A 55,939-nucleotide genomic window follows, 5' to 3' on the forward strand; every position below is an offset into this window, starting at 1 on the left:
TATAAGCCACAAGGTTTATAGCTTCCGTAGCATTCCTAGTAAAAATAATCTCTTTTTCATTCTTACTATTTATAAAATTTGCTGTTAACTTTCTAGAATTTTCAAATTTTTCTGTTGCGAGTGCACTTAGTTGATGGGCACCTCTATGAACGTTGGCATTTTGAAAGCTATAGTATTTTTTTAGAGAATCTATAACTTGTTTAGGCTTTTGACTAGTCGCTGCATGATCTAAGTATATTAAATTTTTATTAATATCTCCATTAAATAATGGGAAATCATTTCTACTTTTTTCAGCAATATTTTTTACTAAATTGTTCACTTTTTTATGTCTTGTATTAATTTTTCAATAAAGTTCCATTTGCCAGCACTTTTAGGAAAGTGTGAAATCACTTCATCATAATATCCTTGTAATAATAAAGAATTAGCACATTGCTTATCAATACCTCTACTGAGTAAATAAAATAATTCCTCATCTTGAAGTTGGCTTACAGTCGCTCCATGAGTACACCTAACGTCATCAGCAACTATCTCAAGCTCTGGTTTTGTATCTATTCTGGCGCGTTTAGAAAGTAATAAATTTCTACTTAGCTGAGCAGCTTCTGTTTTTTGTGCTTTTTGAGGAACTTCAATCGAACCATTGAAAATGCAATGTGAATATTCAGATGCTACTGCTTTTTGTAATTGATCAAGCTTTCCATTTGGGCCTTCAAATCTAATCAAAGAGTGCGTAGCTATTTGCTCTTTTGATTTGGTGACTTGCAGCCCTTTGATAATTGTTGAAGCTTCTCCTTCACTTTGAATTATTCTTGGTTCAAAACGGGCATAATCCCAACCATGATGGATTGAATGTAGAGAATATTTACTCTTTTCTGATTGATCTACAGCTAAAGTACAAATTGAGGATGATTCTTTCTCCTCCCCTAAAGAAATAAACCCATGAGTAAACTCTGCTTCGGCTTCTAGTTTTATTTCTATTAAATGATTTTGAGCTGAATTATTTTTACCTAGAAAAATTTGTAAAAGATCTAATTTTGCTCCTTCTTCTATGAGGAAAAATATTCTAGTTGAGATTGACTTTTCCTCTATCGATGGAATTACTATCTCTAATGAATGATTGTGATTACGCTTAACTTTTAAAGCTAATATATCTAAGCTAGATGCCTGATTAAGACAGACTGATATGTCATTCTTTATATTAGTTGACTTAATTATTTCACCTAGATTCTCTTCAATCTCTTTTTTATTTAGCTCTTCAATTCCATTAGGTAAATTAATATTTAAAATTGGATTTTCATTAGGATTAATTATAATTCTTTCTCTATTTTTATCCTTTTCTGGAAAGACAGATTTAATACCTTTGCTATCGATAATCGTTGGTAACGACAAAAAACTATTTAACTTATTGAAGTTGGATAATCGCCACGCTTCATCTTTCTTGGAGGGCATCCCTTTCTCTAGGAGAAATTCTCGTCCTATTGATTGTTCGTTTTTTAAATAACCTTCAGTTAGAGGAAGAGAGTCAAGCCACTCTTGGCAAATAGATGATGATTTCATTTTGCTATTTCCTTCTCTTTGGTATTTTTGTCAATACAGTCATATCCTGATTTCTCAAGGTCAATTGCGAGTTCTTTGTTGCCAGTTTTTATTATTTTTCCATCAGCCATAATGTGGACAAAGTCAGGAGTGATTTCATTGAGCAGTCTTTGATAATGGGTGATTAAAATTGTTGCCGAATTTGGTTGCGAGAGTCTATTGATCCCAGATGCAACAATCCTAAGAGCATCAATATCAAGTCCTGAGTCAGTTTCATCGAGTATTGAGATGACCGGTTCAAGAAGAGCCATTTGAAGAATCTCGTTGCGTTTTTTCTCTCCGCCAGAAAAACCCTCATTTACGCTTCTTTCTAGAAAGGCTGGATTCATTTCAACTATTTTCAATCTTTGTTTTACTAGATCTTCAAATTGAAACGTATCTAATTCACTTTTAAGTAATTCTTTTCTTCTTGAATTGGTGGCAACTCTTAAGAATTCGAGATTACTAACACCGGGAATTTCTACTGGGTATTGGAAACCAAGGAAGATACCAATTCTTGCTCTTTCCTCTGGTTCTAGCTCAAGAATGTTCTTACCTTTAAATTGGATAGATCCCGATAGAACTTTGTAAGATGGATGACCAGCAATAACTTTTGAAAGTGTACTTTTTCCGCTTCCATTACGACCCATAATCGCATGGATTTCTCCTTCTTTTACTAACAGATTGACTCCATGAAGTATCTCTTGATCCTCAACACTGGCATGAAGATCTTTAATAGATAATATTGTTTCTGAAGTTGATGAAATCACTAAATTAGGTAGAAAGTTGTAGAGAGCAAAAGTATGGTTTTAATTTATTCTTATCCAACCGAACCCTCCAATTTTAAAGCTAAAAGTTTGTCTGCCTCAGATGCAAACTCCATAGGCAGTTCATTGAAAACATCACTACAAAATCCACTGACTAACATTGAGACTGATTCCTCGAAATCAATTCCTCTACTTTGTAAGTAAAAAAGTTGATCTTCTGAAATCCTACAAGTACTAGCTTCATGTTCAATATTTGACTGAGGTTGTTTGGATTGAATATATGGATATGTATTTGCACTGGCTTTGTCACCGATCAACATTGAGTCACATTGACTGTAATTTCGAGCGCCCTCAGCATTTGGGCTTATGGATACAAGACCTCGATAGCTATTCTTAGACTTTCCAGCACTGATACCTTTACTTACGATTTTTGATTTTGTATTTTTTCCTATATGAATCATTTTTGTCCCAGTATCCGCTTTCTGACAATTATTAGTAAGTGCAATTGAATAAAACTCACCAATGGAATTGTCTCCTTGTAATACGCAACTTGGGTATTTCCATGTAATTGCAGAACCTGTTTCGACTTGAGACCAGCTTATTTTGCTTTTCTTTCCTCTACATTCCCCTCTTTTTGTGACGAAGTTATATATTCCTCCAACTCCTTCTTCATTACCTGCATACCAATTTTGCACAGTTGAATATTTGATAGATGCATTATCGAGCGCGACAAGCTCAACAACAGCAGCATGGAGTGTATTGGTATCAAACATAGGCGCTGTACAGCCCTCTAGATAACTAACGGAGGAGGATTCTTCGGCAATAATTAAAGTTCGTTCGAATTGACCAGTGTCGCCAGAATTTATTCTAAAATAAGATGATAGTTCCATTGGACATTCGACACCTTTGGGTATGTAAACAAACGAACCGTCACTAAAAACTGCAGAATTTAGAGCCGCAAAAAAGTTATCATTTATAGGAACGACTGTACCCATATATTTTTCAATTAGATCAGGGTATTCGCTAATTGCCTCGCTAATAGAGCAGAAAATTACTCCATGTTCAGCTAGCTTTTCCTTATATGTAGTTGCTATAGAAACACTGTCAAAGACAGCATCTACAGCTACATTAGATAATCTTTTTTGTTCACTAAGTGGTATTCCAAGCTTTTCAAAAGTTTCAAGTAATTTAGGATCGACTTCATCTAAACTCTTCTTCTTAATGTCTTGTTTTGGGGCTGAATAATAAACAAGATCCTGATAATCTACTTTGGAATAAGTTAAACCTGACCAATCAGGTTCTTTCATCTTCAACCATTGCTCATAAGCTCTTAAACGAAATTTTAATAAAAATTCTGGTTCATTTTTTTTGGCGGAAATTAACCTAATGACATCTTCATTCAATCCTTTTGGGATCTTTTCAGTTTCAATTTCAGTTATAAAACCGTATTTATAAGGTTGGGAAACAATTTCTTCAACAGTATTAGATTGGGTCATTTTATTTTGATTAAATCAAGACGTAGTAGTTTTTTATTTATGAAAAGTTTGGCTTTTAAGATCCAAGATAATTTTCAATTATGACATTTGGGGCTCATCATTAGATCAGAGTGTTTTGATAGTTGGATCTCGAATGTCATTCTAAGTCAAATCAAGGGGGAAAACCCAGTGTTACGAAAGTAGTTTTAATCTCTTATTACCATAAGCTAAAATGCTTGCTATCGTTTCCAATTCTGATTGTGCTGGTATAAACTCTTAATCTTTTTTTGATTCGTAAAAGATTTTCTTATGTATACAAATAGCTGTGTAAATCCCTATTAATACAGTTGATTTCATTTATCAATTCTTTTTTTTGACTTATAATAGTTTATAAATGAATATCTTTTCCTTGTTTATAAGTGGAAAAAATAAGATAAAACCTATTTAAAGATAAATATTCTTTTAAACTTTACACTTAAGAGATGCTCCCGCTGCCAGATGATGGAATCTACTTTTAACGATAACTCTAAAAATAGTCCCTTAAGTAAAGAGGATATAAATTTGATCGGTTTAACTAACCTTTCAGCTAATGAAAAGCATCATTTAAGGATGCTTGCACATTGCTTGCAATGTTTTAAATCCATGAGTAAGGACAATCCAAAAGGTTTGATCCCTGTGAAGGAAGAATGGCTTGAATGGTGCTTGAAAAATCCCATCATGATGAAGGATGACGAGTTTGTGCAGGTTATTTTTGAGCAATTCTCTGGTGCAGCTATCCAGCTGGAAAGATTGTCAAATGATTTAAAAGTTGCTCCATTGGATTTGACACTGAGAAATTTAATCGACGCATATGAGGGTTGAAATCCTTCTATTCCCTAGATGAGAAGAAATTTATTTTAAGAGGGTGATCCCAAAGAAAAAAGGCTTTGGAATATTCAAAATTTGGATTTATTTCTTGGTTGCCTTCGAAATTCTAGGTTTAATAACGAACTCCTAGTTCTTAGTTGCCGCAAAGCTTTTTGGCTGTAGATACCATTTTTTGACCTTTGCATGGAGTCAGAAGATGCTGACCACACCAACGAGAAGAGCACATTTCATCACATACTTACCGCACTGATCCCAAAAAAAAAATGGAGGTTTATGAGCGTGACTTTTGATCAAGAATCCCTGTCACGTTTAACACTTCGTCAGCTTCGTATTAAAGCGAGTGAATTAGGTATTCCTCTTTATAGTAGAAAATCTAAGGCCGATTTAGTTAAGGGTGTATTGCTGTACGAAGAAAAAAAGGAATTAGAAAAACAGTTGATAAATAATAAAGTCCAACCATCAAGCGAAACTACATATCAAAGTTCATCAGAGACCAAAGTCGTTTTTCTTCCTCGTGATCCCGAGTGGGCATATGTATTTTGGGAGATATCAGATTCTGATCGTTCTAATGCTCAAAAAGAAGGCGCTATTAGGCTTTGTTTGCGTTTAGCTGATGTCACCAATAAAAATAATGGAGAGACTAATCCTGGAACTCTTCAAGAAATTGTTGTTGATAGTCACAGTACGGAGTGGTACTTACCTATCCCTTTAGCTGGAAGAGACTACAAGGTTGAACTCGGTTATCGAATTGGTCATAAATGGATGTCACTTGCTCATTCATCTTCAGCCAAAGTACCTTCACTTCATCCAAGTGAGCAAATTCTTGATCAATTTGTTCCTTTTAGCCTAGAAGCCCCAGTTACTACTACCTCTGATTCTAAAATAGAAAGTTTTGCTTCAGAACAACCAGACAGTGGTTTGCATGAGCGCTTATATCAATCAGCGACCACAAAATTTAGAACTAGAAGAGTTGGTTCAGAAGAATTCCAAGAGGGTTTTCCAGGAGATCTAAATTCAAATAATGAATCTGGTAGTGGGCTTTGGGCTAGTGGCTTGAATGAATCTGGTATTGGTGGGGTTCCTCAAGCTCGTTCTTTTTGGTTAGTTGCTGATGCGGAATTAATTGTGTATGGAGCTACTGATCCCTCAGCTAAATTGTTTATCGAAGATGAAGAGGTCCCACTAGGAAATGATGGAACTTTTAGATTGCAAGTCCCATTCAGAGACGGTATTCAGAACTATTCAATTAAAGCTATTGATAAAGATGGTGTTGATTCAAGGAACATAACAATGAAATTCGAAAGAGTTACTCCAGTTGATAACACTAACCCAAATTCCAAAGCTGAATCAGAATGGTTTTAACTCTAATCTCACTTGATTAATGGTTCGCTTAATTGTTGCTTTTACTCCGTTAGTAGGGGCTATTGCTTTTCCTTTATTAATTCCTACTACGATTGAGCGTTTAGGACTTGGTCCGGGTGTTTTAAGTGCGTTGATATTAAGTACTCTTTGGTTTATCGCAATGCTTCGTACTTCTGAAATGCCTCACTAACTTTAATGTGTTGCCATTTCATTTTCGATTCATTTTCATATCATTAACTAATTTATTTTCAAAGTGTTTTCTACAGAATTTACCCAACTTACAGTTAAGTTAAACTCACCTTTTACTGATCAGAAACCAGGTACTTCTGGATTAAGAAAAAGTACTTTGCAGTTCGAAGAGACACATTACCTAGAGAGTTTTATTGAATCAATCTTGTGTTCCCTGCCAGGGGTGCGAGGAGGTGTTTTGGTTGTGGGAGGTGATGGTAGATATGGCAACAAAAGAGCAATTGACATTATTATTAGGATGGCAGCTGCACATGGAATTCAAAAAGTCATAACAACTGTAGATGGGATTTTATCGACCCCTGCAGCTTCGAATTTGATTCGAATTAACAAAGCAATAGGTGGAATTATTTTATCTGCTAGTCATAACCCAGGTGGACTGGAAGGTGATTTTGGAGTCAAGCTAAATGGCTCAAATGGTGGACCTGCCTCAGAATCTTTAACTGATGAAATTTATAATTACTCCAAGAATCTTAAAGAATATAAGATCATAAAATGTCAATCAAATAATTCTTTTTCACTCGGTAAATATAAATTAGCTTCAATGATTGTCGAGATCATTGATGGAATAGACGATTACTTAGATTTAATGAAAAGAATATTTGATTTTGATTTGATTAGTTCCTATATCAACAATGATTTTCCGATCGTTTTTGATGCATTAAATGCTGTTACAGGTCCATATGCAAAGCGTCTTTTTGTTGATCATTTAGGAGCTACTGCAGAAACAGTAAGAAATGGAATACCTTTGGAAGATTTTGGAGGTCTTCATCCTGATCCAAATTTGACTTATGCAAAAGATCTTGCTGATTTGCTTTTAAAAGGGAATCTATTTTCCTTCGGAGCAGCTTGTGATGGGGATGGGGATAGAAATATGATTTTAGGACGTGGTTGCTTTGTAAATCCTAGTGATAGCCTTGCAATCTTGGCTGCTAATTACGATTGTGTACCAGGCTATGCCAAAGGTTTATCGGGTGTGGCTCGTTCCATGCCTACGAGCTCAGCGGTGGATGTTGTGGCAAAACATTTAGGGATAAATTGCTTTGAAACGCCTACTGGCTGGAAATTCTTTGGCAATCTCTTGGACGCTAATCAAATCACTCTGTGTGGAGAGGAGAGCTTTGGTACTGGAAGTGATCATGTAAGAGAGAAAGATGGATTGTGGGCTGTTCTTTTTTGGTTGCAGATACTTGCGTCAAAGAAAAAGTCTGTTTCTGAGATAATGAAAAATCATTGGCTATTTTTTGGTCGCCATTACTATTCTCGACATGACTATGAATCTATTCCAACTGAAGTTGCAAATTCTCTTTATTCAAGATTGAGCAATATGCTTCCCACTTTGATAGATGAATCTTTTGCTGGAAGGACGATTAAAAATGCTGATGATTTTAGCTACACAGATCCAGTTGATAGTTCAATTACGCTGAATCAAGGTTTAAGAATTTTATTAGATGATGGTAGTCGAGTGTTAGTTAGACTTTCGGGTACGGGCACTCAAGGAGCCACGTTGAGAGTTTACTTTGAAAGCTTTGTTCCAAGTGATGGTGATATCACTCAAGACCCTCAGTTAGCTTTGGATCCCTTAATTAAAAGTATTGATTCTCTAGCCGAGATTTCAAAACGAACTGGGATGTCCGCTCCGACAGTTATTACGTAGATCAAAAATTTTCAATTTGAAATCATCAAAACAACTTTATAAGTTTTTTTTTGCTTTTAGAGTATCAAAAATGTTCATTTATTAGTTTTGTCCAAAGATCTGTTTGCTTTTAATGGTGAACAGCTAATTCAGAATAATGCTCCTTTAGCTGATCGCTTACGGCCTCAAACACTGGATGAATTTGTTGGCCAAGATCACATTCTTGCTCAAGGACGTTTATTGAGACGTTCAATTGTTGCTGACAAAGTAGGCAATTTATTGCTTTATGGACCCCCTGGAGTTGGTAAGACTACTTTGGCTAGGATTATCGCCTTAAATACCTTATCTCACTTTAGTGTCGTTAACGCAGCACTGGCTGGCATCAAGGATTTGAGATCTGAGATAGAGTCGGCAATCGACAGATTAAATAAATTTGGTAAACGCACAATTTTATTTATTGATGAGGTTCATAGATTTAATACTGCTCAACAAGATGCCTTATTACCTTGGGTTGAAAATGGAACTTTGACCCTTATTGGTGCCACAACGGAAAACCCATATTTTGAAGTAAATAAAGCGTTGGTAAGTAGATCTAGATTATTTCGTTTAAATAGTTTGAATTCAAAAGCATTACATCAATTGCTGCAACGAGCTTTGAATGATAAGAAGAGGGGATATGGGTTGAAATTAATCAATTTAGCTAGTGAAGCTGAGGATCATTTGGTTGATGTATGTAATGGCGATGCACGCGTTCTGCTTAATGCGCTGGAACTTGCTGTAGAGAGCACTATTGCAAATCAAGATACTTCAATCAATATTGATCTCAAGATTGCTGAGGATTCAATTCAAGAACGAGCGGTTTTATACGACAAAAAAGGTGATGCTCATTTTGATACTATTAGCGCTTTTATTAAGTCATTAAGAGGCTCGGATCCTGATGCGGCATTGTTTTGGCTTGCTCGAATGTTGGAGGCTGGAGAAAGTCCACGATTCATTTTTAGACGTATGCTCATCGCAGCAGGAGAAGATATTGGTCTTGCTGATCCCAATGCAATTGTCATAGTTGAGTCATGCGCTGCGGCTTTTGATCGAATAGGTTTGCCAGAGGGTGTTTACCCACTGGCTCAGGCAACCTTGTACTTGGCTTCAACTGAGAAAAGCAATAGTGTTAAGGCTATTTTTAAGGCAGTTCAGAAAGTTAAAGATTCCCAAAAGCAAAATGTTCCATCTCATCTTAAAGATCCAAATCGAGATCAAGAATCTTTTGGAGATGGCATGGGTTACAGGTATCCACATTCATTTTCAAAAAATTGGGTTCCACAGCAATATTTGCCAGACACTTTGCTAAACGAGATTTTTTGGGAGCCAACTGAACATGGATGGGAAGGGCAAAGACGATCTCTTTTGAATGAGAGAAGATCTCAACAGTTAGCTTCATTAATTGAAGTTGAGCAACAAAATCCTTTAACTATTACATCTGGCAAAGTTGATAATGATTTGGATAAATGGTTATCTCGCCAAGTTTTGCAGGAGGGGGAACGATTAAAACATTTGATGACTAAATTATGGTCCGGCATTACTTGGAAAAAAAATCATAGGGTTTTAGTTTTAGCGCCTAGTTCTTTGCTTTGGTCTTTAAAGCCTTTAAGAGAGGCATCTGAAGGGGGCGTTGTTTTGGCTGTATCAGAGGATAATCATCCCAAGTTATTAGCTGAATTAGAAGTTTTAGCGCCTATGGAGCGACCTGTCTTAATTGATTCAAAAGTTGAATCAATTAAAAAATTAGAAGACAATCTCAAATTTGAGCTAATTGGAGGAAGGATTCCTTGGAAAGTTTTTTCTGCAACAAATTTTTTTGAATTGTGGCCGATTCTTACTGAAAAATGTACGGAGAATACAGAATTAAGTTTGATTATAAGTAACCCATGTTATGGCCCTGCCTTTTCTTTAAAGAAAAGATTAGAGCTTTATAGTAACAAGAAAAATACTGATTTTTCATTCTTGAGTGATTTAATTTGTAAAGAGGAGAAGTGGTTAAATAAGCAAGAACATAAAAAGAAATTTATTCTACAATTAGAAAAATTAGGCTGGAATATTTCTTTTGAAGAATGGACTGAGTTTATATATCAAAAAGTTGATAATACTATAATTAAAAGGTGGCTTAATCAGGGAAGTGAGTATCGAGAAATTATTCTCGAAAATTGTGAGGAAGAAACATTAATTCGATTGCAAGAATTATTTAAAAGATTGGATGGCCAGACTATAAAACAGAAGCTTATACATACTAAATTTCTTGCTAAGAATAGTAATTAATCAACGCAAATTATTGGTTTACATGTTATCGAATCTTCATCTAATGCAATTGCATACGTCCATTGATCATAATTTTGTTCGTAAACTTTTACTTTGTGACCAAGTTTTTTATGATGTGCAAATGATGATTTATTCTTCCAAATCCATTGATTGATATTATTCGCTATTTTCCCTCTCTGCCATTTAACTGCGGCTTCTTTTATTACCCATCTTTTAAGTACTAGTTCTTTTGCTTGGCATGGCGATAAATTTTCTATTTCGTAATTCTCATATTGAGTGAAAAAACGTTTTGATAATTTATAAGCTTGAATTTCTCTATCCTTTCTTTCAATATCAACCCCAATTTTTCCTGAGGACCATCCAATTAATAAAGCATCAGAACAGTGACTCATACTGATATTCCCCCATCCTTCCGCCAATAAAGGCGGTTCTCCAGGATCGGCTTTGAGGGGTATATCTAGAGGACCTAATCCTGTAATGTTGGACATGACATGTCTTAGGCAGCCTCTAGAAAAATGATAAATCAAACCTCTGCTTGGTGCTAACTTTTGAACCCATTTTTTTTCTTCGCTGCTTATTGGTAAAAGTTTTGATGGCATCAAAAAAAGCCAAAGACCTAGTACTCTTTTATTGTTTAGTTGAGTTGTTATCATGACTCTCTGTATAGGCGATTCTGCACCAGATTTCACTCTTCCTAATCAAGATGGTGTGAATATCAGTCTCTCATCATTCCAAGGATCGAGAGTAGTAATTTATTTTTATCCAAAGGATGATACTCCTGGATGCACTAAGGAAGCTTGCAGTTTTAGAGATAATTGGGAGCTTTTCAAATCAAACAATATTCAAGTTTTAGGAATTAGTAAGGATGCCTCAAAATCGCATATAAAGTTCATTGATAAACATAAATTACCTTTTACACTTTTAACCGATAGTGACCCATGTCCTGTTGCGGCATCATACGAAAGTTATGGCTTGAAGAAATTTATGGGTAGAGAGTATTATGGAATGATGAGACACACTTTCGTTGTAAACAAAGACGGGAAAATTGAATTAATATACTTAAAAGTAAAATCAGATAATATGGCTAATCAGATTTTAAATGATCTTAAATTGAATTAATTTTTTTGTATACATCAATCATTCCTTCTAGAACTAGATTGGGAGAATGATTGATGTCAATGTTTGTATTTTTGAGTTCATTTAATATGATTGGAGCATCACCTCCGCACATCCATATAGGTAATTTAGTCTCCTCAAAAAGTGTTAAGATTAATCCTATTAGCGCATTCATTGACCCTCTTATCATTGCATTATGAGTCTCATATTGAAATGTTTCAGTTGGGATTTTTTTAACAATGGGAGTTTCTAAATTCATTGCACGGTTTGACATTGAAGATAATTGAAGGCTGAAACCGGAAATTAGTTGGCCCCCAATGAATTCTCCTTTGTTTGATACTTTTGTGACGCTTAATATTGTTCCTGCGTCTATCACAATTAAATCTTGTTCTTTGCTTTTTAAAAATGATTGTTTTTTAAAAGCACTCCATGAAGAAAGAGCTCTGTCAATTCCTAAATTAGTTGGAAGATTGTTTAGGGGAACATTGTCTAAAGTTATTTCTTTTGAAGGGCATAATTTAATATCCTCAGGGATGGGACCAACGGAGGCCCAAGTTAATTGAGAATAATCCTTATCTTTAAATTCGATTGGATTTGGTGAGGTATGAAAATATTTCCAATCTTTTTTAACTTTGTTTGCCCAATGCCATCTTGTATTGCCAATCATTAGGAAATTTTCTTCTGAGTACACGAGTTTATTCCTTGTTATTACGTATTTAAATGGATTCCACATTCTTCACTGAGACCTCCAAATCTCGTTGACCTTCCTTTGGTATTAGTATTTTCTGCTCCGCTTGAATGCCAATCTCCTACAGTGGAATAACCTTGTTCAAATAATGGATGTTGAGGTAATTTATTTTTCTCCATGTAATAGAAAATATCTTTTTTAGACCAGGTTAAAAGTGGTCGGAGCGTTAAACGTTCTCTAATGCAATCGATATTAGACATTGATTGTCTGTTCTGGGTTTGGCCTTTTCTCACGCCACTTGCCCAGCAGAGAACGTTGAGGTCTGAGAAGGCTTTTTCAAGAGGTGCAACTTTCCGAATCTGATGATATTTATCAAGATCTTTTTGTACTCCTGTTTCCCACAGACGACCATTTAAGGCCTCCATTCTCGCTGGAGATACGGGACTTTGGGCAATTACTAAATTTAATTCGAAAAGTGTTGTTAATTTTTCTGCGTAATCATATGTTTCTTTTGGCAAATAGCCAGTATCAACCCAAATAACTTTTGGCTTTTGACTGGATTTCAATTCCTTCGTCATGTGAAGCAAGACAGCGGATTGGATCCCAAAACTTGTGGTAACAACAAAGCTCTCATCAAATTCCTCAAAAGCCCATTGAAGTTGATCCTGAGGGGAGAGTTTCTCTAGATCTTTGCTTGTCTCATTAATTGATTTCATCAGAGCAGGTTGAGGCAATTGAGCGGCGTTTCTCAAATCATTGATGTAATTGTCTTTAGATTCTTTCTTCATGTTTGAGTTTTGAATGCCGAATTAGTCAAAGTTTGTTTAGGGTCTTTGAAATCATCTTAGATCCAGTCCATATGGACTTGAACAATTTGAAATCTGATCCAATTGTTGTTGTTGGTGGTGGCTTCGGAGGACTCTCCACTGTCCAAGCATTATTAGCTCGGTCGAATGGAATACCAATCATTTTGATTGATCAAAGCCCAAGATTTCTTTTTAAGCCATTGCTTTATGAATTATTAAGTGGTGAGCTTCAATTATGGGAGGTTGCACCTAAATATTCTGCTTTAGCTTCAGAATTAGGATTTATTTTTTTAGAAGAGTGTGTTGTTGAAGTTGATGGACTAGAGAGAAAGTTAATTACTTCATCGGGGACTGAAGTTACATACTCTCAACTTGTCATAAGCACTGGAGTAACAACTGATTTTTCTCTTCTCCGAAATTTGAAAGAATATGCGTACGGTTTCTCTAGTTTGAATGATCTCGTAAGAATTCAAGAGTTAATAATCTCAATCAATAATTCTTCTAACCACTCCGATCCTTTGATTATCGCTGGAGCAGGACCAACTGGTGTTGAGCTCGCATGCAAATTATCTGATTTAGTTAATAACAGAGTAGACATATATTTGGTTGATAAAGGAAATAAAATTTTATCTAAATCCAAATCTTTTAATAGGGAAAAAGCAATAGATGCAATAGCTGAGAGAAATATCAAGATTTATTTGGAACATTATATTCAATCAATAAATGAAAATATTATAGAACTTTCTACTGTTGAGACCGAAAGAAATAATTCTCTAAAAATTAATTATTCTGGCTTGTTGTGGACTGCTGGGTTAAGCCCTTGTCGGTTACAATTTATAGATCATCTTTTAGATGAAAATAAGAAGATTAAAGTAAACAAATTTTTGCAAATAAAAGAATATCAGAATATTTTTTTTGTTGGAGATATCGTATTTTGTGAGGACGATCCTTTTCCTTCTTCAGCTCAAGTAGCAATGCAGCAGGGTTTTTTAACAGCTCAAAATATTATTTCTCTAAGAAAAGGCAACAAACTTAAATCATTTCAATTTGAAGATCTTGGAGAAATGTTGAGTCTAGGTATTGGAAATGCATCAATAACGGGTTATGGAGTTACTTTGGCAGGATCTCTTGCTTTCAAAATAAGGCATTTTGCATATTTAATGCGAATGCCAGGTTTTTCTCTATCTTTGAAATCTGCAGGTTCTCGGTTATTAAGTAAAAAATAATTAATCGTTTATTTTCTCAATATCCTCAGTTCCTTTTCACAGTATTCTTAAAATCAATACTTGGACAGAGTCAGTTGAAAAGGTTATTAATTAAATAATATGAATGAGATATTCACTGTCTTAGAGAATCCCAAAGCTGTCATAACTTTGGCAGTGTTAATTATTGCTGTTTTTTTGTTCGTAAGCAGTGCGCTAGCTCCTGAACTGACTGGACTTTTGAGCGTTGCATTATTGATGGCTACAGGAGTTCTTTCCCCTCAAAAAGCATTGGCTGGTTTTGGAAGCCCTGCGTTGATTACATTGATGGGTTTATTTGCTGTTTCTGCGGCACTTTTTAAAAGTGGTGCCCTTGATCGTTTAAGGGAGTTAATTGCTTCTGACAGTATTCGAACTCCGCGCAGATTGATCGCTTTGCTCGGATTAGTTGTTGCTCCTGTCTCAGGTGTCGTTCCCAATACTCCTGTGGTTGCTTCACTTTTACCAGTAATCGAAGCTTGGTGCGTCAAGCGAAAACTATCTCCATCACGTGTATTGTTACCATTATCTTTTGCGACAGTATTAGGTGGGACTTTAACTCTTTTAGGCAGTTCAGTGAATTTGTTGGTCAGCGATATTAGTGATCAACTTGGTTACGGTCCCTTTGATTTATTTACTTTTACAGCAATAGGAGTACCTATATGGTTATTTGGGACAGCATATATGTTGCTGGCTCCACAATCTTTATTGCCAGATAGAGGGAGAATTAGCTCAGAGTACGGAGGAAGTTCGGATCAAACTGGTTATTTTACCGAAGTCACAATTCCTTCTGATTCTGAACTTGTTGGACATTCATTGAGAAATAGCCGCTTACAAAGAAGATTTGATGTTGATGTTCTAGAAATACAGCGAGAGAATGAAATACTTTTACCACCTTTGGCCGATCGGATAATTCAGTCTGGTGATCGGTTGTTGATAAGAATTACGCGCTCTGATCTTTTGCGTTTAAAACAAGAACATACTGTTCAGTTAAATAAAAACTTAAGTATTGAAAAAAAATTTTTTCTGTCCAACATTGATGAAAGCCAACAAACGGTAGAGGTTCTTTTACCAGCTGGTTCAACCTTGGCTGGGGCAAGTTTGCGTGAACTGCGATTTAGACAAAGACACAATGCTACTGTTTTGGCCTTAAGACGAGGTCAGCAAACTGTTCAAGAGAGATTGGGGCAAGCAATTTTGAGAGAAGGAGACGTATTACTCTTACAAGCTCCAAGAGATTCAATTCGTGGATTACAGGATAGTAATGACCTTCTTGTTTTAGATCAATTTGAGAATGATCTACCCACGGTTACAAGAAAACCGATAGCAATTGGCATCGCAATCGCAATGTTGATTATTCCCTCAATTACTGACTTGCCTCTAGTAGCCTCAGTTCTAATGGCAGTGATTGCTATGGTCTGGGGAGGATGTTTAAGACCCGCAGAGGTACAAAGATCAATCCGACTTGACGTCATTCTTTTGCTTGGATCTCTTTCTAGTTTTAGTGTCGCAATGCAGACCACTGGTCTTGCTGATGCTTTTGCCAATATTTTAATTTTAATATTAGAAGACTTATCTACTTATTCAGCCTTACTAGTAATTTTCCTCTCTACTACAATATTTACTCAATTTGTTAGTAATGCTGCTTCAGTGGCTCTTTTGGCGCCAATTGCTGTTCAATTAGCCCCAAGTATGGGGCTACCTCCTTTAGCTTTATTGATAACAGTTCTTTTTGGCGCCAGTCAATCTTTTCTTACTCCTATGGGTTACCAGACAAACCTTATGGTATTTGGCCCTGGGCGTTATCAGTTTTTAGATGTCACCAGATACGGAGCTGGGTTGACCATCTTGATGACGCTTCTTGTCCCTGGGTTGATATTGCTAAAGTATGGTATTTCTTAAATATGTTGGATATGATTATTAACTTAGGAAAAAATTTAAAGCTTCCATTTGATTTTGATTATTTAATCTTTTCAGAATTAGTCTCAATCTATTTTCAAAAAAAGTGAGTATTAGGCAAGAAACTTATAGAAGGCTTACGGTTCCGCAGTTTACGGTGGTAACAGGTTTACTTGTGATTGCTTTTGGAACATTATTATTGGCTACACCTTTTTGTTCTAATGCAAATGTAGGTCTATGGGAGGCATTATTTACGGCAACTTCTGCTGTCACAGTTACGGGGTTATCTATTATTGATATAGGAATAGATTTGACATTTTTTGGACAAGTAATTTTAGCGATTATGTTGTTAACTGGGGGCCTTGGTTTAATGGCTATTACTACATTTTTGCAGGGCTTTATTGTTAGTGGAACAGAATTAAAAACACGTCTTGATAGAGGTAAAACTCTTGATGAATTTGGAGTCGGGGGTGTGGGTACAACGTTTAAAGGTATTGCGATTACAGCATCTATACTTATTTTTCTTGGCTCTATTACTTTATATTTTTTCGGCTTTAAAAATATAACTAGCTCAAGTGAAAGGATTTGGGCATCAATTTTTCATAGTATATCTGCTTATAATAATGCTGGGTTTAGTTTATGGTCAAGCAGTTTACAAGATTATAGAGGTAATTGGGTAGTGAATTTTGTTTTAATTACTTTAATTATATTAGGTGGTTTTGGATGGAGAGTAACTAATGATATTTGGATAAATCGTAGATCTTTAAAATTAAGAAATTTAAGTCTTCATACACGTTTAGTAATTAGATCATCTTTCATATTGATTGCTCTGGGATTCTTCGGATTGATTTTTACTGAATCGTTAGCTAGGGGTAGCTTCTTTTCGTTAATTAATTTCGATGATCGTATTTTAACCGCTTTATTTACTTCTGTTAGTTCACGAACTGCAGGCTTTACGAATTTGCCCATATCAATTGAAAGTGTCTCTGACTCTGGTCTTTTGTTGATAATGTTTCTTATGTTTATTGGGGCAAGTCCAGGTGGCACTGGAGGCGGAATTAAGACGACAACTATTGCTGCATTAATGGCAGCCACAAGAGCAACTCTACGTGGTCAAAATGAAATCATTATTCGGAATCGTCAGATATCTGACAAAGTAATTCTTAAAGCTGTTGGTATAACTGTTGGTTCATTTTTATTTGTGTTGATTATGGCTTTATTATTAAGTTTGAGTAATGGATTCAATAGTGGAGAGAATTTTTCATTTTTAGAAATGCTTTTCACTTGTATTTCTGCTTTTGCAACTGTAGGTTTTGATCTGGGCGTAACCTCTAAGTTAGGACATGTCGGTCAATTAATTCTGATTATTGGAATGTTTGTTGGCAGACTAGGAATCCTTTTATTCTTGAGCGCTGTATGGCAAGCTCTTAATAAAAGTAAGATTCAACATCGCAATCGAATTGGCTATCCGAAGGAGGATCTCTATGTTTAAGGAGGACAAATCATGAGTGATTGGTGGCAATGGTCTCCCATAAAAGCAAATCAGAAACTTGGGTTTGCTGTAGTTGGAATTGGTCGTTTTGGAAGCGCAGTTTGTAGAGAGCTATTGAGAAATGGTGCTGATGTTTTGGCTGTTGATTTCTCAGAGAAGGCAATAGAGGAATTACGTCAACTCGAGCCAACAATTGAAGCGAGGGTGGTTGACTCAACGGATGAAGAGTCTATGAAAGAGGCAGGTGTTCTTGAAATGGGGACTGTAGTAGTAGGCATTAGTGAGCCAATTGAAGCAAGTATTACGACAACTCTTATTGCTAAAGATACGGAGGGGAGTTTAGTTAAACAGGTTATTGCTAGAGCAACAAGTGATCTGCATGAAAAAATGCTCAAAAGGGTTGGTGCTGATCGGGTGGTATTCCCTTCAAGAATGCAAGGAGAAAGATTGGGCCTTGAATTGGTTAGACCGAATTTGATTGAAAGATTAGAACTCGATGATAAAACGGGTATTGATGAGATTAAAGTCCCTGAGGTATTTGTAGGACGTTCTTTACGAGATTTAAATCTTAGAAAAAATTATTTTGTTAATGTCTTAGCCGCTGGCCCTGCTCAACTATTAACTGTTAATCCTCCGGCGAAATATATTTTGGAAAAAGATCATGTCCTTGTAGTCATGGGTTCAATGGAAGATCTTCAAAAGCTGCCTCAAACTTAATCTATGCGTGTATTGGGTTTGATGAGTGGTACGAGTGCGGATGGAATAGATGCAGTTTTAGTTGATTTTACAGGTGATCCTTCAAGGCCAAAATGGCAAATTTTAAACACATTTTCTTATGAATATCCTTCATCAATTAGAGAAAAAATAATACAAGTAGGTCAAGGATTAAAAATTAGTAGCAAAGATTGGCTCGAGTTGGCTGAGGAAATTACTGAACTAAATGCTTTTGCTGCTCGTACTTGTGACCCTGATTCAACCGCAGAGGTTGTTGGATGTCATGGGCAAACTTTATTTCATAGAAGTGTAAAAAAATCTAAAAGAGGAGGAAGTCTTCAAATTCTTTTAGGACCTTTACTCGCAAATCTTTTAGATCAAATTGTTATTTATGATTTTAGATCTAAGGATATTGCTTCAGGTGGTCATGGTGCCCCTTTAGTAGCATTAGTCGATGAAGCTTTAGTTGGAAGGTTATATGGATGGAGAGGAGTCCTCAACCTTGGTGGAATTGCTAATCTTACAATTATTCCACCTAAAACTGGAATTGATAAAACTTCTCAATGCTTAGGCTGGGATTGCGGACCGGCTAATTCTTTAGTTGATTTAGCTGTTAAAGAAAGTACAAATTCATCTTTAACTTTTGATGAAAATGGATCATTAGCATCGCTTGGGATTCCTAAATTAGAAATCATCGATAAGTGGTTGAGGGATCCTTTTTTTTATCTAGAGCCTCCACGATCTACAGGTAGAGAACAATTCGGTTTTCAATACTTACAGAAAAGAAAAAAGGAATTGGGTGATATTTCCAAAGAAGATTTAATATCTACATTAACTACATTTACCGCGTCAATTATCTCTCAAGATTTAGATAATCTTTTTAAGCTTAAACAGATACGTTTAATTGAGCTTTTGGTTGCTGGAGGTGGAAGTAAAAATCTATTTTTAATGAGGCAACTACAGAAACAATGTTGTGGTGTTCATGTTCGTCCAATACATGAAATTGGTGTTCCATCGCAATATAGAGAAGCCCTCGTTTTTGCAACTTTATCTTGGTGGAACTTTTTAGGAAAAAAAGTTCACCCGAAGTACATCACAGGAGCAAATAAACCTATTTTATATGGAGTACGTGTTGATCCTTAAGTTAACTAATTTAATAATTAATCTCTTTTGAATTTTAATCTTTTCGGAATACCTTTTAATCTTTGTGTTTTTTGTTTTTCTAATGCGTTTATAAAATTTTGTGTTTTCATTTCTTTTGTTTCTAATTCTTTAGATGCTGAACTTTCTTTTAATTCGTGATACTTGACTCCTTCTTGAATTAAAACTTTGGCCATATTACTCACAGTTCTAGATTCTCTTTCGGCTAATTCTGACAGTCTTTCACATAAATCTTCTGGCAGAACAACTTGTATGCGGGGCGATTTTTGCTTCCCGTTAGATGAGTTTTGACGAGTAGCCATGCGTACAAAGAACTACCAAGTACTAATTAGTGTACACTTGTATGCAAGGGTAGTATCCTTGTGTATGATACTTACTAATCTGGCCAGTTTTGCCTTATCAACCTTTACTTAAAACTTTTTATTTTTAAAGGAGTATTACATGTCTAAGCCATCTCTTCCACAAGCATCTAAAGCTTTTTCTGCAAATGTTGTTGCCGATAAAGGAAATGTAAAACGACAAAGAAGGAAGAGTCGTAGTAATGGTAAAAATGGAGATGTTCTAATTTCCGCTGTTGTCAGTTCTTACCTATTGACTCATTTACACCATGTTTTACAAAGAGCGGAATATGGGGCTAGCAAAGAAGGAAGATCTTCTCAAGCTGCAAACTTTGCTCAACTCCGTAAAGTCCTTTGCATGGATGCTAGAAGTATGAAAGACGCGTCTGCTTTAGGTTTAAAGGAAAGTGATTTAGATACATGCAATGAATCTAATGGTTTCGAGACAAAAGCTGCATAATTGCATATTCTTTAATTAGTCAACGTTTTTCTTATGAGCGGCAATGCTGCAGAGCTTTATAAGCTTATAAATGCAGATCCAAATAAAAAACAAGATCTTTTTCGTCAAGCTCTTCAAAACCCAAAAGGTGCGATGCAATCCATATGTGCATTTGGGATTGAAATGAATTTGCCAGTTACCTCAGAAGAGGTAAAAGAATATTTGACTACAGTTGATGATTTAGATACCAAACAATGGCTTCTAAAGGCTAGAGGTGGGTTGTAATTATTTTTTGAATGAAGAGTGTATTTCTAATGTATCTTGACTATTTTCTCTAATTCCTCTTCTTTCGTAGCCGCCTCCGCCTGCCATCGTCCAAAAAAACCAATAACTGGGAATTGCAAGAGCTGCGGCGAGTACTAAAGCAGCAATTTGTTCGAGTCTTAACATGGCTTACTTAAGTAATGTAATTTAAATCAGTCAGCATCTTTTAAAGCTAAATGATTCAAGGCAATTCTCTTGAGGTCTTATTGTAGTGTTGCGACTAGAGAAGATTAGTAAAATTTATCCCACTGGCGAAGTCTTGAAAGATGTCAGTTGGGAAATTAGAAATGGAGAGAGAATTGGTTTGGTTGGAGTCAATGGAGCAGGAAAATCAACACAATTAAAAATTATTGCTGGATTAGAAGAAGCAACTGATGGATCTTTGATTAGCGAAGGGGATCCATCTATTGCTTATTTAAAACAGGAATTTGATGTGGATCTTTCAAGAACTGTTAGAGAAGAGTTATTTGTTGCATTTAAAGAAGCATCTGATTTACTTCACAGTCAAAAATTAGTTCAAGAAAATATGGAATCTGAATTAGCTTCTAAAGATTTAGATTACCTAGATTTATTAATCAAAGAATTAAGCGTGATTCAAAGCAAATTTGAATCAATAAATGGTTACGATTTAGAATCTAAAGTTGAAAAGTTATTACCCACTATTGGTTTCAATCAAAATGAAGCAGACAGACTAGTTGGAGACTTCTCGGGTGGCTGGCAGATGAGAATAGCTTTAGGAAAAATCCTATTACAAAGTCCTGATTTATTGTTACTTGATGAACCAACTAATCATTTAGATTTAGAAACGATTGAATGGCTAGAGAATTATTTACTTAATCAGAAAATTGCTATGGTAATTGTTAGCCATGATAGATCTTTCTTAGATAAAGTTTGTACGAGAATTGTTAATACCGAGCGAGGTAAATCTAAAAGCTATATTGGAAATTATACGTCATATCTTCAACAGAGAGATTTTGAATTGGAATCAACAAAAGTTGCATACGAGAAACAACAGAAGGATATACAAGTTCAAAAGGCATATATAGAAAGATTTCGAGCAAGTGCTACAAGAAGTACACAAGCTAAAAGTAGAGAAAAGTTATTAGATAAAGTTGAAAAGATAGAAGCTCCTGAGAATAACTTAAAAGGACCTAATTTTAAATTTTTGGAAGCACCACGTGCTGGTAGGGATATCTTAAATATTAAGGATTTAACCCATAGCTATGAAGATAATATTTTATTTTTAGGAGCCTTTTTAGAGCTTGAGCCAGGCGAAAGAATAGCATTTTTAGGTCCAAATGGTTCTGGAAAATCTACTTTACTGCGACTAATTATGGGGTTAGAAGAACCTGATGAAGGATCTATTACGATAGGAAAATATAATATTATACCTAGTTATTTTGAACAAAATCAAGCAGAGGCCTTAGAGTTAGAAAAAACAGTAATTGAGACAATTTCTCAATCTGTACCTGATTGGACACAAACAGAAATTCGTTCTTTACTGGGTAGCTTTGGTTTAACTAATGATTCGGTTTTTAAGGAGGTCAGTCAGATTAGTGGAGGAGAGAAAGCAAGACTTGCTTTAGCTTTAATGATTATTAAGCCGTCAAATTTGCTTATTCTTGATGAACCGACAAATCATTTAGATATACCTTCAAAGCAAATGCTAGAGCAGGCATTATCCAATTATAATGGCACTGCATTAATAGTTTCTCATGATCGATATTTTATTTCAAAAGTTGCAAACACAATTGTAGAAATAAGAGATGGTCAATTAATTAAGTATCAAGGTGATTACAAATACTATAAAGAGAAAAAAATCGAAGAAGCACAAGAAAAAGAAAAAGAATTACAATTAGCTGAAAGGGAAAGAAAAAGGTTGGCTAATCGAGAAAAACAGCGTAGGAAGAAGAAAACTAAACAAAAATAATTATTATAGAAATATTTTTTTTAATTATACTTGAAGATCATAAATATCAACTGGTTTGATAATTTTTATAGACTCTATATTCTCTCTAAGTATTTTAATTCTTAATGCTGATTGTAAATTATTTTTATTAATTTTTTTTACCACATCTGCTGGAGTTGAAATTTTTTCATTGTTGATTGAAATTATTAGATCATTTACTTTTAATCCACCTTTTTCGGCCGGACCATTTGGCATCAAATATTTAATTATCGCTCCATCTTCTGTTTGGGAAAGAAAATTACTTTTTTGTTTGATATTGCTTGAAAGTGTTACTCCGATCATGGGATGCTTGGCTCTCCCGCTGGTGATTAAATCTTTGGCGATTTTTCTAGCTCTATTTATTGGAATTGCGAAACCTAATCCTGCTCCTGGTCCTGAGCGAACAAGAGTATTAATACCAATCACTTCTCCAACAGAATTTAATAATGGTCCTCCAGAATTACCTGGATTAATAGCTGCATCAGTTTGAATGAGATCTATTCTTTTGTCGGATATACCTAATTGAGCAACATCTCTATTGAGATTACTAATGATTCCAAGAGTAACCGTATTTTCAAGTCCAAAAGGATTTCCAACTGCAATTGCCCAATCACCAACTTTTAAATTATCGGAGTTTCCTAATTGGGCAGTTGGCCAAGGACCTTTTGCTTTGAGTTTAATAACTGCAAGATCTGTTAAAGAATCTTCTCCAACAACATTTCCAAGCACTCTTCTTCCATCTGATAAACCCACTATTAATTGATCAGTTTTTTCTATTACATGAGCATTAGTTAAGACCAGACCTTCTTTAGAAAAAATCACTCCACTTCCTTGCCCTTTTTCAATTCGAGATCGTGGAACTTGCAGGCCTCTTAGACCAAAGAATCGTTCAAAATATCGATCATTTAAGATCCCAGGAGGAAATACACCTTCACTTGAAGATAAAACCTGACGTTGTGTTTCAATTGTGACCACTGCATCCCCACTAATATTTAACGCTTTTGATACGAAAGATTGCTTATTGTGATTTTCTTGGGATAACAGTGAAGCTTCACTTGAATGAAGAGGAGTTTCATATCGGAAGTTCAAAAAAATAAGAACAACTAAAACAAAAATTTTAAAATATTTTTTTTGACGTAACTTTAGGGATCCTATTATTAGTCTGTTGTCATCTAATCCATGCATGATCTTCTGAAAGGGATTAGTTCTTATTATCAAAACTAATCATAGCTAATTTAAAAATTGAAATGCACACCATTTTAATTACCGTAGATTTTTACTAAATAACTATTCTTTGAACTTTCTTTCCTCTAGAATAATACTCTGATTTATTCTGTGATTGAAGATGAAACTAGAACGACTTCAAAACTTAATCTGAATTAATGCATTCAGTTTTTTGATTTATCATTTTTGCAAATGTTGAGCAATTTTTTACCTTTTGTTTATGGCCTTTCAGTTTTTGTTTTGTTGTTTTTGGCTGCCAGAATAATGCTAAATGGTTTTTTCTCAGGTCAAGCATCATTTAAGATTCAAAATTCATTTTCAAAGACAAAAGGTGATGATCGAACAGGCTTGGTTACTGTTCATCCTGAGCTTCTAGACAAAGATGGCTCCATTACTGATGAAGATTTGCTCACAGTTCGTTTTTCTAAGGACAGTGATCATCCACAATCATATGAAAAGCCTTCTGAATAATTTTCATTAGATTTTTTGGGTTTGACATTACATAGTTATCTAAGAGGTTTTAATTTTGGAACAAAGAACGCGCATAGTCGCTGCAGTTTTGAAAAACGTGAAGTTACCTCCAAGGTTTCGTCTCAGATTATTAAAAGAAGACCCAGTGAGGCTTGAGTTAAGCCTTACTCCAGCTTACGGAAAAGATCCTATTCAAGTTGGGTTAGTAGAGTCCCTTGATTTGGTTGCTAGAAGAGACAGAGAAGGAAGAATGCCTAGAGATTTACAAGGGACATGGGATTGGACTGTACGACATGGAGAAGTTAGTACTGGTGGATGGAATCCTTATCTAAAAGAAGCTCTTCAGACCATGTTTGAAACTGGATTACCAGCAATTATTTACGAGGAACTTACTGGAGAGGACTATCATCCAGTTGATGGCGCCAGACATGTTAGATAGATATTGAAAGTTTTAAAAACAAATTAATTTCAAGAGCCAACATATATGTTTTCTCATTCTCAGCATTTCTTTAGTATTATTAAAATGATTTCTATTAACAAATGAAAGATAACTTCGAACCTCGTTATGGATTTGTCAATTTTGCTGAAATATGGAATGGCCGTTTAGCAATGATGGGTATTTTAATAGGTTTAACAACAGAACTTTTAACAGGGCAAGGGATTTTAACTCAGATGGGAATCGGTTGAAAAACTAATTTTTAGTTTTTTATTTTTAAAAGTTTGACTGATCTTAAAAACGCTAAACAATCTCTAACTACATATAGTGTTAAAGAGTTAAACGAATCTATTGGCTTATTATTATCAAGAGGCTTTGCCCCAAAGTTTATACTTGAAGCCGCTGTTTCTAAATCACAAATAAAAAAAGGTCATTTATGGTTAACTTTAACGGACGGGAAAGCAAGTGTAGATGCAGTTGCATGGTCATCAACAATAAAGTCTTTAAAATTTTTACCAAAGCAAGATGATGGCGTTGTTATTATTGGTAAATTAAATTTCTGGGAATCTCAAGCAAGAGTATCGGTACAAGTTTTCGATATTCGACCAAGTATTTCTACGGTTCTTAGGAAGTTTGAAATAGTCAAATCAAATCTTTTTAAAGAAGGTTTGATAGATGATTCGTTACGAAAAAAATTGCCAAAATATCCTCATTCACTTGGTATCCTTACAAGTGTTCCAAGCTCTGCTTTAGCTGACATGCTTAGAACAGCTAAGGAGAGATGGCCATTAACGAAGCTGCAAATAATTCCTATTCCGGTTCAAGGTGATAATGCAAATAAACTAAAATCTATTTTAAGTAAATTAAAAAAAAATAAGTTACAAGTAGAGGCTTTAATTATAGCTAGAGGAGGAGGTAGCAGAGAAGATTTAATGTTGTTCGATAGTGAAATCATAGCTAGAGAAATCGCAACTTTCCCAATACCAGTAATTACAGGGATAGGTCACGAAGATGATCTAACTGTTGCTGATCTGGTTTCAGATCATCGATCTGCCACTCCAACTGCTGCGATTGTTGATCTATTGCCCTCAAGAGAAATTGAAAAAAATAAGTTTTTGCAAAATAAAAAATTACTTAAATATTATTTGAAATTATTTTTTCAGAACACAAAGAAAACATTAATTACAAAAAAATCTATTTTTCAATCTTATTCACCCCGACTATTAATAAAAAATAAAAGAACAAGAATAAATTATATGTATGAGATTTTGAATGCACTTTCTCCAAGAAAATTGTTAAAAAGAGGTTTTGCGCTAATTACTGACGAGTCAGGTAATTCGATTTATAGTGTAAAAAATATTAAGGAAAATGATAAGCTGATAGTTCAATTTTGTGATGGAAAAATTACAGCAGAGGTTGATAGTCTTAATTATGATAAAATATAAATTTATTGAATAAAAATTTGTTATTACATGCCACTTGAAAATCAAGTTATCCCAAATCATTTATCAATGTCTAACAAAGTTACTAACAAAAAAAATATAGAAATCTTTAAACAAGATATTAATAGATTAAGTTATGAAGAATCTATATCTGCATTGGAAACTATCTTAAACAATGTGCAAGATGAAAATATTTCATTGGATGAAATTCAAATTAATTATATTAAAGGTCATCTACTTCTTAAGCATTGCGAAGAACTCTTGCAGTTTTGTGAACAAGAGATTAATGAAATTAATCCAGAATTTTTAGAATTAGATTAATTTATAAATCTAATTCTTCGGATTTTATGTCAATTGTTGCTGCACTTGCTGGAATATTTTCTAGAATATCTGCATTTTTTGTTATGGGTGTTCCACATATTGGACAAATCATTTGACTGTTAAGAAAGGTTGAGCCACAAGCTTCACAGTTTTGTACTTTTGATTGGATTCTTTTCCAAGTAAACCATCCAACTCCTCCTAAGACTAATGGTATTATTGTAATGATAAGGAATATTCCGCCTGCTAAATCAATAATAAATTTCCCAGCTGGTGTAGGTAAAATAATAAGTAGAATAAATACCATCCAAATCAATGAAGATGGCTTATTCATGACTACTTAAGAGATTTATTTAAATATTATAATTTAAATTTAGCTGCTTGTTTCAATGATGTTTAAACGTATCGATTTCGACGCATGCTTGCAATTACAACGCTCCAACATTGACCAAAATAAATAATTACTCCTACCATCCAAACCCAAAGAGTCAATACAAGGACTCCACCAATGAATCCATAAGCTTGAAATCTTGATCCCAATGAAAGGATACTTCTACTAACTGCCAAATTCAGAATAGTTAGCAAAGTTCCAATCATCAAAGCCCCAGGTATTAGTGGTTTTAAAGGCACTCTTCTACTGGGGAGTAAACCTTGTAAAAGCAGTGCCATAGTTGAAAAACCTATTAGAGGAAGTATAAATTGACCTACTTGAAGTACAGGTATTTTTGTTATGGCATTTTCAACCCAAGGGGTTGTGTTGGCTAAGTCTTCCAAAACTGCTTCGGGAATCAGACGAATATTTGCACTGATTTGATCGATAACCATCAAAATCCCAACTAGAAGAACTACAAAGAAAGCTTCAATACGATTTCTGATAAATCGAAACGCTTGAAGCCTTAATGGATCTGGCTTTGATTTAACTGGTAGTACGTCTTCCCATAATCGATCTGCTCCTCTTTGTAGTGTTAGATAGGCATTGCCAGCAGTGATCATTAAAAACATTGCCCCAAGAATCCCTGCGCCAAACCCCTGATTAATTAATTGTTCTAAAGTTGATGCGACCAAAGCTATTACTTCAGACGGTAAAACCTCAGCGGTTAATTCAATTATTCTTTGCTCTATTCCTTGCTGTTTTCCTAAAAACCATGATGCAACTGATAGCGAGATTAGCAATATTGGAAAGAAGGACTGAAGAGTGTAGTAAGCAAATGCTGCGCTTAAATCGACGCAATCACACTTAGACCATCTTTCATAAGCTCTCCAGAGACTGCTAAACAACCATCTTGCTTTTTTAGTCCAGTTCAAGCCCACTTTGGTTATGGAGTATTTGATATTACGCTAACTCCTAAGGAGAAGATTTTTCTTAGTTGAATCAGTAGATTTAAAATCATAAATTTTATTAATGTAGCTAATTTAATTAGAACAAAGGGGCACAAAGTGTATTAACTATCCTGAATTAATGCTGACGCCCATGGCAGCATGTTGTTCAATTGATCTTCAGTGGATGCTGTTAGTAATGGGAAATTCACTGAAGTAAGATCTGTTCCAGAGAGAATGTTTTTTGGGTTAGTCTCCAACCAGTTGATAAGACAATTAAGTTCCTCAAGTATTAACCATGCAGCTGCAATATCCCAAATTTTTGGTGTCGCCTCTAAAGCAGCAATCGTTTGACCGATGGCAACACTAGTCATATTTAAACTAGATACCCCAAGTAGTCTTATTTTTCCTGGGAATGACTGCTCTGGTTTCATTTGTAAAACTTTAATTGAGCGGCTACAAAGAGAAATGCAGTCACTATTTTTCTTGAAACGTGATTCAGGCTTAAGTGGCTTGTCGTTTAGCCAAACTCCTTTTCCTTTTATGGCGAAAATTCTTTTTCTAAGTGCTGGTATGTCAAGGAAGGCTGTCTCAGGTTCCCCATTAGTGAAACGTGCTATTGATATTGCCCAGTATGGAATGCCTGCTGCAAAATTAGTTGTTCCATCGAGTGGGTCAACTACCCAATACTCACTGGAGCTAGGAATTGACTTCTTACCCTCTTCACTCAGGACGCCTTCTCCGGGAGTAATTTGAGATAACCCTTGAACTATTGTTTTATCACTCCACCTATCACATTCTGTAATAAGTGTTCCATCAGGCTTTATGTCAGAGTTGATTTGACCAAAATCTTGAAGTTGACGTTTTCCAACCTCATCAACTAATTGATGAATTGCAATTAGTTGAGCTTTGCTCAGAGGTTTAGATATTGGGTCTTGATTCATTTTTATTTATTTAGAAGCTATAGCTGACATAGGGGAATTAAATTTGATTCATAGAGTGATTTGCTATCTATGTCACTTTGATTTTGTGGATTGACTTTGATATCACATGGTTTGATGTTATCTAAACCCGTTTGTCTACTTAAGTCAGCTAATAGAGTGTTATAGCTAGTGACCGAAATAATATAACGAACCTCGGAATCAGTTAAATCTCTTTGGTTGTTTACAACTTCTCGTTGTGTAGTAATACCTGATTTGTATCTAAGTTTTGCAAGTCTTAAAGACTCTCTTGCAGACAAAACTTCTGTGTACGAAGCAGAAATATTTAGTTTAGCCGACTCTAGTTTGAAGAATACTTGTTCAACTTCTTGTCTAATTTGAGCTCTTCTTGCGGCAAAATTTAGTTTTGCTTCTTTTGCTTTACTTTTATTGTAATTATACAAAGATCTTGAATTGCCTCCATCAAAAATAAACCATGTTGCATTGAGCCCAATGGTGTTAGAAAAATTGGAGGATGTGTTGCTGGTGTTTGGAGATATTTGATTTAACTCACCTTTCGCAAATGAAGAGGTCGATGTATTTACAATGCTTAATTTTGGTTGGCTAGCAGCAAGTGCAGCATTTGCATTACTATTATTAATTGATATTTCTAATAGGATACTTTCGAGTTCTTCTCTTGAATTATAAGCAGCTATAATACTATCCTCTAATGATAAATCCCATATACCTGTAACTTGAGTTTTTGTACCAATTAATGGTGTTACATCCTCTGGAAAATTAAGTATTTCAGCAAGAGATCTTTGACCAATTTTTTGATCACCTAATTTAATATTAAACAATTGCTGATCTCTAGCTAATTGAGTTCTAGCTTCTAGAACTTCTAATTTCGTACCAATACCTGATTCAAATCTAATTTCTGCGTCTCTTAACCCAATAGTCGAGGATTCAATTGATTTCTTTGCTACTTCTATTTCCTCATTGGCTTTTTGCAAATTGAAGTAACGTTTTTTTGCCTCTAATTTTAAATCTCTTAAAATTATTGCGTAAGAATATTTTGACTTTTCAAAACTATCTCTAGCTGATGCTATCTCTGGGACTCTTGCAGGATTAATTAAATCCCATTTTACTTGAGCGGAGATAGAGGAACTCCATTGTTTACTCGAAGTATCTTGTATTACGCTTGATTCATTAAAGTTATTAGATTCAAAATATTGGGGAATACCATTAGCTGTTAGGTTTAATGTTGGGTACCATGAGGATAAAGAACTTTTTAATATTGATTTGGCTTGCTCAACTCTTTCTAAGTAGATTTTAATTGCTCGGTTGTTGTTTATAAGTAAATTTTCTAACTGATCAAGGTTAACTTTTTGATAAGTTTTTACTAATACTTCGCGTGATCTAGAGGGTAAAAAAAGATCTTCAGGCGCATTTAATTCATATAAGACCCGCTGTTGTTTTTGATTTTGACTTAGGCTTTTACTTGAGTTTCCTTTTATCTTTGTATTGGAAGTTATTTTTTGCGAACTTGTAGCCCACAAAGGATTGAGCCCAGATATAAATAAACCTGCAACAATTAGAAACTTTCTCTTCACTCTCCTCATAGTTATAAGAAAAACTGAGATGGATTTAGTAAAGCAATTATGCTTTACCAAGTGCTTTGTTCACGATGTCTTGTGCATCATGGACAATTCTTACAGATACATTAAGTGACAAAGAGAGCTCTTGAAGTGTCATGTCATCAAGAAAGATTTTTTCACCTTGTCTTAGCATGACCGATGGTATAAGTAATTCATCGCCTAATTCTTTTCCGCGCAGTCCTTTTATGAGGTCTTGGCCTGTGAGTAGGCCAGTAACAATTTGTTCTTGCCCCCAATAAGGACTTGGAAGCCCATAAAGATGGAGTGTGAAATTATTTATTTTATTTATTCGCTTGCAAGGCTTCTGTAATTCATTTTCAACAAGTTTGCCAACAACCCAGCTGCAGGTTTTCTTTTGATCAATTTTGGTCGGCAAATCTCTTGTGGCTTCATCCATTGCTCTAAGAAAACTGCGAATACTTCCTACTCCATTCTCTTTTTGAGGTAGATCTTCGTAAGAATTAAGAGAGGGTAAAGCCTTCTTCGCTATTAAATACCATTCGTCAGATAACCAAGCAAAACGGGACCCCGTTGATTTATAAAATATTCTTTGCATTGGCTCAACCTGATTGATTACTTTTGTCGCACAAACAGGATCCACGGGTATCAGCCCGTCATTACTGGGTCGAAACCTTGTTAGCCCAACTGGAACTACAGCTGCTGAGAGGACTACGGGGAAATCTCCTTGCGCAAAACTATATAGATCATTGATGGTTCGTTCTAAAGCTTTTCCATCATTTATTTCAGGGCAAACAACAATTTGAGCATGAATTTGTATTCTTTTTTTTGAGAACCAAGCTAACTGATTTAAAAGGTCAATAGCTTTAGGATTTCTTAGTAATTTCGACCTTAAAGAAGGATCTGTTGCATGCACTGATACAAATAAAGGAGTGAGTCTTTGTTCCTCAATTCTCTCCCAGTCTTGTTTGGAAAGATTTGTAAGTGTTAAGTAAGAACCATATAAAAAACTTAGCCTGTAGTCATCATCTTTTAGGTACAGGCTTTTTCTTTTCCCTGGGGGTTGTTGGTCAATAAAACAAAATGGGCATTGATTATTGCATTGTTTTAATCCATCAAATAAAGCTTCAGTAAAAGCAAGTCCTAACTCATCGTCATAATCTTTTTCAATGTCAATTGTATGTTGTTTATCTTTTTCATCTAATATTATTAGTTGAATATTTTCTTCAGCCATAAGAAATTTGTAATCAATAAGATCTCTTGGCTTTACACCATTAATACTAATTAATCGATCTCCAACTTCAAATCCAAGCTCCTCGCCTATTGAACCTTCTTCGATGGAGGCAACAACAGCAGGTTTAATTTTGTTTTGAGTTATCCTTAATGTGCTCATTTAGGCTCTTAAACAAGAAAATAAATTTTTTATACTTCTCGGGTGGTTTGAAAAAATTAAATTGATCTTGAAGAATCATTTATCTTTCAATATAAGTAAATTTTCAACAAAAAGTACTTAAGAAGATTTTTGAATCATCTCTTTTTATGAGGATTTTTAAAACTGGGCCTTGAAAAGCATTGTAATCATTGTAATTAAGAAGTTTTTAAGATTTTTTTTAAAAACTTTATTATTTGTATTCCTAAGACTGTTTGGTTTGGGTATCTACTTGAATGTAAATTCATAGAAGGTTGAGCTGAAAACCAACTCAGTTTTATTAATTCTGATTTACTCAAACAATCCCACCAAGCCCATAAATCAAAAAACGTCCTACCTGTCAAAGCCAAGGACATTGCAATTTTGGGCTAGCACAATGGTTGTCCTGCCGGTTTTTGTTCAGGCCCCATGGGTTCATGTGTTCCCTTTTTCAGCTTTTTTATTTAGTTTCATAATATTTTTTCTTGGATTTTATTTACTTAAATTTTGTAGTTATAGATGGTCCTCTATTGGTTCGCTATTGGTTGGTGTGAGTTGGAGCTGGTTAGGAGGATGTCTTTTTTGGGGATGGTTAAGAGCTCATCCTGTTTGGCATTTGCCTGTTGAGTCAATAGCTTTGCCAATAGCAGTAAGCCTCTTAAAGACTCGATGGAAAATCGGAGCCAGTTTCTATTTGGCATCTCTATTAGGAACTGCTTTTACTGACGTAATGATTGTTTTAACTGGTGTTATGAAGGCTTGGCCTGAAGTTGTAGATGCGCCTTTTTCAGAAGCTTCTAAAATTTTGAGTTTAACTGCCGAACAATTATTGGAACCTTTTTCATTATTTGCCATTTTTATTGCGGCACTTTTAATAATTTCGATAGCAAATTGGATGCATCAAAAATCAAAAAGTGAGCCTTTGTCTTCTGATGCTTGGCTTGTATCAAGTTCAGCTTTGACAACAACCTTGTGGGTTGATGGCTTATTTTTTGCGACCACATTGATTCAGCCTCAATTAAGTGGATTGATCTGAAAACTAATCTTTTATGGATTTAAATACTGGGTTTAATAAAAATGATATTTACTCAACTAATTGGGATGTAATTGTTATTGGAGCAGGAGCTGCGGGTTTGATGTCTTCTCTTGAATTGCCATCAAATCTGAAAATTTTACTTTTAAACCGCAATACCAGTAAGCGTTCTTCTAGTCGATGGGCACAAGGAGGAATGGCTGCTGTGACTCGAATTGAAGATAGCGAGGATATTCATGCTAACGACACAATCAAAGCTGGGGCAGGACTTTGTGATTCAGAAGCAGTTCAGATGTTTGTTCAGAGTGCTCCGAGATTAGTAGATAGACTTATGAAACTAGGAATGGAATTTGATAGAACCTCTGGAAAATTATCTACAACTCTTGAAGCTGCTCACACGCATAGAAGAGTACTGCACGTAAAAGATAGAACTGGTAAGGCATTGGTTGATGTTCTTAACGAGCAAGTTGATCAAAGAGGTAATGTTCTGCATCAAAGAGGAATAAGAGTTACTCAGATTTGGGTTGAAAGAGGAAAATGCTCCGGGGTACAAGTTCTAGATGGACCAGCTTTGCGTTGGATCCAAGCAAAGGCAGTTGTTTTAGCTACTGGCGGCGGAGGTCATTTATTTGCGAATACTACAAATCCAACTCAAGCAGCAGGTGAGGGAATTGCTCTGGCTTGGAGATCTGGGGCTTGCATAGAGGATCTCGAATTTTTTCAGTTTCACCCAACTGCTCTGAAATTGGATAATGCGCCTTCGTTTTTGATTTCTGAAGCGGTAAGAGGAGAGGGTGCAGTTTTAGTTGATTCATTCGGAGAGAGTCCCGTAGCTCATCTTGAAGGGAAAGATCTTGCATCAAGAGATCAAGTCAGCAGGGCATTATTTCAAGCGATGCAAAAGCAAAAAGTTGATCACATTGGTCTTGATGTGAAATCCATTTCTGTTGAAGATGTAGCAGCGCGCTTTCCGTCTATTTTTCAAAGATGCAGAGAGCTTGGCTTAGAACCTTTGAAAGAAGCAATCCCTGTGGCTCCATCTGCTCATTATTGGATGGGTGGTGTGGCTACAAACTTGAAAGCACAAACTAATGTCAAAGGACTTTTCGCGATTGGTGAAGTGGCATGTACTGGCCTGCATGGTGCCAATAGACTGGCAAGTAATTCATTAATGGAATGTTTGGTCTTTGCAAATCAAATGAGAAATATTGAATTAACTGATTATGTAACTTCCGATATTTTAGGAAATAATTTAAGTTTTAATAAATCAGATCTTCGCTTTTCTAAGGAACAAGGAACTAGTTATTTATCAAAAGAAATTGAAAAACTTAGACAATTATGCTGGCGTGCAGCTGGAGTTGATCGATCACGAAAAGGAATGAATTCTGCTCTTATAAAAGTTAAAAGAGATTATGAAAATCTTTTAAACGAGCCCTTATTAAATTTGGTTTTTTCTCAGTCAAAATATGAAATTAATGAATTCGAGGAACTTGCCAGGAGAGATCTTAATTTGCTACTTGATTTGAGTAATCGACAAATGTCAAGTTTGCTTATGTTGGAAGCTTGTTTGTTTCGTGAAGAAAGTAGAGGAGGTCATTTTAGAGATGATTTCCCTACCTCAGTTCCTTTTTGGCAATGTCATACTAGACAAATGAAGGGAAAGAACATTCATACAAGACCCATTGTTGATAAAGCTGGCTTCCCTAAAAATCTTTAGAGTCTTTGTAATTTGTAAGGTCAGCTAATTCTTCTAGGCTTTTCACTCCTGAATCAATTGAGCCATTAATTTCCCAAGAAGGGAAACCAGTTATCCCTTTAGCTTCACAAAGTTCTCTTTTGTTGTTAAAACCATCTTTTGCACACTCAACTAAATTTAATTTTTCTGCAGCTTCTTTTCCGAACATTTCTTTTTGATCATGACAATGTGGACACCAATAAGCGTTATACATGACTGCTCCTTCTTTTGTTAAATGTTCAGCGAGTTTTATTTTGTCAGGAGAACTTATAGCTATTACCGCAGGTGGCATGCCTGAAATATTATTTGAAACTTCCTTGATAGCAGGATCGACTGATGATGACCATATTAGCCCTGCTAAAAGAACTGCTACTGACATAAGAAAACCTCTAAAAAATAATTTACCATAATCTTCCCAACTGCCTCCAATTATATTTAATAATAGGACTGAAAGTGATATAAGAAAAGAAAGAAGACAGAAAAAACAGAAAGCTTTAATTTTAAATATCATTACTGATATTAAAATTAAGCTGAAAATAAAAGTAGATGTAGATATATAAAAAGATCCCCACCATGCAACTTTTGAGATATTATTTTTTTGGTTTTTGAGAATAGGTATTAATGGGAATATTGCCATTAATAATATTAATAAATAACTAATTAAACCTATTAATGATAATGGAATAGAGAAATTATTTGTTTGAAAGAAAGTCCCCCAAGGGCTATTTAAAACTTTATCGCAGCCTCCTAATCCACCTGGACAGTTTAAATTTCCTATGATCCCCCATTTATTTAGTGTTATGGATCCTGTATCTATAACACCAACTGTTGATAATATAGCTATTGCAACTCTCGCCCATTTGGAACCTAGATCTTGGCGTCGACGACTCTTTAGTCTTGAAGGTCCCATGCAGGTGAATTTTAAATAATTGAATATTTTTTATTCTAATGAAGAATTCCTTTTAAGTCTGAATAATTTAAATTAATTCTAATGTTCTGTATATTTTAAGAACCATACATATCTGACTGAGTATTAAATATAAACTTCTTTAACTAATCCAATACTAGTAATAGTGATTTATTTATTCAGATTAATTTGATAGCTTTAAGGGCTTTTTGAATCAAGAATGCTGCAGAAAGGCCTGCTCCAACAAAAACTAAGTAAAAAAGAATTCCCATTTGATTTAAATTTCTCCACTAATAATAGAACATCAGTGCTTTATCGTTTGAATTTATTAATTTTAATCTTGAATATATTGTTTACCAGTGATCAGGCATTGCTCTGCTCGCTGTAGTTCACGACCAATGTAAATCGCATGATCTAAATGACTGATGGGGAATGGACCATGACCCTCGGAGATTTGAATACCTAATTGCTTGGCACTCTTCCCTCTATAAATATTGTTTGGTTGATTTCTACTTTTTGTTTTACACCCAATTGGTTCTCCAGACTTTGGATCAATAGCACGACCTTTTTGATCGATATCATTTAAATAATGTTCAAGTATTAACTCATTTGTTTTGGGTTCAATTTTTATTAAGAAATAACCTTTTGGGTCAAGCTCTATTTGCCGCTTGGATAATTTAGCGTCTAAAAGCTTTATTGAGTTAATTAAGTCTTCTTGAAGATCTGGATTGTTCATTTCTTTAATTTACAAATTAAAAAGAAGATACAAAAGTCACTTATTCTGTAGTCATTAAATTTTTAGATTTCCTGCAAAAAATTATCCTGAAATAAAACTTTTTAAGATTAAAAATATAAGCAGGTTAATAAAAATAAAAGATAAATAAACAATACCTGGATTTTTTAGGCCTGCTGGTGCTGTTAATTCATAGCCAAAAAGAGTAATAACACCTTGAGTCCCTTTATCTTTATAACTAAAAATCCCTTGAGCAAAGAAAGGTTTTTCTTCATTAGAATCGACTGTATCTTTCTCAGTGGAAAGTGATTTGTTGGTCTCAGGAGAATCTAGTAAATTGTTATCTGTCATTGAGATTCAGTCTTTAATTTGTCTGAAGTTACTATGTATTTGATAGTTTTGGCTCTTCAAACTTAAAAGGTACTTCATTATTTGTAGCGTTTATTTGATCAAGCATTAGCTTATTTGCTCTTGGTAGCCATTCTCTAATTAAGGAATCCATAGGTAAGTTGTACCATCTATGAAGACTTGCATTGGGTTTAGCAATAAAACCTCTTCGTTTTTTGTGACTACCTCCTGCTCCAGGGTCAAAATATTTTATTTTATTTGCTATTGCCCACTCAATCGGGGAGTAATAACAAGCTTCAAAATGTAAATTATCTATATTTTTTTCTGCACCCCAATATCGTCCCCAAAGCATATTTTCGTTTTTCACGCATAAGGACATTCCAATTGTTTTATCAATTCCTTCTTCTTTTGCGTCAAATAAAACAATATTTTCTTTGAGTTCTGTTGATCTAAGTTCAGTGAAAAATGATTCCGTGAGGTATTTACTTCCCCATACTCCCCATCTTGAACAATGAAGCTGATAAAAATAATGCATTTTTTTTAAATTCATTACATTTATTTGAGACCCACTAAGAGCTTCAACTTTTACTCCACATTTTTTTATGCTTTCTCTTTCTCTCTTAATATTTCTACGTTGATTGGAATTGAATTTTTGTAAAAAATCAGAAAAACTTTTTTCTTCATTCAATGTCAACAGACTTTGTTGGTTGACCCACTTGGCGCAATTTAGAGATTCAGCTACTTTCATCCATTTAGGATCTACATACAAAAAATTACAACTAAGAATTCCATTTTGTTTGGCAAAACTATCAATTTCAGAGATTAATATTTGTGTTAGGTCTCTATCATTAACTCCTTCTGCAAAAAGAAAGCGATAACCCTCTATTGGACTTAATGGACTCATTCCTATTAGCTTGGGGTAATATTGAAGTCCCATATCTTGAGCTAGTTGAACAAAGGCATTATCAAAAATAAATTCTCCATAACTATGAGATTTAAGATAGAGAGGTGCACATGCAATTAAATCATTTTCACTCCACGCAGAGAGAAATAATGGTTGCCAACCATATTTTGTACTAACACTTTTTGATCTTTCTAATGCATTCAACCAATCCCATTTATAAAAAGGAGTTGAATTTCCTTTTAGGAAATTATTCCAAATAATTTTTGGAATTTCTTGGATTGTGGCATGCCATTTGATTTTTATATTGTTCATTTATTTTATACTAAATCTATATTCAAGATAAATGATTTCTAAAATATCTAATAAGTAATTCGTTATTACCTAGCTTTTGACTTTCTTTTAGAATCCATTTATTCTTTTTATTCATGATTGTACTTAAGTTCCTTAATTCAGATGAAACCCAGCAGTAATCTCCTCCTATAAGATGAGGTGTAATCGTGATTTGTAATTCATCTATTAGATTCTCTAAAAGAAAAGCTGAAATAAGATTTGCACCTCCAAGTAATACAATTTTCGCAATTCCTTTCTGATACAAATCATCAAGAGAATCACGCCAAGTGATTTTTAAATTTATTCTTTTATCGAATCCATCAGGAAGCATAATCTCATTTTTCTTATCTTGCATTTGGAGCAACCATCTTTGAAGAGGTTGTTGAAAAAAAAGCCAATTTTCTGGAAAATCTATTTGATTGCTTGCTATAAGAGCAATTGGCTGTTCGTTCTTGCCTTCTGAAGTTCTTTTTTTTAGTAAGCTTTTATTTTTAATTAAACAAATTGATTGATGATCTCTCAGTGTTTGCCCTCCCATTAAAATCCCATCTGACCAAGCAAGTGATTCTTCTAAAACCAAACGATCACCAGATTGACCTAATTGAGTTTTTCCTCCTTCTGGATATGCGATACGTCCATCAATACTAGAAGCTAAAACTAATTTAACCCATTTTTTTTTCAATTATCTCAGCAAACGAACCTGATTCTTAGAGTCTTTGGTATCGATTGTTGATTCAGGTACGTTTGCATAAACTTCTGCAGCATTATTAGGACTTTCCTGTAGTTTTATCTTATATAAATTAGCCCCAATCGCATTAATTGGATTAGTTAATTTATCTGAAATGTGTAATGCAATATTTTCAGCTGTAGGTACACAATTTGCAAAATAAGGAATGTCTTTATTTAAAAAGGTATGATCAAAAGGTTCTACAACTAAATCATTTATTAAACTATTTAATGCAGATAAATCACATATCATTCCAGTTCTAGGATTAATCTTCCCTTTGACAGTTATATCTACTAAGTAATTGTGACCATGTCCATTAGGTCGAGCACATTTTCCGAATATTTTTTCGTTTTCGGTTTGAGGTAGGTCTTCTCTGGCTAAGCGATGAGCAGCTGAAAAGTGTGTTTGAACTGTTAAATAAGCATCCATAGCATTTCCTTGATAGTCAGCCCAGAGTTTTGGGTTTTCGTAAAGACGAAGAGATTTTAGGGGTAAGTGAGATTTAAGGCGCTCCCATATAATACGAACTAAACTTTCAGTTGTGGGCAAGCAACCTTCGGGTTTAGAAAGGTCAAACTCAGGCCATGTGTCATTTAAAAAACGAAAGTCAAGCTGACTTGTTACTTCATTTTTTATGGCATGTTTTACATCTGAAAGGTTTAAGACCATGCCATATTTATTAAGATCTCCTTCCATGGTTACGATTAACTCGTAATTATGTCCGTGGCCAGGAGCTATTGAGCATGGGCCAAACAAAGCTGAATTATCATCATCAGATAATTCAGGAAGCCTATAAAGGTGGCTTGCGCTAAAGCAGGCTCGCCTTGTAATTACACAGGTTCTCCCCTCTCCGTGAGGGAAATTCGATGTGATTGCTTCCATAAATTTTTCACATCAACATACATCTTAATAACTTTTAGTTACTTCTGTCTTTATGGCTGTCCAATCAACCCCTAAAACTCTTAAAGAAAAGTTAGGTGGTCGAAATATATTTTTGATAGGAATGATGGGTTCTGGCAAAAGTCAAACGGGTCCAGTTCTAGCAAAAATGATCAATTATGCTTTTGTTGATACTGATGATGTTATAGAAAAAGCGTCTAAACAATCTATTTCATCTATTTTTGAAAAAGATGGAGAAAAAGTCTTTAGGGATGTTGAAAAAAAAGTTTTAAAAGAAATTAGTCAACATCATTCTCTTGTAATTGCGACCGGAGGTGGTTTAGTTACCTTGCCTGAAAACTGGGGCATTCTTCATCAAGGAATAGTTATTTGGTTAGATCTTGATTTGAGACGTTCAATTAAACGATTAGAAAGTGATCACAAGAGACGCCCTTTACTACTTGGAGATAATTTAGCTGAGAATTTTAGTCAGATTTATGAAAGTAGAAAACCAATATATTTAGAGTCAGATTTGAGAATAGAAGTTGAGGATCAATCACCATATGAGGTCGCTACTATGGTTGCTGAACATTTGCAAAGCATCCTTATCGACCAGGAGCCTCAAGCCGAACGGCATACCACTGAATTGTAAAACCTGTTTTGATTTCTAGGTCGCAGGCTGTATCAAGTAAATGTTGAGCCGCTTCTGCTATTGAAGACTTACAGTCAAGATCCAATGGTAATGAATCGAATTTATTTAACCAAGATTGAAGCCATAAAAGAGTTTGTTCTTTATCCAGGAATTGTTCACTTTCGCCAGGAACCAAAACAACATAATTATCCATTTCTCTAATTAAAGGATCAGACATGAGACAGAAATTTTTCTTTTTTTTAATTTCTATTTTAATTGTTTTTACTTACACAGTTTCTGCACTTGCTGAAAGTAGCCTTGAAATAAATAATTTTCAACGATCTAAGCTTTACGAACGCAAATCAATCTGGCCTGATTGGCGCCTTCCATCTTCCATTAAGCGCCCAGGATTGAAAGATGATTTAATTTACCCTGATTGGTTTGAAGGTGTATGGGATGTTACTAGCGAGATAGAAAGTGATCAGAATCAAGAACCTATTATTCATTCCGCTAAATTTATTCACAATACTTCTGGTGATTTAATAGCTGACCGTGAATACAACACTAAGTCTTATGCTTTGAGCACAAAGACTGGTGGTTTTTTATCAGTAAAGAATGATCCTAAATCTCCTAATCGTCAGTTTGCTAAATTAACCGAAGATAGGTATTTAGAGACAAAGATTATAGGAAGACTGCAAGAAAAAATAGACAATAATATTTTTATTACTGATGAATTAATTTTACAAATTTTTCATACACCAGAATTTAGCAGGGTTAGCCAGGTCGAAACATTAACTGAATTTAAAAAATGTGGATCTATTCAAAATAATAAAATAAATATGAGTGATTTTAATATTTGTGGAGAACAATTTCAGGCGATTTATAATCAACCTGGGCAAAATCTGATTTCTTTGCCAATTAAAACAGAGAAATCCAAATTAATACTTAGAAAGACTAATGATGATTAGTTATTGCTAATTGATCTTCAATGAAGTCTCTCCATTTAAAAAGATTTTGCAGACTTGGATCTTTTACATATATAGAACAACCTTGGCCAGTTAGATTTTCTCCAGATGAATTTGGAAATTTGAGTAGTGATAAGTGTGATGCTACAGAAATATCAGCAATAGAAAGCTTGTCTCCAATAAGAAAGTTTTCTTGATTAATTAAATTTGATAGGTTTTCTAGATTTAATGTTAGAGATTCTTTTTCTTTCTGGTTTATTAATCCAGAAATTTGACTAGCAATCTTTGTAGGAATATTAAAAAGAGGTTTTTGCATAGAATCCGAAATTTTATTTGAGAATAAAGAGGAAATCAATTTTGGATTCTTCGACAGCTCTTCCAAAAAGACAATTTTTATAGATTTTGCCAAAGTTGTATCTGCCCAATTCTCAATTATTTGGACTTGAGAGGCTTCCTTTAGACCCTCTGGAATTAATTTTGGTTCTATTTCAATTTTCTCTAAGTGTCGTATTATTGAGCTTGAATCATGGATTATTGTTTCGTTATCAAAAAGCACGGGTAATTTTTTTTGTCCTGTTTTTTGAAAGATATCTATTTGCCCAACGGCTGGAGTTATCTCAACGGTTCGATATGCAAGCTTTTTTGCAGCCAAAGCCATTCTTACTTTCAAGCAATAAGGTGAGTGCCTAAATTGATGAAGTTCCAACATTTTAGGTTCCTTCAAATGGTTAGCAGAGTAGCTATTAATTCAGTCTTTTGGTGGTGAAAAATGGGTGAGTTTTTTTCTAATGTTTCTAGATATCCAAAATATCTCATCACGATAGTCTTGGGGGTTTTCACAGCTGCAATTTCTCCATTAATTAAACGAGGTAGTAATCCGATCACAGCGATTGCTCTCGTTGGGGCGTTGTTAAGCGGACTTCTGACAATAGGTTTCTTATTAAAGGCTATGGCTTTTCCTCAAGCAATTACTTAGTTATGGCCAATTCAAGAAGGGTTGAAAAATTAGCAGCTTTACTAAAAAGAGAAGTTAGTGAGCTTTTAGTTAATGGGATTAGAGATGAAAGAATTCATCAAGCTATGATTACCATTACATCTGTTGAAGTTTCAGGTGATTTACAGCATGCAAAAATTTTTATCAGTCTTTTTGGTGAAGAGAAAAAAAAGGATGAAGTATTAGTTGGTTTAGAGGAAGCAAAGGGATTTATTCGTGCTGAGCTTGCTCAAAGACTTCAAATGAGAAGATCTCCTGAGCTTGTATTTAAGATTGATAAAGGTATGACAAAAGGTCCTGCAGTTTTAGATCTTCTCAATGCATTAGAACTGGAACGTAAAAGTAAAGACTTATAGATCAATCAAAATTCTTGATGAATAAATCTGATCTTAGAAGACAAGTAGCTGAATTATTTATAGTTCGAGCAAGTGGATTTAATCTTGATTCGCAACGTCTATACCCTAACTTAGAGGAATCTAATTCAAATCTAAAAAGACTTTTAGAAGAAGGTGTTGGTGGAGTTATTGTTCTAGGGGGAACTGTAAAAGAATTAGAAATTCGTTGCAATATCTTGAAAAAATGGTCTGGTAGACCTCTTCTTTTATGTGCTGACATTGAGGAAGGTGTTGGTCAAAGATTTTATGGAGGAACAAAGTTTGTTCCTCCAATGGGTATTGCTCAGATTTATAAAAAAGATCAAACTTTAGCAATTTCTATTGCTGAGAAAATTGGTTATTTTACTGGTAAAGAAGCAAAAAAAATTGGTTTAAATTGGCTATTAGCCCCAGTCTGTGATATTAATAACAATCCAAATAACCCAGTTATAAATCTAAGAGCTTGGGGAGAAGAGCCTGAAACAGTAAAAAGTTTAACTTCTGCTTTTCAGCGGGGTGTTTCTAGATCAAAAATGCTGACTTGTGCAAAACATTTTCCTGGTCATGGAAATTCTGAAGTTGACTCTCACTTGGATTTACCAGAAATACATCATGACTTATCTAAATTAGAGAAATTTGAGTTAATTCCATTTAAGTCTTTAATCAATCAAGGAGTAAATAGTGTCATGATCGGGCATTTACTTTTTCCAAAGATTGATCCTATTTTTCCTGCAACACTTTCAAAAAGAGTGGTTACCGATTTGTTACGTATCAAATTTAAATACGATGGTTTAGTTGTCAGTGATGCCTTAGTTATGAATGCAATAACAAATAAATATAGTAGTGGTAAGGCTGCAGTTATGGCATTTGATGCAGGAATTGATTTGATTATGATGCCAAAAGATATTGATGAGGCAATAGATTCTCTTACCGATGCTTTTTATTCAGGAAAAATTTCTTTAGAAAGGTTAAATATATCTAGAGAAAGAAGAAAAAAACAACTTGATTTAGTTAGCAACGAAGCGGATTTCAAAAAAGAAGATTTGAACAATGAAGATATTAAAAATAAATTTTTATTGGATGCCTCTAAATTTAGTAATTCTATAATAAAAAGTTCAATTTTTGTCCGAGAAGAAAGTACTATAAAAGCTGAATATAATGATATAAATCTTATACAAATTGATAATTTTGATCAAGTAGCTAATAAATTTATTCCTGCATTAGATTTCCCTAAGGCAGTAGGTTTTAAAAATTTAATTATACATCCACTTGGTATCAGTCCGTGGGGAAAAACTAATAAGAATTTTTTAGAACTGGGGCAATTTAGTAATAGTAAGATTCTTGTTCAGCTTTTTGTGAGAGGTAAACCATTTATTGGATTAGATTATCATAATGATCATTGGATAGACACTATAGAAAAATTAGAATTTGAGCAAAGATTATCAGGAATTATAATATATGGGTGTCCATATTTATTTGATAAAATAAAAAAAACTATTCATAAAAATATTCCTTTAGCTTATAGCCCTAGTCAAACAGAGGAAGCACAAAATCAAATTTTAAGTCGTATTTTGCAATCAAAAACAACTCAAAAGGAAATTGATAAAGAATCAAGCATAGAATTTACTGATTGAAAATTGTTTGATAGAAAATTTAGTCTTTAAGAAAAAGCTTATTATTATTTAAGTGAATACATAGTTATTCTTTAGACTTCCTAAGAATGAAGCATACAGAAATGTCTTTAACCGACAAGAAGATAATTATTACTCGTGCCCAAGAACAGACTTCAGAGGCTCGTAAGATCTTTAGAAAAAATGGAGCTGAGGTATTTGATCTTCCTTCATTAGTTATTGGACCTCCTGATGACTGGGCTCCTTTGGATGATGCTTTAAAGAAAATCTCAACCTTTGATTGGATTATCTTTTCTAGCGCAAATGGTGTTAGAAATGTTGAAGATAGAATGAGAGAAATTGGATTATCTTTGTCGAAAATTTCTAAGACTATTCAAATTGCTGCTGTAGGAAGAAAAACAGCTTCTTTGTTATCAGATATGGATGCAGAGATTAGTTTTGTTCCTCCTAGTTTTGTTGCAGATAGCTTGCTTGAATATTTCCCTCAGAATCAAAAAGGTTTAAAATTATTTATTCCAAGAGTACAAACCGGCGGCAGATCAATATTATCTGACTCTTTCAGGTTAAACGGAGCAGAGGTTACTGAAGTAGCTGCTTATGAATCTTCTTGTCCTAAAGATGTACCTCAAAAGACTATAGAAGCTTTGAAGAGTGGAGAAATAGATATTATTGCTTTTACTAGTGGTAAAACAGTAATAAATACTGTTAGCTTATTTAATAAATACTTTGGTGGAAATTGGTTTAAATTGATTGAAAAGATTAAACTTGTTTCGATTGGACCTCAAACAACTATTAGTTGTAAAAAACTTATTAGAAAACCTGATAAAGAGGCTGAACCTCATGATCTAGAAGGATTATTAAATGCTTGCCTAGAACTAAAATTTAATTAAATTCAAGCTGATTTTTCTACGAGTTCTTTAAACCCGTCAAGATTTTTCTGTAATTCTTTTGTGACCATCCCTCCAAGAATATTTGCTTTCATTAGATTTGCTAAAACTTGAGGCAATTCATAAGATATTTTTAATTTAACTACAGTTTTAGAGCTCTCTTCATTATAAAACCGTACTGCCCCCTTAGTAGGTAAACCACCAACTGATTTCCATTCCAATTTCTCTGCTTCTACTCTTTCTGTGATTTGAGCTTTCCATTTAAAACGAAAGCCATTAGCTGCAAGTGTCCACTCTGTTAAATCAGGAAGCGTAGAGGTTTTTTGATCGACTGCCTTAACCGACTCAATCCAAGTCATCCACAAAGGCATCGAATCTAAATCACTCCAAAACTTCCAAACAAGTTCAACTGGAGCATGAATTTCAGTTATCACTGTGTGATCAAGCCACTTTCCCATTTCTTAAGCAACCGAAGGATTTTTTGCTAGTGAAACAGACTTTGAGAGCATTGCTGAAGCAGCAAGATGTCCGCTCATTGTTGCTCCTTCCATAGAGTCAATGTAGTCCTGTTTTGTGTAACTGCCTGCTAAGAAGAAATTACTAAAAGAAGTTTTTTGATCTGGTCTATATGGCTCCATTCCAGGAGCCTCTCTGTAGAGAGAATGAGAAACCTTGACCACATTGCTCCACAAAAGCTTTAAATCTCTTGAAGAAGGGAAAAGTGTCCTAACTTGTAAATCAGTATGTTTTACAAGTTCATCAGAGGACTTGGTGATCCATGGATCTCCAGGGGTTAAAACGCATTGCAGTAAAGAGCCCTGACCTTCTTTTTTATAGTCTTCTGGGCTTGATAAGGCTAAATCTGCAAAACAACTAAAATCAGCATCGGCTGTGTATAACAAGTTGTCTAAACCAGATGGATTGTTTAGGTTTTTTTGAGCTTGTTTATTATTGATCTCTGTTACCCAGCCATCATATCTAAGTTGAACAGTCGCAACTGGAACAGCATCAAGCTTAAAAAGTAAGTCGAACTCTTTAAAACGTCTCCATGATCTAGGAATTATTCTTTTTATACCAGACACATCGCAAGCAGCTAGATATTTGTCTGCTTGAATTTTTTTTTCACCCTCGGGAGTTTGGAGAGTTATTCCAGTAACAGATGGATGATCAGAGTCATCTGAATGAATTTCTTTAACAATATTTTCTAAGTGAAGTCTTCCGCCTCTTTGTTCAATGTAATCGAGTATTGGCTTAGTTAGCCATTTGTGGGGTGATCCCTTCAATAGGTTGAGCTTGGATGCCTCTGTCTTAGAAGCGAACATCATAAAGATGGTAAGCATGCATCTTGCAGAAATGGCTTCACAATCAATGAATCCCAGCGCATATGCAATCGGATTCCACATCCTTTTGATACTATTTATGCTTCCTCCATGGTTCAGAAACCATTTTTGAAAGCTTATAGAATCTAGTGATCGTATTGTTTTCATCGCACCCTCGTAGTCAATCAGCCCTCTTACTATCGGACTTGTTCCAAGTGCAAGAGCATTCCTTAGTTTGTCAATCCAATTTAATTGAGGTGTAGTGAAGAAGGCTTTTAAGCCGTTAAAAGGAGCTCCCGCAAAAAATCTAAAATCAAGTGATTTAATGTCACCGCCCTTATTAACAAAAAGGTGAGTGTGGTCTTTTGGTAAAAGATTTTCAAACGCGCCTACTTTTCTCATTAATTCAAACAGATTTGCATAGTTGAAAAAGAAGACATGCAAACCCATCTCTATGTGATTGCCATCGGAATCTTCCCAGCTTCCAACTTTGCCTCCCATAAAAGGTTTTGCTTCGTATAGGTCGACGTCATGTCCTTCATCAACAAGGTCAACTGCAGCAGTTAATCCTGCTAAACCTGCACCTATTATTGCGATTTTCACTCGTTTAATTAGATGGATATACTAACTCTATGAATAAAAACTCTTTTTTGGCACTTTTAAAATCGAATATAATTAATAGAGTGTTATTAAAGTTCAGAAAAAACAATGATTGAATCAAACGCACCGCCCACAACTCATAAAGCTCAAGATGGCAAAGGAGTTCTTATTACCACTCCTGCTTTGGATCAGTTGTCTAGACTTTGCAAAGAACAAGGCTCAGGGAAATTACTGAGAGTGGGAGTACGTTCTGGAGGATGCAGTGGTATGAGTTACACAATGGACTTTGTGTCTGATGATGATATTCAAAAAGATGATGAAGTCTATGAATATTCAGTAGGCACAAGTTCTTTTAAAGTGATTTGTGATCCAAAGAGTCTTTTGTACATATATGGTATGCAGTTAGATTTCAGTACAGATTTAATTGGTGGAGGTTTTAACTTTACTAATCCCAATGCGTCACAAACTTGTGGCTGTGGAAGTTCCTTTGCAGTTTAACTTTAACTAAAAGAATTATTTTTAAATAACAATGGATCAACCAGATGAAAGCCTTTTTGAAGAAGCCCTAAATCGTTATAAGGCTGGTTCACCAGCAGATGAATTGATTGAAGATTTTCAGAAAATAGCTTCTTCTACTCCAAATAATGCTGCTGCATGGACATGCTTGTCTTGGTTGCAATTATTATGTGACTCGCCTCAGGAAGCCTTGCGCTCTGCTCGGTATGCAGTGAAACTTAACGGTCAAGATCCGCAGTCAAGGATAAATTTGAGTCTTGCTTTGTTAGAAACTAATTCTAAAGGAGTTCGAGATCATATTGATTATGTCAAAAGAGCTATGCTGGTTCTTCCTGAATTAGAAAAAGAATTAAAAGAATCATTTGAAGATGGTCTTTCACGAAAACCTGATTGGAAAACGTTACTGAAAATAAAAAATTGGTTAGACCTTTGATTTCTAAATAGATTCCAATAAAAATTTTAAGCTAATATTGATTTGAAAGCCTCATTAATCATGGGGAAATTGAATTTAAATTTGAGTTTATTTAATCTTTGAGTTTGTACATTTTGTCCCTCTAAAACTACACGAGCTCCATCTCCTAAAATTAACTTCAATATTGGCGCAGGAACTGCGAAAAGACTTGGTCTGCCGAGTACTTGACCAAGTGAATTAGAGAACTCATTCATTCGTACAGGATTGGGTGCAACACCATTAACGACACCTGACCAAGCAGAATTTTTCACACTTTCGTTAATAAGATTACAAAGATCTGTTCTATGTATCCAGCTCATCCATTGTTTTCCATCTCCTATAGGACCTCCAAGACCAGCTCTAAAAATGGGGAGCATTTTCCCAAGTGCTCCGCCATCTTTAGCTAATACGATTCCAATTCTCACAATTAAAAGACGAGTCGCTCTAGGTTTGTTTTTTGCACTAGATTCCCATTCTTTGCATAAATTTGCTAAAAAATCATCACCTTGAATATTCTCTTCAGTGAATTCAGTTTGAGGATTTGAACCATAGAAACCAATAGCTGAGGCATTAATAAGAACTTTTGGGGGTTTTCTTAGATTCCGTAGGCTTTTAATCAGATTCTTTGTCGTCTCTATGCGACTATTTGTAATTTCTTTACAATGATCGGTAGTCCATCTTTTTTCAGCAATAGGTTCGCCAGCAAGATTGATAACCCCTTCGCAACTTTTAAGAGAGTTTTGAATTTCTTCTTTATCCCAAGACGAGGACTCAGCTGGATTCATTTGTATGAAATTGATGTTTTGTTCATTAGGTATGGTTTGAATTTTTCCTTTTGATTGTCTCGATATGACTGTGAGGCTATGTCCTTCCTTAATGAGTAAAGGAATTAATTCTCTTCCGATAAAACCAGTACATCCAGTGAGTAGTAATTTCATGATTTCTCTAATCAGATTTGATCAGCTTAGAGGGATTTTGATTAACTTATGGTGTTGATCCATCAAGAATATTTGCGTTATGGAATTTGCATTTAATTAATGAAACGATTTTTACCATTTTGTTTTAACTGCTATTCTTCATTTAAATCTTTGAATTTAGTCATTAGTCTTTTTTATTAATTATTTAAAATGTCTGAACAAACCGGAAAAGTAGATGATTCACAATCACCTCCAAAGGTACAAAAGAAACTCAGAAAAGGAGATCTTGTAAAAGTTGATCGTGAAAAATATTCTAATAGCTTAGAATCTAAGGCAAGCGACACTAATCTGCCTGAATATATTTTTCAAGGGCCTGGCGAAGTATTATTGATTAAAGGTGATTACTGTCAAGTTAGATGGAGAAGACCAGTCCCTGATGTTTGGATAAATTCTGATCATATAGTCTCATATTAATACATAATTAAAATTGAAACTATCAGTGAAGCCATTCTTTTTTATTACTTTGTAAAAATTTCCTTTTTTTCTTAGCAAAAGCTATCATTGCCTTTCCGTCATGAAGGTAATTGTCTACATAACCCATTGTGTAACGCTCTAATTCATTAATACCATCCTCTACATGTGATAAGCAATGATATAGATCCAAGCTGAAATCTCTTATGATTGAGGGACATGCAAAAGATGTATAAATTTTTTTAATCTTAGTTATTTTATTTTTACTTTGCTCTAGATAGAGGCAGAAAGAATCCATTAATATTTCATCATAAGGATCAGCTGATAAATCTCTTATTTTTGCACCCATAGGGTTAATTATCTGTCCTAATAATTTATCAATAGGGAGGTATATATTCTGGAACCATTTTTTTAAATCTTCAGGTTTAGAGTGACTATTAGCTTCTCTTTTGTATTCATTCTGATTATACAGTTTTGAATTATTAACTTTATTTAAATTCAGATCTTTATGTTTTTTCTTTAATATTTCCCACGCTGAGTTTACCTCGAGCATTACTGCTGAATTTCCTCCTTTGTCTGGATGATGTATTTTTACAAGTTTTCTGTATGCTTTTTTAATCTCTTCTAGTTTTGCGCTGGGATGAACTTTCAATATTTGATATGGGTCTTTGCTCATTGTTTAAAGATTATTTCTTTTTAGAGATACTCATTCCCTTTTACTGGCTTTGCGGGGATGGAAGTAAACATTGTTGTTGATAGATATCTTTCACCAAAACTAGGCAGAATAACAATCAAGCGTTTATTCGCAAACTCAGGTTGATTTCCTACTTTTAAAGCAGCGGCTACTGCAGCACCACTGCTGACACCACTTAGCAATCCCTCTTCTTTGGCAAGTCTTCTGCCTATGTCCATTGCTTCATTATCATTGATTCTTATGACTTCATCAATTTGATTCATATCTAATACATTAGGAATGAAACCAGCCCCAATGCCTTGTATTGCATGAGATCCAGGATTCCCTCCGGACAGAACAGGGCTTGATGAAGGTTCTACTGCAAAAACCTTGATTTTTGGATTTTTTTGTTTTAAGAATCTGGCACAACCTGTGATTGTTCCTCCTGTTCCCACTCCTGCAATTAATGCATCAAGTTTGCCTTCGCAATCTTCCCATATTTCTTCAGCGGTTGTTTTTTCATGAATTTCAGGATTGGATAAATTATCGAATTGCTGAAGCAAGTATGCATTAGGTATAGAGGCTACCAATTCCTTTGCCAGCTGAATAGCGCCTTGGATTCCCTCTTGGCCAGGAGTTAGTTGAAGCTCTGCTCCAAATGCTCTTAACATGGAGCGACGTTCAGTACTCATTGTGTCAGGCATTGTAAGTATGAGCCGATAACCTTTTGCTGCCGCAACCATCGCTAATGCAATTCCTGTGTTTCCGCTAGTTGGTTCAACAAGAACAGTATGTCCAGGTTTGATAGTGCCCTCTTTTTCTGCTGACATCACCATTGCGCCAGCTATGCGGTCTTTTACGGATGCTGTGGGGTTAAAACTTTCTAATTTGGCTATAATTTCAGCCCTACAATCAAATTCATTAGGCAATCGATTCAGTTTGACCAAAGGTGTTTGGCCAACTAAATAAGTTATGTCATTAGCAATGGGCATGGTCTTATTGTAAAAACTTGAATTAGTTTCGAGGCAAAAGTTATTTAATAATTCAATTCTTTTTTAATAATGCTTGAAAATTTGTTATTCAAAAGCTTTATTGGTCTTTTAGAGATATAAATAGGTGGAATAATTCTTTGATATTGACCGAGAGCATTTCCCACAACTGTAGGCCTCCAATTTTATGGATTTTTCTTTTTTGGACCATAGCTTGTGGAATTGCATTTGTCTCGCTGGGTAATTTGCCTTTAAGAGATTTTGATGAAGCAACTGTCGCACGAGTTGCATTGGAATTAAACCAAAAAAGCGGACTAGAACGATTGCTTCCTTCTATCTGGGATAAGCCCTATTTGAATAAACCCCCAGGATTGCATTGGATAATATCCTTTGCAATTGGAATTAGTAGAAATTTCCAAAATAATTTTGATTTTTTACCCTCTGAGTTTTGTATAAGATTTTTCCCAGCACTGTTTTCGACTTTTGTTGTTCCATTGGGTGGGCTTATTCAGTGGAACTTGCGCCCTAAAGATCGAATAGCATGCATAACTACATCAGCAATTTTATTGACTTTGTTGCCAATTATTAGATATGGGAGAATGGCAATGTTGGATGGAACGCAGCTTAGTGCTATTGCACTTTTATGGTTTTGCTTATCATCTATAAAAAATAATAGGCCAACTAATTTTAATTTTTTAGGAGCTGGATTTACATGTAGTTTCATGCTTTTACTTAAAGCCCCTGTAATTATCCCTGCACTATTTGCATCTTTGTTACCTTTAATTTGGGAATATAAGTCAAAAAAATATTTTAATAATTTTTCATGGTCTTGGTTCTTCTATGGACTAATTCCAGGTTTTGCTTGGCATGTATGGAATTTCATTTCATATGGTTCAGGAGCTTTTTGGTTGTGGTGGGGAGATGGTGCAGGAAGAGTTTTATTTGAAAAAGGCTCAGGTAGCGAGCTAGGAGTTTTGGTACCAATAATTGAAATACTTGAAGGGGGATGGCCTTGGATTCTTCTATGGCCAATTGGTTTTTTATGGGCATGCTTCAGCCTTAATACTCGTTGGGGAGTTTGGGCTTTAAGTACTCAAATTATTATTTTAGGAAGTATTTTACCTCTGAAAATGCAACTTCCTTGGTATATTCATCCATTTTGGTTGCCCTTTGCTTTGGTATGTGGACCTCCAGTTTCTTGGTTAATTCACAGAGAAGAGAACGGTTATATTTTCGCTAGAAAAATCTTAAGAAAAATCCCATATATATTTTCTTTAATTGGACTATGCATATTTACTTTTTCTTTATTACTTAAGTTAAATATTTTCAACTTTGGAGAAGGTTACTTTTATGCAATTTTCTTCATAAGTTTAGCTTGGTTTATTGGGGGATTATTATTGTCTAATTCAAGAAAGAATATTAGAAAAATTGGTTTTATTGGATTGATTGTTGGAAGCATAATTGGCTTGTTCTTTTTTGTGAGTTCAAAATTTTGGTTATGGGAAATAAATGAAAATTGGGATGTAAGACCTGTAGCTGAATTTATAGATGGCTTTCCTAATCAACAAATTTTTATTAGAAATAGCTTTGAGCGACCAAGTTTAAATTGGTATGCAAGAAAACAAATCAAAAGTTTTGACGAAGAAAATAAAACTAAATGCAAAGTACTTAAGAAAACTAATGCTTGGGATCTCTATACATGTAATGATTAAATCAAATATTACTATTAACATATTTTTCACTTCTTCTTCTTTTATTTGTAAGAATAAATTAGTAATTAGGGTTTTTTAAAAAGTGTATTGTATTGAGCTTACTATTAAATTAAGTCCTATGCCTTTGGTAGTACAGAGAAAAGAGCATGGAGAGGCTAAGAGGCTTTACTCTGACGTAGTAGGTTCCATCGAAAATGGTAATCCAAGGCTCCTAGAATTGACTTGCGAAAAGGTAGAAGATAAAAGAATTACTGTTCTCGTTAGCGAAATTACAGCTGTACAGATTTATGAAAAGACTAGTAGCAGCACTAGCAAAAGGCCTGGATTTTCACTCCAGAATTAAGAAAAAATAGGAGTCATTCAATTTTGAAACCCACCGCTTGGTCTGGCTATTTGGAATTTGATCAAGTCTCGTTTTCTTGGCCTAATGGAGTCAATGTTATTAATCAATGCTCCTTTTCAATTCTAAAACCTGGTTTGTGGATGCTTGTTGGTGAAAACGGAAGTGGTAAAAGCACCTTGTTTCGCTTGATAAATGGAGGGATACGTCCTAAAAGCGGAAAAATTTTCTGCTCTCTTAGACCATCAATGGTTTATCAAAATCCAGACCATCAATTGCTTATGCCAACATGTAAAAGCGAGTTGATGCTTAGCGTTCCTAAAACCATTACTCAAACCAATCTATTGGATTTAATTCATTCAGCTCTTGAAAAAGTGGACTTGGGTGAAATGTTGGACAGGCCTATTCATACTTTAAGTGGTGGCCAAAAGCAGCGTTTAGCACTTGCTGGAGCAATTGTTAGCAATTCAAATTTACTTTTACTTGATGAACCCACAGCTCTATTGGATCCTCAAAGTCAAAATTCAGTTTTGAAAGTTATGAAAAAATTGACAAGTTCCTCTGCTGATCCAATTACAGCAATATGGGTTACTCATCGATTGGAAGAATTATATTTTTGTGATGGAGCGGCAATTGTTAAAAATGGAGCTATCAGCAATTGGAATTCTGGTTCAAAAGTGTTCCAAGAATTAAAATCACTTGCCCTTAGGTAGCTGGCAAGGGTAAGTTCTTAATGTTGTAATCCTCGGTAGCTCAGCGGTAGAGCGATCGGCTGTTAACCGATTGGTCGCAGGTTCGAATCCCGCCCGGGGAGTTTTTAATGCAAATGTAAATTTGTTTATCCATCAGAATAGATTTGTTTTTTTTGAGTTTCAAAAAAATACTCCTTTATTTGAAAGATAAAAACAAATCTCATAAGAAATTCGTTAGCTTTTTTATCAAAGTTTTGAGAATTCCTTAACAGTAAGACCTTCGAATCGGAAGACTTTCTAAAGACAGTGCAGCGACTTTTCACCTTTTCATGGATAAAAAGGTAGTGGTACTAATTGGTCTTGTCGATTACATCATGGAAAACCAAATTCTTCGAATTCTGCAATAAAAACAAAATTTTGAGAGAATCATAGAAATCTTTAGTAGTCGCTTTGTTGCGGGTACTTTTTAATTTGGCAATTATTAATGAAGCCTTGCATTTTACTCATTGAAGATGACCAAGACATGAGAGATCTGGTTGCAGGGCATCTTGAGCACACTGGTTTTGATGTCCAAAAAGCAGAGGACGGAATCAAGGGCCAAGCTTTAGCTCTGCAATACGCGCCTGATCTAATTCTCCTTGATTTAATGCTTCCTAAAGTTGATGGTTTAACTCTTTGTCAGCGGTTAAGAAGAGATGAGAGAACATCAGCAATACCTATTCTTATGATTACTGCTTTAGGTGGAATTAAAGATAAAGTTACGGGTTTTAATTCTGGTGCAGATGATTACATCACAAAACCATTCGATCTTGAGGAATTACAAGTAAGGATCAAGGCGTTGTTAAGAAGAACTAATCGTGCACCACTGGGAAGTAATAATCAGCAAGAAATACTCGATTATGGCCCTCTTACACTTGTTCCTGAAAGATTTGAGGCGATATGGTTCGAATCTCCAGTTCGTTTGACTCATTTAGAATTTGAATTGCTCCATTGTTTGATGCAAAGGCATGGGCAGACAGTTGCACCCTCTTTAATTCTTAAAGAAGTTTGGGGTTACGAGCCTGATGATGATATTGAGACTATTAGGGTGCATGTAAGACATTTAAGAACCAAGCTTGAACCTGATCCAAGGAAACCAAGATTCATCAAAACTGTATACGGTGCAGGATATTGCTTGGAATTACCAACAGGGGACAAAATAAGTGAGATTCAACCTTCAATAACTCAAGCTAGAGAAACTAACTCTTTCAAAAATAATACAGATGAAAGAGTGATTGCTTAATTAAGAAAGTTTATTTCCAATAAAGTTACTTCCCAAGCAAGTCTAGGCTGCACAAACTTCAATAATTGTTTTCTAAGCTCTTCAAGTTGTATAACAATATTAGAATTTTTTTCTTTTATCCATGCCCTATTCTGTTGAAAATCAATAAGCCATAGTTGTTGCTCTATGTTTAGTTCATCTGTAATTTCCTTGGCTAATTTCAATAACTCAATTGGATTATTTAATTGGATTTCTAACTTTTGTCTTAATGAAGTTGACAAAGATAACCAAAATTGAAGATTTACTATACAGCGCCCAGGAGATCCATATGAAAAATCTATTAATTCTTGAATTTTGTTACTAGTAATATCATCTATCTCTTGAATAACTTCTGATTTTTTAATAATTTTGTTTACTTGATTATCATTCAGGCGTATGAATGGCACTATCTGACATCTTGATCTAATAGTTGATAATAATTTCTCTGGTCTTTGTGTGATAAGAATAAATAATCCTGTACATGTTTCTTCAAGAGTTTTTAATAATGCATTTGCTGCAGATTCATTTATTCTTTCAATATCCTCAATTATTACTATGCTTCTTTCAGATTCAAATGGCTTTTTCCCTAAAAATTCTATTATTTCTTTAATTTGATTTAGCCTTATTTGCGGAGGCGATTTCATACTTATACCATCTAAAATTGCTTTTGTCTGAGAAATACTTTGACCTTGGACTATATAAGATGGCTCTACCCATAATAAGTCAGGATGATTATTATTATTTATTTTTATTTTTGTACTTTTTTTTTCCTGATTCTTGTCAAGAATAGAGTTAATGAAAATTTTAGCAGTTTTTTTTCTTCCAACTCCCTCTGGACCAGAAAATAAATAAGCATGAGAAATATGTTCTTTTGAAATAGCAGATTTTAAAATTTTAATTGCTAAATCTTGCCCAAATATATTTTGAAAATCGTCCATTTTATTTGTTTTTTATTAATTTTTTTATTTCAGATTTAATCTCAGATATGATTTTTTCTTTAGAGTCAATAGCAGATATTTTTTTCCAGTTACTGTCCTCGGACAATGCTTGAAAGCCGAGAGAAACATTGGATAAAAACTCTCTACCTTCTTTTTCTATTCGATCATCTTTTCTATTTCTTCTTCTTCTTATACTTTCTTCAATGGGAATGTCTAATAGAAATGTAATATCTGGAGCAATTCCCTGCGTCGCTATTGCTTCGAGATCCTTAATTAAATTGATATCTAACTTCCTTCCATAACCTTGATAAGCAAGTGTTGATCCACAAAATCTATCGCTTATTACCCAATCCCCTTGATCTAAAGTTGGGCGAATAATTTCATTGA

65 protein-coding genes and 1 tRNA gene (2 of these 66 only partly in view) are annotated in these 55,939 nt (G+C 34.7%); 35 read left to right on the forward strand and 31 right to left on the reverse strand.

The genetic code is table 11. The features are described 5' to 3' along the window. The 4 genes in view from PMN2A_RS00555 to sufB are tightly spaced (at most 50 nt apart) and all read right to left on the reverse strand, a layout consistent with a single transcriptional unit that may run on beyond the window. A protein-coding gene (locus tag PMN2A_RS00555; protein ID WP_011294065.1) for an aminotransferase class V-fold PLP-dependent enzyme crosses the window boundary here: on the reverse strand, positions 1 to 319 show its start. 932 nt of this gene lie to the left of the window's left edge; 319 of the gene's 1,251 nt are visible here — the first part of the coding sequence; its start codon is at positions 317 to 319; the stop codon falls past the left edge of the window. Then, positions 316 to 1,554, reverse strand: a complete 1,239-nt coding sequence (sufD, locus tag PMN2A_RS00560; RefSeq protein WP_011294066.1) for a Fe-S cluster assembly protein SufD — start codon at positions 1,552 to 1,554, stop codon at positions 316 to 318. Before sufD ends, PMN2A_RS00555 begins: the two co-directional genes overlap by 4 nt. Further along, a complete protein-coding gene (gene sufC, locus PMN2A_RS00565) occupies positions 1,551 to 2,342 on the reverse strand; it encodes a Fe-S cluster assembly ATPase SufC (RefSeq protein ID WP_011294067.1) in 792 nt (263 codons plus the stop codon). The genes sufD and sufC overlap by 4 nt, the downstream gene beginning before the upstream one ends. 50 nt (positions 2,343 to 2,392) lie before the next feature. Beyond that, a complete protein-coding gene (gene sufB, locus PMN2A_RS00570; RefSeq protein ID WP_011294068.1) occupies positions 2,393 to 3,835 on the reverse strand; it encodes a Fe-S cluster assembly protein SufB in 1,443 nt (480 codons plus the stop codon). A gap of 477 nt (positions 3,836 to 4,312) precedes the next feature. On the opposite strand from sufB, the gene PMN2A_RS00575 reads away from it, so the two are divergent. The 5 genes from PMN2A_RS00575 to PMN2A_RS00595 all read left to right on the forward strand — a co-directional run bounded on the left by PMN2A_RS00575 (position 4,313) and on the right by PMN2A_RS00595 (position 10,238). After that, positions 4,313 to 4,675 (forward strand): hypothetical protein, encoded by a 363-nt coding sequence (locus tag PMN2A_RS00575; RefSeq protein ID WP_011294069.1) that lies wholly within the window; start codon positions 4,313 to 4,315, stop codon positions 4,673 to 4,675. Between the two features lie 285 nt (positions 4,676 to 4,960). Continuing rightward, on the forward strand, positions 4,961 to 6,043 hold the full coding sequence (locus tag PMN2A_RS00580) for a DUF4912 domain-containing protein (RefSeq protein ID WP_011294070.1): 1,083 nt from the start codon (positions 4,961 to 4,963) through the stop codon (positions 6,041 to 6,043). Between the two features lie 19 nt (positions 6,044 to 6,062). Continuing rightward, complete coding sequence (locus PMN2A_RS10390; protein ID WP_011294071.1) at positions 6,063 to 6,233, forward strand: hypothetical protein; 171 nt, start codon at positions 6,063 to 6,065, stop codon at positions 6,231 to 6,233. Between the two features lie 63 nt (positions 6,234 to 6,296). Further along, positions 6,297 to 7,946, forward strand: coding sequence for an alpha-D-glucose phosphate-specific phosphoglucomutase (locus PMN2A_RS00590; RefSeq protein WP_011294072.1), 1,650 nt, complete (start codon positions 6,297 to 6,299; stop codon positions 7,944 to 7,946). 87 nt (positions 7,947 to 8,033) lie between these two features. Next, entirely contained in the window at positions 8,034 to 10,238 is a 2,205-nt protein-coding gene (locus tag PMN2A_RS00595) for an AAA family ATPase (RefSeq protein WP_011294073.1), read from the forward strand. Here PMN2A_RS00595 and PMN2A_RS00600 read toward each other — a convergent pair. Next, on the reverse strand, positions 10,235 to 10,837 hold the full coding sequence (locus PMN2A_RS00600; RefSeq protein WP_011294074.1) for a 4'-phosphopantetheinyl transferase family protein: 603 nt from the start codon (positions 10,835 to 10,837) through the stop codon (positions 10,235 to 10,237). The genes PMN2A_RS00595 and PMN2A_RS00600 overlap by 4 nt on opposite strands. Before the next feature lie 52 nt (positions 10,838 to 10,889). Here PMN2A_RS00600 and bcp point away from each other — a divergent pair, with 52 nt between their 5' ends. Further along, positions 10,890 to 11,357, forward strand: a complete 468-nt coding sequence (gene bcp / locus PMN2A_RS00605) for a thioredoxin-dependent thiol peroxidase (protein ID WP_011294075.1) — start codon at positions 10,890 to 10,892, stop codon at positions 11,355 to 11,357. Here the strand turns inward: bcp and PMN2A_RS00610 are convergent. Further along, complete coding sequence (locus PMN2A_RS00610; protein WP_011294076.1) at positions 11,344 to 12,045, reverse strand: type III pantothenate kinase; 702 nt, start codon at positions 12,043 to 12,045, stop codon at positions 11,344 to 11,346. The genes bcp and PMN2A_RS00610 overlap by 14 nt on opposite strands. Before the next feature lie 17 nt (positions 12,046 to 12,062). Continuing rightward, positions 12,063 to 12,830, reverse strand: coding sequence for a phosphoadenylyl-sulfate reductase (locus tag PMN2A_RS00615; protein ID WP_011294077.1), 768 nt, complete (start codon positions 12,828 to 12,830; stop codon positions 12,063 to 12,065). Between the two features lie 71 nt (positions 12,831 to 12,901). Here PMN2A_RS00615 and PMN2A_RS00620 point away from each other — a divergent pair, with 71 nt between their 5' ends. The 5 genes from PMN2A_RS00620 (at position 12,902) to PMN2A_RS00640 (ending at position 19,337) form a co-directional block, all read left to right on the forward strand. Then, positions 12,902 to 14,074, forward strand: coding sequence for an NAD(P)/FAD-dependent oxidoreductase (locus PMN2A_RS00620; protein ID WP_011294078.1), 1,173 nt, complete (start codon positions 12,902 to 12,904; stop codon positions 14,072 to 14,074). Positions 14,075 to 14,173: 99 nt separating this feature from the next. Further along, entirely contained in the window at positions 14,174 to 15,991 is a 1,818-nt protein-coding gene (locus tag PMN2A_RS00625) for an SLC13 family permease (RefSeq protein WP_011294079.1), read from the forward strand. A 103-nt stretch (positions 15,992 to 16,094) separates the two neighbouring features. Beyond that, entirely contained in the window at positions 16,095 to 17,480 is a 1,386-nt protein-coding gene (locus PMN2A_RS00630; protein ID WP_011294080.1) for a TrkH family potassium uptake protein, read from the forward strand. A gap of 12 nt (positions 17,481 to 17,492) precedes the next feature. Then, on the forward strand, positions 17,493 to 18,197 hold the full coding sequence (locus PMN2A_RS00635) for a potassium channel family protein (protein WP_011294081.1): 705 nt from the start codon (positions 17,493 to 17,495) through the stop codon (positions 18,195 to 18,197). A gap of 3 nt (positions 18,198 to 18,200) precedes the next feature. Then, a complete protein-coding gene (locus PMN2A_RS00640; protein WP_011294082.1) occupies positions 18,201 to 19,337 on the forward strand; it encodes an anhydro-N-acetylmuramic acid kinase in 1,137 nt (378 codons plus the stop codon). A 17-nt stretch (positions 19,338 to 19,354) separates the two neighbouring features. Here the strand turns inward: PMN2A_RS00640 and PMN2A_RS00645 are convergent, their stop codons facing one another. Beyond that, positions 19,355 to 19,657: a ribbon-helix-helix domain-containing protein gene (locus tag PMN2A_RS00645; RefSeq protein ID WP_011294083.1), complete on the reverse strand. Its 303-nt coding sequence runs from the start codon at positions 19,655 to 19,657 to the stop codon at positions 19,355 to 19,357. 139 nt (positions 19,658 to 19,796) lie between these two features. On the opposite strand from PMN2A_RS00645, the gene PMN2A_RS00650 reads away from it, so the two are divergent. Together PMN2A_RS00650 and PMN2A_RS00655 are read left to right on the forward strand one after the other, a co-directional pair. Further along, positions 19,797 to 20,153, forward strand: a complete 357-nt coding sequence (locus tag PMN2A_RS00650; protein WP_011294084.1) for a hypothetical protein — start codon at positions 19,797 to 19,799, stop codon at positions 20,151 to 20,153. Positions 20,154 to 20,186: 33 nt separating this feature from the next. Further along, the gene (locus tag PMN2A_RS00655) at positions 20,187 to 20,417 is read left to right on the forward strand and encodes a hypothetical protein (RefSeq protein ID WP_011294085.1); all 231 of its coding nucleotides are present in this window, start codon (positions 20,187 to 20,189) and stop codon (positions 20,415 to 20,417) included. Here the strand turns inward: PMN2A_RS00655 and PMN2A_RS10395 are convergent, their stop codons facing one another. After that, the gene (locus PMN2A_RS10395; protein WP_011294086.1) at positions 20,418 to 20,582 is read right to left on the reverse strand and encodes a hypothetical protein; all 165 of its coding nucleotides are present in this window, start codon (positions 20,580 to 20,582) and stop codon (positions 20,418 to 20,420) included. Positions 20,583 to 20,667: 85 nt separating this feature from the next. Here PMN2A_RS10395 and abc-f point away from each other — a divergent pair, with 85 nt between their 5' ends. Next, positions 20,668 to 22,386, forward strand: a complete 1,719-nt coding sequence (gene abc-f / locus PMN2A_RS00660) for a ribosomal protection-like ABC-F family protein (protein ID WP_011294087.1) — start codon at positions 20,668 to 20,670, stop codon at positions 22,384 to 22,386. A 24-nt stretch (positions 22,387 to 22,410) separates the two neighbouring features. Here the strand turns inward: abc-f and PMN2A_RS00665 are convergent, their stop codons facing one another. After that, positions 22,411 to 23,589 (reverse strand): trypsin-like peptidase domain-containing protein, encoded by a 1,179-nt coding sequence (locus PMN2A_RS00665; RefSeq protein ID WP_011294088.1) that lies wholly within the window; start codon positions 23,587 to 23,589, stop codon positions 22,411 to 22,413. 231 nt (positions 23,590 to 23,820) lie between these two features. On the opposite strand from PMN2A_RS00665, the gene PMN2A_RS00670 reads away from it, so the two are divergent. From PMN2A_RS00670 to xseB, 5 genes are all read left to right on the forward strand, one after another. Then, the gene (locus tag PMN2A_RS00670) at positions 23,821 to 24,099 is read left to right on the forward strand and encodes a DUF2973 domain-containing protein (RefSeq protein WP_011294089.1); all 279 of its coding nucleotides are present in this window, start codon (positions 23,821 to 23,823) and stop codon (positions 24,097 to 24,099) included. A gap of 55 nt (positions 24,100 to 24,154) precedes the next feature. Next, positions 24,155 to 24,538: a hypothetical protein gene (locus PMN2A_RS00675; RefSeq protein ID WP_011294090.1), complete on the forward strand. Its 384-nt coding sequence runs from the start codon at positions 24,155 to 24,157 to the stop codon at positions 24,536 to 24,538. A gap of 101 nt (positions 24,539 to 24,639) precedes the next feature. Then, positions 24,640 to 24,786: a chlorophyll a/b-binding protein gene (locus PMN2A_RS00680; RefSeq protein ID WP_011294091.1), complete on the forward strand. Its 147-nt coding sequence runs from the start codon at positions 24,640 to 24,642 to the stop codon at positions 24,784 to 24,786. Between the two features lie 33 nt (positions 24,787 to 24,819). Then, positions 24,820 to 25,980, forward strand: a complete 1,161-nt coding sequence (xseA, locus tag PMN2A_RS00685; RefSeq protein ID WP_011294092.1) for an exodeoxyribonuclease VII large subunit — start codon at positions 24,820 to 24,822, stop codon at positions 25,978 to 25,980. 27 nt (positions 25,981 to 26,007) lie between these two features. Further along, positions 26,008 to 26,298, forward strand: a complete 291-nt coding sequence (gene xseB, locus PMN2A_RS00690) for an exodeoxyribonuclease VII small subunit (RefSeq protein WP_011294093.1) — start codon at positions 26,008 to 26,010, stop codon at positions 26,296 to 26,298. Position 26,299: 1 nt separating this feature from the next. Here xseB and PMN2A_RS00695 read toward each other — a convergent pair whose 3' ends face one another. From PMN2A_RS00695 to PMN2A_RS00715, 5 genes are all read right to left on the reverse strand, one after another. Continuing rightward, complete coding sequence (locus tag PMN2A_RS00695; protein WP_011294094.1) at positions 26,300 to 26,629, reverse strand: hypothetical protein; 330 nt, start codon at positions 26,627 to 26,629, stop codon at positions 26,300 to 26,302. A 62-nt stretch (positions 26,630 to 26,691) separates the two neighbouring features. Continuing rightward, positions 26,692 to 27,606 carry a YihY/virulence factor BrkB family protein gene (locus PMN2A_RS00700; protein ID WP_011294095.1) on the reverse strand — a complete coding sequence of 305 codons (915 nt, stop codon included), beginning with the start codon at positions 27,604 to 27,606 and terminating at the stop codon, positions 26,692 to 26,694. Positions 27,607 to 27,737: 131 nt separating this feature from the next. Further along, positions 27,738 to 28,556 carry an inositol monophosphatase family protein gene (locus tag PMN2A_RS00705; protein WP_011294096.1) on the reverse strand — a complete coding sequence of 273 codons (819 nt, stop codon included), beginning with the start codon at positions 28,554 to 28,556 and terminating at the stop codon, positions 27,738 to 27,740. 17 nt (positions 28,557 to 28,573) lie between these two features. After that, entirely contained in the window at positions 28,574 to 30,154 is a 1,581-nt protein-coding gene (locus PMN2A_RS00710; protein ID WP_011294097.1) for a TolC family protein, read from the reverse strand. A 37-nt stretch (positions 30,155 to 30,191) separates the two neighbouring features. Next, a complete protein-coding gene (locus PMN2A_RS00715; protein ID WP_011294098.1) occupies positions 30,192 to 31,541 on the reverse strand; it encodes a TIGR03279 family radical SAM protein in 1,350 nt (449 codons plus the stop codon). A 412-nt stretch (positions 31,542 to 31,953) separates the two neighbouring features. Between PMN2A_RS00715 and PMN2A_RS00725 the strand changes: the two genes are divergently transcribed. Then, on the forward strand, positions 31,954 to 32,592 hold the full coding sequence (locus tag PMN2A_RS00725) for a DUF3120 domain-containing protein (RefSeq protein WP_225866311.1): 639 nt from the start codon (positions 31,954 to 31,956) through the stop codon (positions 32,590 to 32,592). Between the two features lie 13 nt (positions 32,593 to 32,605). Further along, the gene (gene nadB / locus PMN2A_RS00730) at positions 32,606 to 34,306 is read left to right on the forward strand and encodes an L-aspartate oxidase (protein WP_011294100.1); all 1,701 of its coding nucleotides are present in this window, start codon (positions 32,606 to 32,608) and stop codon (positions 34,304 to 34,306) included. Here the strand turns inward: nadB and PMN2A_RS00735 are convergent. The 7 genes from PMN2A_RS00735 to PMN2A_RS00765 all read right to left on the reverse strand — a co-directional run bounded on the left by PMN2A_RS00735 (position 34,293) and on the right by PMN2A_RS00765 (position 39,155). After that, positions 34,293 to 35,234 (reverse strand): vitamin K epoxide reductase family protein, encoded by a 942-nt coding sequence (locus tag PMN2A_RS00735; protein ID WP_011294101.1) that lies wholly within the window; start codon positions 35,232 to 35,234, stop codon positions 34,293 to 34,295. The two genes, nadB and PMN2A_RS00735, sit on opposite strands and share 14 nt — an antisense overlap. A gap of 176 nt (positions 35,235 to 35,410) precedes the next feature. After that, on the reverse strand, positions 35,411 to 35,503 hold the full coding sequence (gene petL / locus PMN2A_RS00740) for a cytochrome b6-f complex subunit PetL (RefSeq protein WP_011294102.1): 93 nt from the start codon (positions 35,501 to 35,503) through the stop codon (positions 35,411 to 35,413). Between the two features lie 62 nt (positions 35,504 to 35,565). Then, the gene (locus PMN2A_RS00745) at positions 35,566 to 35,967 is read right to left on the reverse strand and encodes a DUF4346 domain-containing protein (RefSeq protein ID WP_011294103.1); all 402 of its coding nucleotides are present in this window, start codon (positions 35,965 to 35,967) and stop codon (positions 35,566 to 35,568) included. A gap of 81 nt (positions 35,968 to 36,048) precedes the next feature. Further along, positions 36,049 to 36,315, reverse strand: a complete 267-nt coding sequence (locus PMN2A_RS00750) for a hypothetical protein (RefSeq protein WP_011294104.1) — start codon at positions 36,313 to 36,315, stop codon at positions 36,049 to 36,051. A gap of 31 nt (positions 36,316 to 36,346) precedes the next feature. After that, entirely contained in the window at positions 36,347 to 37,528 is a 1,182-nt protein-coding gene (locus PMN2A_RS00755; RefSeq protein WP_011294105.1) for a GNAT family N-acetyltransferase, read from the reverse strand. Between the two features lie 22 nt (positions 37,529 to 37,550). Then, positions 37,551 to 38,228, reverse strand: coding sequence for a RibD family protein (locus PMN2A_RS00760; RefSeq protein ID WP_011294106.1), 678 nt, complete (start codon positions 38,226 to 38,228; stop codon positions 37,551 to 37,553). Continuing rightward, a complete protein-coding gene (locus PMN2A_RS00765) occupies positions 38,229 to 39,155 on the reverse strand; it encodes a 6-pyruvoyl trahydropterin synthase family protein (protein WP_011294107.1) in 927 nt (308 codons plus the stop codon). A 52-nt stretch (positions 39,156 to 39,207) separates the two neighbouring features. Between PMN2A_RS00765 and PMN2A_RS00770 the strand changes: the two genes are divergently transcribed. Further along, the gene (locus PMN2A_RS00770) at positions 39,208 to 39,804 is read left to right on the forward strand and encodes a shikimate kinase (protein WP_011294108.1); all 597 of its coding nucleotides are present in this window, start codon (positions 39,208 to 39,210) and stop codon (positions 39,802 to 39,804) included. Here PMN2A_RS00770 and PMN2A_RS00775 read toward each other — a convergent pair. After that, positions 39,758 to 40,021 carry a chlororespiratory reduction protein 7 gene (locus PMN2A_RS00775; RefSeq protein WP_011294109.1) on the reverse strand — a complete coding sequence of 88 codons (264 nt, stop codon included), beginning with the start codon at positions 40,019 to 40,021 and terminating at the stop codon, positions 39,758 to 39,760. The two genes, PMN2A_RS00770 and PMN2A_RS00775, sit on opposite strands and share 47 nt — an antisense overlap. On the opposite strand from PMN2A_RS00775, the gene PMN2A_RS00780 reads away from it, so the two are divergent. Further along, entirely contained in the window at positions 40,020 to 40,751 is a 732-nt protein-coding gene (locus PMN2A_RS00780; protein ID WP_011294110.1) for a DUF6816 family protein, read from the forward strand. The genes PMN2A_RS00775 and PMN2A_RS00780 overlap by 2 nt on opposite strands. Here the strand turns inward: PMN2A_RS00780 and PMN2A_RS00785 are convergent. Then, complete coding sequence (locus PMN2A_RS00785) at positions 40,738 to 41,472, reverse strand: glutathione S-transferase N-terminal domain-containing protein (protein ID WP_225866312.1); 735 nt, start codon at positions 41,470 to 41,472, stop codon at positions 40,738 to 40,740. The two genes, PMN2A_RS00780 and PMN2A_RS00785, sit on opposite strands and share 14 nt — an antisense overlap. A 45-nt stretch (positions 41,473 to 41,517) precedes the next feature. Between PMN2A_RS00785 and PMN2A_RS00790 the strand changes: the two genes are divergently transcribed. The 4 genes from PMN2A_RS00790 (at position 41,518) to PMN2A_RS00805 (ending at position 44,637) form a co-directional block, all read left to right on the forward strand. Then, positions 41,518 to 41,724, forward strand: a complete 207-nt coding sequence (locus PMN2A_RS00790) for a DUF751 family protein (RefSeq protein ID WP_011294112.1) — start codon at positions 41,518 to 41,520, stop codon at positions 41,722 to 41,724. 2 nt (positions 41,725 to 41,726) lie between these two features. Next, positions 41,727 to 42,098 (forward strand): 30S ribosome-binding factor RbfA, encoded by a 372-nt coding sequence (gene rbfA, locus PMN2A_RS00795; protein ID WP_011294113.1) that lies wholly within the window; start codon positions 41,727 to 41,729, stop codon positions 42,096 to 42,098. 17 nt (positions 42,099 to 42,115) lie between these two features. Further along, positions 42,116 to 43,750, forward strand: coding sequence for a glycoside hydrolase family 3 protein (locus tag PMN2A_RS00800; protein ID WP_011294114.1), 1,635 nt, complete (start codon positions 42,116 to 42,118; stop codon positions 43,748 to 43,750). Between the two features lie 86 nt (positions 43,751 to 43,836). Then, positions 43,837 to 44,637 (forward strand): uroporphyrinogen-III synthase, encoded by an 801-nt coding sequence (locus PMN2A_RS00805; RefSeq protein ID WP_011294115.1) that lies wholly within the window; start codon positions 43,837 to 43,839, stop codon positions 44,635 to 44,637. Between the two features lie 2 nt (positions 44,638 to 44,639). On the opposite strand, the gene PMN2A_RS00810 is transcribed toward PMN2A_RS00805, so the two are convergent. Beyond that, positions 44,640 to 45,092: an SRPBCC family protein gene (locus PMN2A_RS00810; protein ID WP_011294116.1), complete on the reverse strand. Its 453-nt coding sequence runs from the start codon at positions 45,090 to 45,092 to the stop codon at positions 44,640 to 44,642. A 3-nt stretch (positions 45,093 to 45,095) separates the two neighbouring features. Next, positions 45,096 to 46,556 (reverse strand): 9,9'-di-cis-zeta-carotene desaturase, encoded by a 1,461-nt coding sequence (gene zds / locus PMN2A_RS00815; protein ID WP_011294117.1) that lies wholly within the window; start codon positions 46,554 to 46,556, stop codon positions 45,096 to 45,098. Between the two features lie 105 nt (positions 46,557 to 46,661). Between zds and PMN2A_RS00820 the strand changes: the two genes are divergently transcribed. Further along, the gene (locus tag PMN2A_RS00820; protein WP_011294118.1) at positions 46,662 to 47,051 is read left to right on the forward strand and encodes a HesB/IscA family protein; all 390 of its coding nucleotides are present in this window, start codon (positions 46,662 to 46,664) and stop codon (positions 47,049 to 47,051) included. A gap of 31 nt (positions 47,052 to 47,082) precedes the next feature. After that, on the forward strand, positions 47,083 to 47,502 hold the full coding sequence (locus PMN2A_RS00825; protein ID WP_011294119.1) for a tetratricopeptide repeat protein: 420 nt from the start codon (positions 47,083 to 47,085) through the stop codon (positions 47,500 to 47,502). A gap of 26 nt (positions 47,503 to 47,528) precedes the next feature. Here the strand turns inward: PMN2A_RS00825 and PMN2A_RS00830 are convergent, their stop codons facing one another. Beyond that, positions 47,529 to 48,458, reverse strand: a complete 930-nt coding sequence (locus PMN2A_RS00830; protein WP_011294120.1) for a TIGR01777 family oxidoreductase — start codon at positions 48,456 to 48,458, stop codon at positions 47,529 to 47,531. Positions 48,459 to 48,647: 189 nt separating this feature from the next. Here PMN2A_RS00830 and PMN2A_RS00835 point away from each other — a divergent pair, with 189 nt between their 5' ends. After that, complete coding sequence (locus tag PMN2A_RS00835; protein ID WP_011294121.1) at positions 48,648 to 48,911, forward strand: NAD(P)H-quinone oxidoreductase subunit O; 264 nt, start codon at positions 48,648 to 48,650, stop codon at positions 48,909 to 48,911. A 22-nt stretch (positions 48,912 to 48,933) separates the two neighbouring features. On the opposite strand, the gene PMN2A_RS00840 is transcribed toward PMN2A_RS00835, so the two are convergent. After that, positions 48,934 to 49,584, reverse strand: a complete 651-nt coding sequence (locus PMN2A_RS00840) for a J domain-containing protein (protein WP_011294122.1) — start codon at positions 49,582 to 49,584, stop codon at positions 48,934 to 48,936. Between the two features lie 20 nt (positions 49,585 to 49,604). Next, positions 49,605 to 50,573 (reverse strand): cysteine synthase A, encoded by a 969-nt coding sequence (cysK, locus tag PMN2A_RS00845; RefSeq protein ID WP_011294123.1) that lies wholly within the window; start codon positions 50,571 to 50,573, stop codon positions 49,605 to 49,607. A 143-nt stretch (positions 50,574 to 50,716) separates the two neighbouring features. Here cysK and PMN2A_RS00850 point away from each other — a divergent pair, with 143 nt between their 5' ends. The 5 genes from PMN2A_RS00850 (at position 50,717) to PMN2A_RS00870 (ending at position 54,596) form a co-directional block, all read left to right on the forward strand. Beyond that, positions 50,717 to 52,282 carry an ArnT family glycosyltransferase gene (locus PMN2A_RS00850; protein WP_225866313.1) on the forward strand — a complete coding sequence of 522 codons (1,566 nt, stop codon included), beginning with the start codon at positions 50,717 to 50,719 and terminating at the stop codon, positions 52,280 to 52,282. A gap of 82 nt (positions 52,283 to 52,364) precedes the next feature. Beyond that, a complete protein-coding gene (locus PMN2A_RS00855) occupies positions 52,365 to 52,625 on the forward strand; it encodes a hypothetical protein (protein ID WP_011294125.1) in 261 nt (86 codons plus the stop codon). A 23-nt stretch (positions 52,626 to 52,648) separates the two neighbouring features. Then, positions 52,649 to 53,335, forward strand: a complete 687-nt coding sequence (locus PMN2A_RS00860; protein WP_011294126.1) for an ABC transporter ATP-binding protein — start codon at positions 52,649 to 52,651, stop codon at positions 53,333 to 53,335. A gap of 29 nt (positions 53,336 to 53,364) precedes the next feature. Beyond that, positions 53,365 to 53,436: transfer RNA gene (locus tag PMN2A_RS00865), tRNA-Asn, on the forward strand. A gap of 362 nt (positions 53,437 to 53,798) precedes the next feature. Continuing rightward, positions 53,799 to 54,596, forward strand: a complete 798-nt coding sequence (locus PMN2A_RS00870) for a response regulator transcription factor (RefSeq protein ID WP_011294127.1) — start codon at positions 53,799 to 53,801, stop codon at positions 54,594 to 54,596. Here the strand turns inward: PMN2A_RS00870 and PMN2A_RS00875 are convergent. Both PMN2A_RS00875 and tmk read right to left on the reverse strand, forming a co-directional pair. Beyond that, positions 54,593 to 55,552 carry a DNA polymerase III subunit delta' gene (locus PMN2A_RS00875; protein WP_011294128.1) on the reverse strand — a complete coding sequence of 320 codons (960 nt, stop codon included), beginning with the start codon at positions 55,550 to 55,552 and terminating at the stop codon, positions 54,593 to 54,595. The genes PMN2A_RS00870 and PMN2A_RS00875 overlap by 4 nt on opposite strands. 1 nt (position 55,553) lies before the next feature. Then, a protein-coding gene (gene tmk / locus PMN2A_RS00880) for a dTMP kinase (protein ID WP_011294129.1) crosses the window boundary here: on the reverse strand, positions 55,554 to 55,939 show its 3' portion. Its footprint extends 250 nt past the window's final position; the window shows 386 of its 636 coding nt (coding positions 251-636); its start codon lies off the right edge, out of view; it ends in the stop codon at positions 55,554 to 55,556.

The sequence above is a fragment of the Prochlorococcus marinus str. NATL2A genome, from assembly GCF_000012465.1.
Classification (GTDB): Bacteria; Cyanobacteriota; Cyanobacteriia; order PCC-6307; family Cyanobiaceae; genus Prochlorococcus_B; species Prochlorococcus_B marinus_B.

Bases quoted from the DNA above. Each gene is read 5' to 3' on its own strand.
- sufD (WP_011294066.1), bottom strand. From the start codon at position 1,554: ATGAAATCATCATCTATTTGCCAAGAGTGGCTTGACTCTCTTCCTCTA.
- sufB (WP_011294068.1), bottom strand. From the start codon at position 3,835: ATGACCCAATCTAATACTGTTGAAGAAATTGTTTCCCAACCTTATAAA.
- PMN2A_RS00575 (WP_011294069.1), top strand. From the start codon at position 4,313: ATGATGGAATCTACTTTTAACGATAACTCTAAAAATAGTCCCTTAAGT.
- PMN2A_RS10390 (WP_011294071.1), top strand. From the start codon at position 6,063: ATGGTTCGCTTAATTGTTGCTTTTACTCCGTTAGTAGGGGCTATTGCT.
- PMN2A_RS00600 (WP_011294074.1), bottom strand. From the start codon at position 10,837: ATGCCATCAAAACTTTTACCAATAAGCAGCGAAGAAAAAAAATGGGTT.
- bcp (WP_011294075.1), top strand. From the start codon at position 10,890: ATGACTCTCTGTATAGGCGATTCTGCACCAGATTTCACTCTTCCTAAT.
- PMN2A_RS00615 (WP_011294077.1), bottom strand. From the start codon at position 12,830: ATGAAGAAAGAATCTAAAGACAATTACATCAATGATTTGAGAAACGCC.
- PMN2A_RS00620 (WP_011294078.1), top strand. From the start codon at position 12,902: ATGGACTTGAACAATTTGAAATCTGATCCAATTGTTGTTGTTGGTGGT.
- PMN2A_RS00625 (WP_011294079.1), top strand. From the start codon at position 14,174: ATGAATGAGATATTCACTGTCTTAGAGAATCCCAAAGCTGTCATAACT.
- PMN2A_RS00635 (WP_011294081.1), top strand. From the start codon at position 17,493: ATGAGTGATTGGTGGCAATGGTCTCCCATAAAAGCAAATCAGAAACTT.
- PMN2A_RS00640 (WP_011294082.1), top strand. From the start codon at position 18,201: ATGCGTGTATTGGGTTTGATGAGTGGTACGAGTGCGGATGGAATAGAT.
- PMN2A_RS00645 (WP_011294083.1), bottom strand. From the start codon at position 19,657: ATGGCTACTCGTCAAAACTCATCTAACGGGAAGCAAAAATCGCCCCGC.
- PMN2A_RS00650 (WP_011294084.1), top strand. From the start codon at position 19,797: ATGTCTAAGCCATCTCTTCCACAAGCATCTAAAGCTTTTTCTGCAAAT.
- PMN2A_RS00655 (WP_011294085.1), top strand. From the start codon at position 20,187: ATGAGCGGCAATGCTGCAGAGCTTTATAAGCTTATAAATGCAGATCCA.
- PMN2A_RS10395 (WP_011294086.1), bottom strand. From the start codon at position 20,582: ATGTTAAGACTCGAACAAATTGCTGCTTTAGTACTCGCCGCAGCTCTT.
- PMN2A_RS00665 (WP_011294088.1), bottom strand. From the start codon at position 23,589: ATGCATGGATTAGATGACAACAGACTAATAATAGGATCCCTAAAGTTA.
- PMN2A_RS00670 (WP_011294089.1), top strand. From the start codon at position 23,821: ATGTTGAGCAATTTTTTACCTTTTGTTTATGGCCTTTCAGTTTTTGTT.
- PMN2A_RS00680 (WP_011294091.1), top strand. From the start codon at position 24,640: ATGAAAGATAACTTCGAACCTCGTTATGGATTTGTCAATTTTGCTGAA.
- xseB (WP_011294093.1), top strand. From the start codon at position 26,008: ATGCCACTTGAAAATCAAGTTATCCCAAATCATTTATCAATGTCTAAC.
- PMN2A_RS00695 (WP_011294094.1), bottom strand. From the start codon at position 26,629: ATGAATAAGCCATCTTCATTGATTTGGATGGTATTTATTCTACTTATT.
- PMN2A_RS00705 (WP_011294096.1), bottom strand. From the start codon at position 28,556: ATGAATCAAGACCCAATATCTAAACCTCTGAGCAAAGCTCAACTAATT.
- PMN2A_RS00710 (WP_011294097.1), bottom strand. From the start codon at position 30,154: ATGAGGAGAGTGAAGAGAAAGTTTCTAATTGTTGCAGGTTTATTTATA.
- PMN2A_RS00715 (WP_011294098.1), bottom strand. From the start codon at position 31,541: ATGAGCACATTAAGGATAACTCAAAACAAAATTAAACCTGCTGTTGTT.
- PMN2A_RS00725 (WP_225866311.1), top strand. From the start codon at position 31,954: ATGGTTGTCCTGCCGGTTTTTGTTCAGGCCCCATGGGTTCATGTGTTC.
- nadB (WP_011294100.1), top strand. From the start codon at position 32,606: ATGGATTTAAATACTGGGTTTAATAAAAATGATATTTACTCAACTAAT.
- PMN2A_RS00735 (WP_011294101.1), bottom strand. From the start codon at position 35,234: ATGGGACCTTCAAGACTAAAGAGTCGTCGACGCCAAGATCTAGGTTCC.
- petL (WP_011294102.1), bottom strand. From the start codon at position 35,503: ATGGGAATTCTTTTTTACTTAGTTTTTGTTGGAGCAGGCCTTTCTGCA.
- PMN2A_RS00745 (WP_011294103.1), bottom strand. From the start codon at position 35,967: ATGAACAATCCAGATCTTCAAGAAGACTTAATTAACTCAATAAAGCTT.
- PMN2A_RS00750 (WP_011294104.1), bottom strand. From the start codon at position 36,315: ATGACAGATAACAATTTACTAGATTCTCCTGAGACCAACAAATCACTT.
- PMN2A_RS00755 (WP_011294105.1), bottom strand. From the start codon at position 37,528: ATGAACAATATAAAAATCAAATGGCATGCCACAATCCAAGAAATTCCA.
- PMN2A_RS00765 (WP_011294107.1), bottom strand. From the start codon at position 39,155: ATGGAAGCAATCACATCGAATTTCCCTCACGGAGAGGGGAGAACCTGT.
- PMN2A_RS00770 (WP_011294108.1), top strand. From the start codon at position 39,208: ATGGCTGTCCAATCAACCCCTAAAACTCTTAAAGAAAAGTTAGGTGGT.
- PMN2A_RS00780 (WP_011294110.1), top strand. From the start codon at position 40,020: ATGAGACAGAAATTTTTCTTTTTTTTAATTTCTATTTTAATTGTTTTT.
- PMN2A_RS00775 (WP_011294109.1), bottom strand. From the start codon at position 40,021: ATGTCTGATCCTTTAATTAGAGAAATGGATAATTATGTTGTTTTGGTT.
- PMN2A_RS00790 (WP_011294112.1), top strand. From the start codon at position 41,518: ATGGGTGAGTTTTTTTCTAATGTTTCTAGATATCCAAAATATCTCATC.
- rbfA (WP_011294113.1), top strand. From the start codon at position 41,727: ATGGCCAATTCAAGAAGGGTTGAAAAATTAGCAGCTTTACTAAAAAGA.
- PMN2A_RS00800 (WP_011294114.1), top strand. From the start codon at position 42,116: ATGAATAAATCTGATCTTAGAAGACAAGTAGCTGAATTATTTATAGTT.
- PMN2A_RS00805 (WP_011294115.1), top strand. From the start codon at position 43,837: ATGAAGCATACAGAAATGTCTTTAACCGACAAGAAGATAATTATTACT.
- PMN2A_RS00810 (WP_011294116.1), bottom strand. From the start codon at position 45,092: ATGGGAAAGTGGCTTGATCACACAGTGATAACTGAAATTCATGCTCCA.
- PMN2A_RS00820 (WP_011294118.1), top strand. From the start codon at position 46,662: ATGATTGAATCAAACGCACCGCCCACAACTCATAAAGCTCAAGATGGC.
- PMN2A_RS00825 (WP_011294119.1), top strand. From the start codon at position 47,083: ATGGATCAACCAGATGAAAGCCTTTTTGAAGAAGCCCTAAATCGTTAT.
- PMN2A_RS00830 (WP_011294120.1), bottom strand. From the start codon at position 48,458: ATGAAATTACTACTCACTGGATGTACTGGTTTTATCGGAAGAGAATTA.
- PMN2A_RS00835 (WP_011294121.1), top strand. From the start codon at position 48,648: ATGTCTGAACAAACCGGAAAAGTAGATGATTCACAATCACCTCCAAAG.
- PMN2A_RS00840 (WP_011294122.1), bottom strand. From the start codon at position 49,584: ATGAGCAAAGACCCATATCAAATATTGAAAGTTCATCCCAGCGCAAAA.
- cysK (WP_011294123.1), bottom strand. From the start codon at position 50,573: ATGCCCATTGCTAATGACATAACTTATTTAGTTGGCCAAACACCTTTG.
- PMN2A_RS00870 (WP_011294127.1), top strand. From the start codon at position 53,799: ATGAAGCCTTGCATTTTACTCATTGAAGATGACCAAGACATGAGAGAT.
- PMN2A_RS00875 (WP_011294128.1), bottom strand. From the start codon at position 55,552: ATGGACGATTTTCAAAATATATTTGGGCAAGATTTAGCAATTAAAATT.